31 protein-coding genes are annotated in these 44,194 nt (G+C 72.7%); 13 read left to right on the forward strand and 18 right to left on the reverse strand.

Annotated elements, in window-relative coordinates; translation table 11 throughout:
- Positions 1-1,075 precede the first annotated feature (1,075 nt).
- The 4 genes from AB0I88_RS32615 to AB0I88_RS32630 all read right to left on the reverse strand — a co-directional run bounded on the left by AB0I88_RS32615 (position 1,076) and on the right by AB0I88_RS32630 (position 6,419).
- Positions 1,076-2,068, reverse strand: coding sequence for a hypothetical protein (locus tag AB0I88_RS32615; protein WP_361033495.1), 993 nt, complete (start codon positions 2,066-2,068; stop codon positions 1,076-1,078).
- Positions 2,065-3,339 (reverse strand): type VII secretion protein EccE, encoded by a 1,275-nt coding sequence (locus AB0I88_RS32620; protein WP_361033498.1) that lies wholly within the window; start codon positions 3,337-3,339, stop codon positions 2,065-2,067. The genes AB0I88_RS32615 and AB0I88_RS32620 overlap by 4 nt, the downstream gene beginning before the upstream one ends.
- 281 nt (positions 3,340-3,620) lie before the next feature.
- On the reverse strand, positions 3,621-5,279 hold the full coding sequence (locus AB0I88_RS32625; protein WP_361033501.1) for an AAA family ATPase: 1,659 nt from the start codon (positions 5,277-5,279) through the stop codon (positions 3,621-3,623).
- Positions 5,280-5,726: 447 nt separating this feature from the next.
- Entirely contained in the window at positions 5,727-6,419 is a 693-nt protein-coding gene (locus AB0I88_RS32630) for a DUF4191 domain-containing protein (RefSeq protein WP_361033504.1), read from the reverse strand.
- A gap of 372 nt (positions 6,420-6,791) precedes the next feature.
- On the opposite strand from AB0I88_RS32630, the gene AB0I88_RS32635 reads away from it, so the two are divergent.
- Complete coding sequence (locus AB0I88_RS32635) at positions 6,792-9,806, forward strand: AAA family ATPase (RefSeq protein WP_361033507.1); 3,015 nt, start codon at positions 6,792-6,794, stop codon at positions 9,804-9,806.
- A 183-nt stretch (positions 9,807-9,989) separates the two neighbouring features.
- The gene (locus AB0I88_RS32640; RefSeq protein WP_361033510.1) at positions 9,990-10,184 is read left to right on the forward strand and encodes a hypothetical protein; all 195 of its coding nucleotides are present in this window, start codon (positions 9,990-9,992) and stop codon (positions 10,182-10,184) included.
- A 203-nt stretch (positions 10,185-10,387) separates the two neighbouring features.
- Here AB0I88_RS32640 and lipA read toward each other — a convergent pair whose 3' ends face one another.
- Positions 10,388-11,284, reverse strand: a complete 897-nt coding sequence (gene lipA / locus AB0I88_RS32645; RefSeq protein ID WP_361033585.1) for a lipoyl synthase — start codon at positions 11,282-11,284, stop codon at positions 10,388-10,390.
- A 379-nt stretch (positions 11,285-11,663) separates the two neighbouring features.
- On the opposite strand from lipA, the gene aspS reads away from it, so the two are divergent.
- The 3 genes from aspS to AB0I88_RS32660 all read left to right on the forward strand — a co-directional run bounded on the left by aspS (position 11,664) and on the right by AB0I88_RS32660 (position 15,302).
- Positions 11,664-12,914 carry an aspartate--tRNA(Asn) ligase gene (gene aspS / locus AB0I88_RS32650; protein WP_361033513.1) on the forward strand — a complete coding sequence of 417 codons (1,251 nt, stop codon included), beginning with the start codon at positions 11,664-11,666 and terminating at the stop codon, positions 12,912-12,914.
- A 15-nt stretch (positions 12,915-12,929) separates the two neighbouring features.
- Entirely contained in the window at positions 12,930-14,072 is a 1,143-nt protein-coding gene (locus AB0I88_RS32655) for a PQQ-binding-like beta-propeller repeat protein (protein ID WP_361033516.1), read from the forward strand.
- A 1,023-nt stretch (positions 14,073-15,095) separates the two neighbouring features.
- Positions 15,096-15,302: a hypothetical protein gene (locus tag AB0I88_RS32660; protein WP_361033519.1), complete on the forward strand. Its 207-nt coding sequence runs from the start codon at positions 15,096-15,098 to the stop codon at positions 15,300-15,302.
- A gap of 538 nt (positions 15,303-15,840) precedes the next feature.
- Here the strand turns inward: AB0I88_RS32660 and AB0I88_RS32665 are convergent.
- The 7 genes from AB0I88_RS32665 to lpdA form a co-directional block, all read right to left on the reverse strand.
- Positions 15,841-16,005 (reverse strand): peptide ABC transporter substrate-binding protein, encoded by a 165-nt coding sequence (locus AB0I88_RS32665; protein ID WP_361033522.1) that lies wholly within the window; start codon positions 16,003-16,005, stop codon positions 15,841-15,843.
- On the reverse strand, positions 16,005-16,634 hold the full coding sequence (lipB, locus tag AB0I88_RS32670; RefSeq protein ID WP_361033525.1) for a lipoyl(octanoyl) transferase LipB: 630 nt from the start codon (positions 16,632-16,634) through the stop codon (positions 16,005-16,007). The genes AB0I88_RS32665 and lipB overlap by 1 nt, the downstream gene beginning before the upstream one ends.
- A gap of 78 nt (positions 16,635-16,712) precedes the next feature.
- The gene (locus AB0I88_RS32675) at positions 16,713-18,614 is read right to left on the reverse strand and encodes a DUF2079 domain-containing protein (RefSeq protein ID WP_361033528.1); all 1,902 of its coding nucleotides are present in this window, start codon (positions 18,612-18,614) and stop codon (positions 16,713-16,715) included.
- Between the two features lie 26 nt (positions 18,615-18,640).
- The gene (locus tag AB0I88_RS32680; protein ID WP_361033531.1) at positions 18,641-20,515 is read right to left on the reverse strand and encodes a DUF2079 domain-containing protein; all 1,875 of its coding nucleotides are present in this window, start codon (positions 20,513-20,515) and stop codon (positions 18,641-18,643) included.
- A gap of 31 nt (positions 20,516-20,546) precedes the next feature.
- Positions 20,547-21,464, reverse strand: a complete 918-nt coding sequence (locus tag AB0I88_RS32685; RefSeq protein WP_361033534.1) for a TIGR01777 family oxidoreductase — start codon at positions 21,462-21,464, stop codon at positions 20,547-20,549.
- An 84-nt stretch (positions 21,465-21,548) separates the two neighbouring features.
- Positions 21,549-23,339 (reverse strand): 2-oxoglutarate dehydrogenase, E2 component, dihydrolipoamide succinyltransferase, encoded by a 1,791-nt coding sequence (gene sucB, locus AB0I88_RS32690; RefSeq protein WP_361033537.1) that lies wholly within the window; start codon positions 23,337-23,339, stop codon positions 21,549-21,551.
- A 42-nt stretch (positions 23,340-23,381) separates the two neighbouring features.
- A complete protein-coding gene (lpdA, locus tag AB0I88_RS32695) occupies positions 23,382-24,773 on the reverse strand; it encodes a dihydrolipoyl dehydrogenase (protein ID WP_361033540.1) in 1,392 nt (463 codons plus the stop codon).
- A gap of 164 nt (positions 24,774-24,937) precedes the next feature.
- Between lpdA and AB0I88_RS32700 the strand changes: the two genes are divergently transcribed.
- The gene (locus AB0I88_RS32700; protein WP_361033543.1) at positions 24,938-25,258 is read left to right on the forward strand and encodes a hypothetical protein; all 321 of its coding nucleotides are present in this window, start codon (positions 24,938-24,940) and stop codon (positions 25,256-25,258) included.
- 22 nt (positions 25,259-25,280) lie between these two features.
- Here AB0I88_RS32700 and AB0I88_RS32705 read toward each other — a convergent pair whose 3' ends face one another.
- On the reverse strand, positions 25,281-26,816 hold the full coding sequence (locus tag AB0I88_RS32705; protein ID WP_361033546.1) for a leucyl aminopeptidase: 1,536 nt from the start codon (positions 26,814-26,816) through the stop codon (positions 25,281-25,283).
- A 120-nt stretch (positions 26,817-26,936) separates the two neighbouring features.
- Between AB0I88_RS32705 and gcvT the strand changes: the two genes are divergently transcribed.
- Entirely contained in the window at positions 26,937-28,028 is a 1,092-nt protein-coding gene (gene gcvT, locus AB0I88_RS32710; protein ID WP_361033550.1) for a glycine cleavage system aminomethyltransferase GcvT, read from the forward strand.
- 129 nt (positions 28,029-28,157) lie between these two features.
- Here the strand turns inward: gcvT and AB0I88_RS32715 are convergent, their stop codons facing one another.
- On the reverse strand, positions 28,158-28,904 hold the full coding sequence (locus AB0I88_RS32715) for an adenosylcobinamide-GDP ribazoletransferase (protein ID WP_361033553.1): 747 nt from the start codon (positions 28,902-28,904) through the stop codon (positions 28,158-28,160).
- Entirely contained in the window at positions 28,897-30,780 is a 1,884-nt protein-coding gene (locus tag AB0I88_RS32720) for a bifunctional adenosylcobinamide kinase/adenosylcobinamide-phosphate guanylyltransferase (protein ID WP_361033556.1), read from the reverse strand. Before AB0I88_RS32720 ends, AB0I88_RS32715 begins: the two co-directional genes overlap by 8 nt.
- 151 nt (positions 30,781-30,931) lie before the next feature.
- Here AB0I88_RS32720 and AB0I88_RS32725 point away from each other — a divergent pair, with 151 nt between their 5' ends.
- Both AB0I88_RS32725 and AB0I88_RS32730 read left to right on the forward strand, forming a co-directional pair.
- Entirely contained in the window at positions 30,932-31,129 is a 198-nt protein-coding gene (locus AB0I88_RS32725; protein WP_361033559.1) for a hypothetical protein, read from the forward strand.
- Between the two features lies 1 nt (position 31,130).
- Positions 31,131-31,955, forward strand: a complete 825-nt coding sequence (locus AB0I88_RS32730) for a site-2 protease family protein (protein ID WP_361033562.1) — start codon at positions 31,131-31,133, stop codon at positions 31,953-31,955.
- 12 nt (positions 31,956-31,967) lie between these two features.
- Here the strand turns inward: AB0I88_RS32730 and AB0I88_RS32735 are convergent, their stop codons facing one another.
- Together AB0I88_RS32735 and AB0I88_RS32740 are read right to left on the reverse strand one after the other, a co-directional pair.
- A complete protein-coding gene (locus AB0I88_RS32735; RefSeq protein WP_361033565.1) occupies positions 31,968-32,966 on the reverse strand; it encodes an aldo/keto reductase family protein in 999 nt (332 codons plus the stop codon).
- 15 nt (positions 32,967-32,981) lie between these two features.
- A complete protein-coding gene (locus tag AB0I88_RS32740) occupies positions 32,982-37,208 on the reverse strand; it encodes a WG repeat-containing protein (RefSeq protein WP_361033568.1) in 4,227 nt (1,408 codons plus the stop codon).
- Between the two features lie 2,843 nt (positions 37,209-40,051).
- Here AB0I88_RS32740 and AB0I88_RS32745 point away from each other — a divergent pair.
- The 3 genes from AB0I88_RS32745 (at position 40,052) to AB0I88_RS32755 (ending at position 42,769) form a co-directional block, all read left to right on the forward strand.
- On the forward strand, positions 40,052-40,762 hold the full coding sequence (locus tag AB0I88_RS32745; protein WP_361033571.1) for an ABC-2 family transporter protein: 711 nt from the start codon (positions 40,052-40,054) through the stop codon (positions 40,760-40,762).
- On the forward strand, positions 40,755-41,555 hold the full coding sequence (locus tag AB0I88_RS32750; protein WP_361033573.1) for an ABC-2 family transporter protein: 801 nt from the start codon (positions 40,755-40,757) through the stop codon (positions 41,553-41,555). The genes AB0I88_RS32745 and AB0I88_RS32750 overlap by 8 nt, the downstream gene beginning before the upstream one ends.
- Before the next feature lie 266 nt (positions 41,556-41,821).
- Positions 41,822-42,769, forward strand: a complete 948-nt coding sequence (locus AB0I88_RS32755) for an ATP-binding cassette domain-containing protein (RefSeq protein ID WP_361033576.1) — start codon at positions 41,822-41,824, stop codon at positions 42,767-42,769.
- 27 nt (positions 42,770-42,796) lie between these two features.
- Here the strand turns inward: AB0I88_RS32755 and AB0I88_RS32760 are convergent, their stop codons facing one another.
- Positions 42,797-43,354: an XRE family transcriptional regulator gene (locus tag AB0I88_RS32760; protein WP_361033579.1), complete on the reverse strand. Its 558-nt coding sequence runs from the start codon at positions 43,352-43,354 to the stop codon at positions 42,797-42,799.
- A 65-nt stretch (positions 43,355-43,419) separates the two neighbouring features.
- Between AB0I88_RS32760 and AB0I88_RS32765 the strand changes: the two genes are divergently transcribed.
- Positions 43,420-44,194 (forward strand): AzlC family ABC transporter permease (locus AB0I88_RS32765; protein WP_361033582.1); only part of this gene is annotated, 775 nt, incomplete at its 3' end.

The raw sequence follows: 44,194 nt of genomic DNA on the forward strand, positions 1-44,194 counted from the left end.
GCTCGCTACCAGCGCATATCCGGTCCGGCCCCGCTTTGCCAGGCCGCACGACGTGGGTGCCGGGTAGCGGAAACCGGACCTGGATCAGGGATTCGATGACCGTCGACGGCGACGGCGACGGCGACGGGCGATCGGCGGTCCAAGACCGGTGAAGATCGGTCCGTTGCGGTGGTTGCGCATGTGGACGGCATTGTTTGAGCGGTGTGCTCGTCGCTGGGCAAGACCGGCGAAGCGACCCGGCCGGTCGCGGTGGCTCCTCGGCGATCGCTGTTGACGCTGCCCCGTGAATTCCAGCGTGTGGCGCCGGCCGGCCGTCGTACGGAATCACCATCACGTTCACCGGCTGGCAGCGGACGCGGAGACGAGTCCCCGTCCGGGGAGACGGGACACGGATTTCGGCTATCTGTGTTCGGCAGACGTGACACCCGCAACGGGTGTCGTCACACCCACTACGGGTGTCGTGTTCTCCGAGCACACATCGCCCAGCACGCCGGCCCTCCGCCCTCCGCCCACCGGACGCTGGGACGCCGGGACGCTGGGACGCTGGGACGCTGGGACGCTGGGACGCTGGGACGCCGGGACGCCGGGACGCCGGGACGCCGGGACGCCGGGACGCCGGGACGCCGGGACGCCGGGACGCCGGGACGCCGGGACGCCGGGACGCCAGAGCGCCAGAGCGCCAGAGCGCCAGAGCGCACCGTTGGTGCCTGTGTGTGCCTGCCCGGCGGGCAGACGGGGCCGAGCGATTCGGCACGCACGCAGGGCCCGGCGTGGTCGCTCACGAGTGTCACAGCGGTGCCCGGGGGCACACCGTCGGTGCGCTGCGCCTCCGCCCGGCGGGCGGGCGATTTGGCCAGCAGGGATGTCAGTGCTGACCTGCCGGCCGAATCGCTCGCCCCCGCAGGGTGGGCGCGCACAACGCACCGACCGTGCGCCCCGGCCACCGCTGTGACACCCGCGAGCGACCACGCAGGGCTCGACGTGCGTGCCGTCCGTTGCGTCCGGGCCTCGGGAGGTGCGGGAGAAGTACGTGGCCGGCAGGGTCAGCACCGAGAACCAGCCGAACCCGGGGACGTCAGCGGCGGGGGAGGCCGACGTACTGCTGCTCGATCGGGGTCTGATTGAGGAACAGGTAACGGTCGTCGCCGTCGCCGATCAAGGCCATCATGTCGTCGTTCATGGACTGCAGGAGCTGGCCGCTCTGCGGGCGCAGTTTCAGAGTGGCCGCCGCCAGGGTCGCCTCGTCGCCGCCGAGACGTTGCAGCGTCACCAGTCCGGCCTCCTGCACGGCCGCCACACCCGGCCGGTCCAGCTGCCGCAGAATCGTCAGCTGGGAGTGCCAAGGGCCCAACGGCGGACTCGTCATCGGCCCGGTCATCCCCAGATCGAAAACGGTCAACAGCGGTGTCTGGGCGGTCCCGCCGTAGGGCCCGCCCGGCTCCTGCCCGATCACGGTGAGCCGATGCTGCTGCCCGGTGGCCCGCTCCCCGAACCCGGCCCACGCCCGTGGCTCGGTCGTCACCACGACCACCCGCACGCCCACCGAGAACGCCCTGAAGATGAGCAACTGGGCCGCCCACACCCCGCCGACCAGCGTGACCCGCACCGGATCGGGCGCGAACAGTCGCAACGGCACCGGCGCCTGCTGCTGATCCCGCCCGAGCAGCAGCCCGGCCGCCGCGCTCGGGGCGGCCGTCACCCGCCGCAGCCCGGTCCGGTGGATCGCGTGCCAGCCGATCCGCAGCCTGCTGGTCCGACCCGACGGCCCACTCCGGTCCCGGCCGTCCGCACCGTCGTCCGGCCCCGCCGGCGGACCGTCCGGCGGGCGCTCCGGCGCGTAAGCCCCCGGCCTGGCCAGCGGCGCCGACGTCAGCGCCGGAGCCGACAGCCCTCGGGCCACCGGCTCGGCGACAGCCTGCTGCTGGGTGAACGGCTCAGCGGGCGCGGCCACCGGCCGCGGCACCGGCACCGACGCCCGCCCCGACGTCACCTGTCCCGGCTCCCGCTGGGCGGGCACCGGCTGCTGCTGGTAGGCGGCCCCGTTCTCCGGCTGCCACGGATGGCTCATCCCGCGCCGCCTCCCGTCGGGGCCGTCGCGTAGGCGGCGGGGCCCTGCTCGCCGTCGAGAGGCTGGAGCTCGCCGCCGGCCCGGCGCACGCCCTCCTGGAGAACCCGGTCGAGGGCGGCCAGATCGGCGTCCGGGCGGGTGGCGAGCCGGATGAACGCCCGCACCGCCACCTCGTCGCCGTCACCGGCGCGCAGGGTCAGCGCCACACTCGTCTGCGCCGCCGGGGCAGTCGCCGCCCACGCGAACAGCGAGCCGATCTCGGTGGCCGAGGCCGGCCAGGTCTTCAGCCAGTACGTCCGGTGAACGAGCCGCGCCGACCGCCAGTGTGTCCACGTCTCGTCCACCCCGGGACCGTCGGCCAGCGCCCACGGTTCGACATCACAGGACCGGGCGAGCAACCCGAGCAACTGGTCGGCGTCGAGTGGCCGGCCGGTGACGCCGAGCCGCCGCAGCCCGGCCGCCACCTTCCGGCCCAGCCCGGCGACCAGCGTGGCGGCCGCCTCCGGGTCCGCGGTGTGGTCGAGCAGCGCCTCGGCCAGCGTCTGCGCGTCGATCCGGACGCTGATCGACGTCTCCCGGTATGCCGGAACCGGCCCGGCGCTCACCGACTCGACCAGCTGCCGGTAGGAGGCCCCGGACGGCGACGCGGCCGGCACGTCCGGGCTCGGCGCCGGGACCGTGTGCGTGACCAGCTCCATCACCAGGCCCGGCTGCCCGGTGCCGGTGAGAGCGCCGACCAGCGAGTCGAGCGGCACCCCGGCGGCGGCCGGATCGACCGCCACGACGCTGTACCAGCCGGCCTCGTCGCGGGCCACCCCGACCGTGCCGTCGGAGGCCGTCACGTCCCGCACGGTCAGCCCGGGCGCCACCGAACGCAGCGCCGCCAGCACCGGCCCGGCCCTGGGGTCCGAACGGGCGGCCCGGCGCCGCTGGTGATCGGCGGCGATCCGCCGGTGCTCCAGCCACCAGCGGTTGCGGCTGCGGGAGAAGAAGACGAACAGCACCGCCGCCGCACCACCCGTGGTGACGGCCAGCGTGACCGGATTCTGCGTGAGCGCGAAGACGAGAGCCAGCGCCGACGCCTCGGCGGCGACGATCTGCGCCAGGCTGAACGGCCCCAGATGCCCTCGCCGGGGCACCGCCCGGACCACCGCCTCCGGCGGCTGGTACTGCGGCGCGGCCCGCGGGACCGGCGCCGGTGCGGGCGGTGGCGCGGCGCTACCCCGAACCGGCGTGCCCGGCGGCCGCAGGGGCGCCGCCGCGGCGGTCACCGCACCATACCGGGGCGGTCTGGGCTGGACTGCGGGCGGCGGGCCGCCGTAGACCGGCCCGGGCTGGGCAGGCGCCGGGCCGTAGCCGGGCCCCGGCACAGCGTGCGGCGGGCCGTAGCCGGGCTCTGGTGTGGTGGGTGGCGGGCCGTATCCGGGTCCTGGTGTGGTGGGTGGCGGGCCGTAGGCGGGTTCGCGCGCGGTGGCGCCGTACGTCGGTCCCTCACCCCGGTGCACCCGTCGCTCCCCCTACCGTCGGTATCGGTTCGCCATCCCAAAGTAGTTCAGCGGGTCGCCACCCGCAGGTCCGCGAGCATCAGCGTCCGCAGATCGTCGCGGCTGGGCATCCGGCCCATCGCCCGCAGCCGGCCCGACTGCGCCTTGCGCATCCCCTCCAGGAGCTTGCGGGCCTCCCGGGCGTTGCCGAAGTTCCGGCTCCGCTCCAGCTGTCCGAAGTGGTCGTACAGCGCCTCCGGCAGACCCTCGTCGAAGACGTAGTCGTCGTGCCGGGCGATCCGGTCGGCGATCATCACGAGCTCGTCCGGCCCGTAGTTCTCGAACTCCATCGTCTTGGCGAACCTGGACGCCAGGCCGGAGTTGGCGTCCAGGAAGTCGGACATCTCCTTGGTGTAGCCGGCGACGATCACCGCGACCTGGTCCCGGTGGTCCTCCATCAGCTTCACCAGGGTGTCGATCGCCTCCTGACCGAAGTCGGCGGCGGCACCGCCGGCCCGGGCCAGCGTGTACGCCTCGTCGATGAACAGCACCCCACCCATCGCGTCCTCGAACACCGACGTGGTCTTCTCCGCGGTGTGCCCGATGTACTGCCCCACCAGGTCACGCCGGGACACCTCCCGGAACCGCCCGTTCGGCAGCACACCCAGCGCTTTCAGTAGTTGGCCGTAGATGCGGGCGACGGTCGTCTTCCCGGTCCCCGGGGCGCCCGTGAAGATCAGATGGTGGCTGACCGCGCCCACCGACAGTCCCGCGCCGCGCCGCCACTCGTTCACCTGGATCTCGTCGATCAGGGCACGGACCTCGTTCTTCACACCGGCCAGGCCGATCATCGAGTCGAGTTCGGTGAGCAGCCGGTCCACCTCGGCGGCGTCCTGAGCGGCGCCCGCCGCGACCACCCCCGCCTGCGGCAACCCGCCGGCGTCGCTCAACGTCACGGTGGCCTTGGCGCCCGGGTCGACCGAGACGGGCGGCTCCCCGGTCTGCTCGACCCGGCACTGCTCGACCACCGCGGTGCAGCCCGGCCCGATCACGATCCCCGGCCCGGAGGTCTGATGCACCCAGGTCTCCACGATCCGGGCCGCGCTCGCGTAGGCCACCACGATGCCCGCGTCACCGGCGCCGGAGACCTCGCAGCGTTCGATCACCGGGCGAGCCGACTGGTAGACGTACACCCCCCGGTAGCCGCAGTCGCTCACCTTGGTCCCGCGGATCTCCGGGTCGGCGCCCAGTCGCACGATCACCCCGTCGTCGGAGACGCCGCGGATCTCGCACGAGTCGACGGTGCCGCCCGCGTCGGAGTAGACGAAGCCGTGCTGGCCGCGCACCACCCGCACCTCGATGGCGTCGACCATGGCGCCGCCGTCGGCGTGCAGCGCCGAACCGAACCCCGCGGACAACTCGCAGCGCCGCAGCCGCACCCGGCCGCCGCCGACCGCCACGGCCGGATAATCGTCCGAGATCAGCGCCAGGCCTTCCACCTCGACCTCACCCGACGACACGGCGAGCGCCGGACCGTCCAGACCGGACGCGTCCACGATCGCGGAGCCGGGATCCCCGGAGGCGCGCATCGTGAGACGGCGGCCGGCCAGCTCGACGCGCTCCCGGTAGGTGCCGGGAGCCAGGACGACGACGGCCCCGTCGGGCGCGACCTCGAGCGCGTCGCGAAGAGTCGGGTACGTGCCGGGGACCGCCAGGGTGCTGACCACGAGCGGAGCTCCTTCGTGCGAGTCTGCGTCACCGTCCGGCGTGGACCGCCGGAAAGCGGCGTAGACCCGAGGCTAGCGCCCCAAACGAATCATGAAGGCCCCTGTCGATGATTCAACCCCATTTTCGGTACGCCCGACGCGCGCCAGACCCCCGAAACGGGACGCCCCGGTGCCCGCCGCCGTATCGCTCCGTAGGCCGATCCCCGGAACGCCCACCTACCCCTACGGCGGTGCACTCAACGTCCCCCGCTTTGCCGCGGAGCAAGTCAGCCGGACCCGGTGGCCCGTGCGGCGCCAGCCGCCCGGGACGGATCGTGCGGCGCCAGCCGCCCGATCAGGCTCAGCCCGGCGGGCGCGGCAAAGGCGTGAGCGGGCGCCTTGCTCGCGTGGCTCGGCGGGGCGGCCCGGATGTGTTTGTGGGCGGCCCGCCGCGTACCGGATCCGGGGTTATCGGGGGCGCTGCTGGCGGAACGCGCCCTTGCTCGGCCGCATGCTCTTCGGGATCGCGCCCTTGGGCATCTGGGGCCGCGACATGAGCGCGCCGAGGCGCTTGTCGAGGGCGTTGACGTCCTTGCCGGTGAGGTTGCGTGGCAGGCGCATCATGGTCGACCGCAGTTTGCGGACGGGGAGCTGCCCTTCGCCGGTGCCGATGACGTAGTCGTAGAGCGGCGCGTTGCCGATCACCTTGACCAGCCGCTTGCGCTCCTGGCCGAGGAGGTTGCGGACGCGCGCCGGGTCGCCCTCGGCGAGCAGGATGACGCCGGGCCGGCCGATCACCACGTGCACCATGTCGAACTGCGTGGTCGAAGCGGCGGCGGGACGGACCCGCCAGTCGCCGCGCATGTTCTCCATCAGCGAGGCGGCGGCGCCTGGCTGGCCCTCCGCCACGTTCATCATCGCCGTGTTCGACCGCAGGTTGAGCACGATCAGGACGGCCAGCATCGTGAACAGGATGCCGACCGGGATCCAGAGGTAGGCGTTCGTCAGGACCACGACGACCACGGTGATCGTGAGCGGGACGACCACCGCCGCGATGGCCAGTGGAACGAACCACTTGTCCTGTTTCGCCGTGAACGCGAACACCTGGCCGATCTGCTTCAGCCGCTCGCGGAACGACACCTTCTCCTGGGGTTTTGCCATAGCCGCAAAGTGTAGTGGGGCTCAGGTACCTTACGGCGTCCCGGGGACCTGGACTGTCACAGGTAAGGAGGGGGCCGGCCCGCGGATGAGGCGGCCGCCCCATGCCCGGTGGACGCCTTCGGGCGAAGAGTCGGTGTCACGACAACCGACAGGAGCCCCGGAAATGATTCCCTTCAGCGACCCCGACACTCAGTTCCGCCTGGTTCGCGAGCGCCTCGACGAGTTCGTCAAGGACTCGGAGGACCACCGGCTCGTCCGGGAAGCCGCGACCGTACGGGCACACCACGCCGGCCGATGGCACAGGTGGAGGCGAACCGTACGGCAGCCTCCCGCATCGTGATCGGGCCGAAAAATCTGTCGTAGGGGCGTGGCATGCTCGACCTCATGGCGGTGAATGCGCACAGCACGGTCCTGGTCGGGCGGGATGCCGACCTCGCCGCGCTGCACGACGCGTTCAAGCGGGCCGTCGGCGCGGAGGCTCCGGCCCTGCTGGTCGGCGGCGAGGCCGGTGTCGGCAAGACCCGGCTGGTCGAGGAGTTCGCCCGCGGCCTGGACGCGCGGGTGCTGGTCGGGCAGTGCCTCGAGCTGGGTGAGGAGGGTCTGCCCTTCGCCCCGTTCGCTGCGGCGCTGCGCGAGCTGGCCCGCCACGAGGGCCGTTCCGTGTTCGGCGGGCGGGAGGCCGAGTTCGCCCGGCTCCTGCCCGAGCTGGGGCTGCCGCCGGAGTTCGGCGGCAGCCACCGCGGCCATCTGTTCGAGCTGGTCGGATCGCTGTTCGCCCGGCTCGGGGAGCAGCGCCCGGTGGTTCTCGTGGTGGAGGACCTGCATTGGGCCGACCGGTCCACCCGCGACCTGATCGGTTTCCTGGTCCGCTCGGCCCGGGTGCCGCGGTTGCTGCTCGTCGTGACGTACCGGACGGACGAGCTGCACCGCGGCCACCCGCTGCGGCCGTTCCTGGCCGAGCTGGAGCGGGTCCGCGGCGTGCAGCGCCACGACCTCGACCGGCTCGACCGCGACGGCACCGCCGAGCTGCTCGGTCACCTGCTCGGCGGCGAGCCCGACCGGCCCACCGTCGACGCGGTCTGCGAGCGCGCGCAGGGCATCCCGTTCTTCATCGAGCAGTTCGCCGCCTCCGCCGACCCGCGCTGCGGCGACATCCCCGAGACCCTGCGCGACCTGCTGCTCTCCCGGGTCGACCAGCTTCCCGAGCCGGCCCAGCGGATGCTGCGGATCGCCGCGGTCGGCGGCACCCGGTTCGGCCACGAGCTGCTCGCCCGGGTCGCCGGCGTCGACGAGGCCACCCTCGAGTCGGCGCTGCGGGCCGCCGTCGCCGCCCAGATGATCGGCTTCGACCCCGACGGGGGCTATGAGTTCCGGCACGCCCTGGTGCGCGAGGCCGTCCACGACGACCTGCTGCCCGGCGAGCGGTCCCGGCTCCACGCTCGGTATGCGAAGGCGGTCGAGGCCGAGCCGCACCTGGTCGCCGCCGACCGGGCGCCCGCCGAGATCGCCCACCACTGGTTCTGCGCCCGTGACCACGCCCGGGCCCTCGTCGCCGCCGGGCGGGCCGCCGACGCCGCCGGCCGCCGATACGCGTTCGCCGAGCAGGCTCGCCTCCTGGAGCGGGTCCTCGAACTGTGGGAGCAGGTGCCCGACGCCGCCGAACTGCTCGGCAAATGCCACCTCGACCTGCTGGAGGAGGCGGCCCTCGCGGCGATCGACGCCGGCGACCACGGGCGGGCCGGCCGGCTCACCCGGGCCGCCCTCGCCGACCTCGACAGCGAGGCCGAGCCGACCCGGGCCGCCCGGCTGCTCATCCGGCGGGCCAAACTGCTGCGCAACGCCGGCAAGAGCGACGGGGCGGCCGAGGCCCGGGAGGCGTACCGGTTGCTCGAGCCGGCGCCCCGCGATCTGCCCTGGCTGAAACTGCTCGGCGACGTGGCCCACGTCTTCGCCCGCATCGACGGCGAGGTGGCCGGGCGGATCGCGTCCCAGGTGATGACGTCGGCCGCCGAGTTCGGCGACGAGGCCTCGCGGATCGCCGCCGAGATCACCTTCGGTCACGCGTGCAGCGGCCACCTGCCCGCCGAGGAGGGCCTGCCCGCCAAACGCCGGGCCGTCGAGCGCGCCCGGGCCTCCGGCGACATCCCCAACCTGGCACAGGGCCTGGTCCACCTCTCCGACGCGCTGTATGAGCTGGGCGCCTATCAGGAGTCCGCCACCGCGGCCGCCGAAGGCGTCCCCCACGCCGACCTGGTCGGTGTCAGCCGCACCACCGGCGTCTACCTGCTCGCCAACCACGCCGAGGCCCTGATGGCCCTGGGCCGCTGGGACGAGGCCGACGCCCGCCTGGCCGAAGCCGGCCGTCAGGATCCGCCCGGCACCCTGGCCGTCCCGTGGCTGCGACTGCGCGCCCGCCTCCGCCTGGCCCGCGGCCATGACGGTGCGGACGCGCTGGTCAGCCGGGCGGTCACGTTCCTGGCCAAGCCGTTCCTCAACGTCGACCTTCGCCTCGGCTTGCTGGAGCTGCGCATTCTGGCGTTCCTCCAGGCAGGCGACCGGGAAGCGGCTCGTGCGGTCGCCGCGGGCGCCCTCGAGGATCCGCACCTCTACGAGCAGCCGCGCTACTCATGGTCGCTGCTGGCCGCCGCCGCGGTGGCCGCCGGCCAGGTCGGCTCCGCACAGCTTGACCGGTCTCACGTTGCGCGGTTCGATGCCGCGGTGGCCGCGGGCCAGGTCGGCTCCGCACAGCTTGACCGGTCTCACGCCTCGCGGCCGGACGCGTTGTTGGCTGAGCCGCGGGGGAGCGAGCCGCCACCGTCCGAACTGTCACCGGCTACGGGCGGCACCGACCTCGCCTCGCTGATCCGGGCGGCCGCTGACCGTCTGCCGCGGCGTTATCCGGCGGAGCTGGCCTATGCCGCACAGGTGCGGGCCGTGCTCGACGGCGGTGCCGAGAGGTGGCGGGATGCGGTCGAGGCCTGGCGTGTGGACGGGCAGCCGTACCAGTTGGCCGCCGCTCTGCTCGATTACGCGGAGGCGGTCGCCGCCGACCGTCAGGCCGCGACGGAGGCGATCACCGAGGCTTGCGCGATCGCGACAGCGCTGGGCGCTGTGCCGTTGGCGGCGGCCGCCGACACCTTGGCCCGCCGGCTCGGCGTCGGCGGCGGTTCCGCCCCCGCGGCCGGCACCGAGGTGCTGACCGCTCGCGAACGCGAGGTGTTGCGTCTCGTCGCCGAAGGGCAGAGCAACAGCCGTATCGCCCAGCGCCTGTTCATCTCCCCGAAGACGGCGAGCGTTCACGTCTCCCGCATCATCGCCAAGCTGGAGGTCACCAACCGGGTGGAGGCGGCCGCCGTAGCCCACCGCCTCGGTCTTCTCGACGGCTAGCCACCCATCCGGTGCAGCGCGCATCCGGCGGGCGGCCGTACTCGGTGCCGCCGGCCCCGGCCACTTCGAAACGCTAATGGCGTGCGGCGGCGGTCCGATAGTGGGGGCCGACTCCTCAAGCGAGGTGGGTGTCACCCACCCGAGTCCTTCCCCCGGAGGCAGATGATGGATACCGCAGTCGAGGTGAGTAATGGCGTGGTCGAGATGCTGGTCGGGCCGGGCTCGCTGGTGCCGTGGTGGGCCTGGCTGGCTCCGCTCGCCATGATCTTCTTGAGGTTGCTCTCGCCCGTCCTCCTTCCCGAGGTCGCGGAGGCGCGATGGGGCACGGAGGGGAATGGCAAGAAGGGCAAGAAGTCCAAGAAGGGCAAGAAGAAGTAGCCGGTCCCCGTGGGGAGCCCTGCACCCGTGGGTGCGGGGCTCTCACCGTTCGTGAGGCGAACTCATGATCGTCTCGGCGGTCCCGCATGTTGGCTGGTCATTGCCACAGAAGGCGTTCCTGGACAGCGTCAGGGCCGTCCGCGGAAGCCGATGAGTGTCTGGGTCCTTCTAGGGGAACGAACACGCCCGGTGGGGTGAGAGGCTCAGCCCCGGGCTTCGAGAGCCTGCCGGTACAGACGACCGGCACGGTACGACGAGCGGACCAGTGGGCCGCTCATCACGCCGGCGAAGCCGAGCTGCTCGGCCTCCTCGCGGAGCTCGACGAACTCCTCCGGCTTGACCCAGCGCTCGACCGGGTGATGGCGCGGGGTGGGGCGAAGGTACTGCGTGATGGTGATCAGCTCGCAGCCGGCCGCGTGCAGGTCGCGGAGGGCGGCGGAGATCTCGGCGCGCTCCTCGCCCATGCCGAGGATCAGGTTGCTCTTGGTGACCAGGCCGGCCGCGCGGGCCTGGGTGATCACGTCGAGGGAGCGCTCGTAGCGGAAGCCGGGACGGATGCGCTTGAAGATCCGCGGGACGGTCTCCACGTTGTGGGCCAGGACCTCGGGTGCCGCGCCGAAGACCTCGGTGAGCTGGTCCGGCTCGGCGTTGAAGTCGGGGATCAGCAGCTCGACGCCGCAGCCGGGCTGAAGCTTGTGGATCTGACGGACGGTTTCCGCGTAGAGCCAGGCGCCGCCGTCGGGCAGGTCGTCGCGGGCGACGCCGGTGACCGTGGCGTAGCGAAGGCCCATGGTGGCGACGGACTCGCCGACGCGGCGCGGCTCGTCGGCGTCGAACTCGGCCGGCTTACCGGTGTCGATCTGGCAGAAGTCGCAGCGGCGGGTGCACTGGTCACCGCCGATGAGGAAGGTCGCTTCGCGGTCTTCCCAGCACTCGTAGATGTTGGGACAGCCGGCTTCCTGGCAGACCGTGTGCAGGCCCTCTTTCTGCACCAGGCCGCGCATCTCGGTGTACTCCGGCCCCATCTTCGCCTTGACCTTGATCCACGGCGGTTTCCGCTCGATGGGAGTCTCGGCGTTGCGCGCCTCGATGCGCAGCATGCGGCGGCCCTCGGGAGCAATAGTCACCACCCGAAGATACGCCCGCAGTAGCCGGGCGTGATACGAGGGCGACGAGGCTCACGTGACCTTCGAGGTGACGGCTGCCACTCGAAAAGGAGATGAAGCGGGTGTGGATCGTTGTTAACGTGCGCGCCAACGGCGTTGATGGGACCGAGTAACGCTTCGATCCGCCGGCCGAGAGAGCCACCCGGCAGCTGGGAAGGGTGGCCCGAGCGCCGGAGCGTGAAGACACCCCGGAGCCGCGGCACGACAAAGAGGCGCCCCGGCGAGGGGCGCGAAGGTGCGGTGGTACCGCGAGGATCCCGCTCGCCCGCACCTCCCTGGGGCCGCGTTGCAGACACCAGAGGAGGTAACCGCCGTGCAACGCATCCTCTCCACCCAGTTGGCGACCATCGAACCCGGCACGAAGGCCACGATCGCCGGCTGGGTCCACCGCAGGCGGCTGCTCAAATCGGTGGCCTTCCTGATCGTCCGGGACGCCGCCGGGCTCAGCCAGGTGGTCGTCACCGACCCGGCCGTCCGCGAACAGTTGGAGCAGCTCACCGAGGAGAGCGTCGTCGAGGTGACCGCCGTGGTCACCCGCAACGAGCAGGCGCCGCAGGGTGTCGAGCTGACCTCCCCGCAACTTCGGGAAACGAGCCGGGTGGCCGTACCCCTGCCGTTCGAACTGCATCGGCCTGCGCTGAGCGCGAGTCTGCCCACTCAGCTGGACCATGCGGCGCTGGCGCTGCGGCATCCGTCGCGGGCCGCGAACCTGCGCATCGCCGCCGCCGTGACCAGGGGTTTCCGGCGGGCGCTGGAGGAGCAACGGTTCGTCGAGATCCACACGCCGAAGATCGTCGCGTCGGCGACCGAGTCGGGGGCGAACGTCTTCGCACTCGACTACTTCGGGCGGCCCGCCTTTCTGGCGCAGTCGCCGCAGTTCTACAAGCAGATGATGGTCGGCGTCCTGGAGCGGGTCTTCGAGGTGGGGCCGGTGTTCCGGGCCGAGCCGAGCGACACGGCGCGGCACCTCGCCCAGTACACGTCGCTGGACGCCGAGATGGGTTTCGTCCGCGACCACCGGGACGTGATGGCGGCCCTGACCAGGACGATCGCCGGGATGCTCAGCGAGGTGACGGAGCGGGAGACGCCGAAGGAGTTCCCGGCCGTGCACTTCACCGAGGCGCTGCGGATCGCCGGGGCGCCGGCGGACGAGCCCGACCTCGCCCCCGCGCACGAGCGGGCGGTGGGGGAGTGGGCGTTGCGCGAACACGGGTCGGAGTTCGTCTTCGTGACCGGTTACCCGATGCGCAAACGGCCCTTCTACACCCATCCGGACCCGGCCGACCCGACCTGGTCGAACGGCTTCGACCTGCTGTTCCGCGGCCTGGAGATCGTGACCGGCGGTCAGCGGCTGCACCGTTACGAGGACTACGTGGCGGCTTTGGGCAGAGCCGGTGAGCCGCTCGAGCCGTACGCGGGCTACCTCGACGCCTTCCGCTACGGCATGCCACCGCACGGCGGCTGGGCGATCGGCCTGGAACGATTCGTGGCCCGGCTGACCGGCGCCGCCAACGTCCGGGAGGTCACCGCGTTCCCGCGCGACATCCACCGGGTCGCGCCGTAGTTGTTCAATGCCGTCGTGATCATCGACCTCGACCGGGCGCCCGCGTCCACTCCGCCGCCGCGGGCACGGCGCTTGCGTCCCGCGGCGGCCCTGGTGCTGGCACTGGCCCTGCTGCTCGGACCGGATCACCCGCAGCGCCCGGTCCCGCCACTGGAGCGGGTGGCCACCACGGAGAAGGCCACCGGCACCTGGGAGCTCACCGAGGACACCCTCTACAGCACCCGCCCGCTGGAGAACGGCCGGGTCGACATCCTGGCCCAGGATCTCGACACCGGCCGGCTCCGCTGGCGGCGGCAGGCCGAATGGCTGGGCCGGAGGCCGGTGCTGGCGGTGTCCGGCTCGGTCGTGGTGATCGGCGTCGACACCGGCGGCGCGGTGATCGTGGCCGACGCCCGGACCGGCGCCGACGCGGTCACCAACCTGGAGCTGGCGCTTCCCGCGGGCGATGGGCTGCTCCTCTGGGACAGGGACGCACGCCTCGGCTTCCGCGACGCGGCGAGCGGCGAGGTCGCCTGGTGGCGCACCGTCCATCGGGCTCCCGCGTCGGCCGCCGCCGACGAGAGACACCTGGTGGTCCTGGAGGACACCGGCGGGGCGGTGACCCTGCGGCGGTCCGACGGCCGGGTGGTCGGCCGTACCGATCAGGCGTCCCCGCTGGGCGAGCAATCCCAGATCCGGATCATCGGCGACCGCGCCTATCTCTACGGCGACCGCGCCGTGACGGCTCTGCACCTGCCCGATCTCACCGAAGTGTGGAGCGTCCCATCCACCCTGCCGAAGCACGTGGAGCCCTGCGGCACCCGCGTCTGCGTCACCGGCGGCTCCGGGCTGCACGCCCTCGACCCCGAAGACGGCTCGGTGACCTGGACCGATGTCCACTGGGCGGCCTGGGTCGACGGCTTGGCCCTGAGGATCGACGGCCAAGTCGCCGTCCTCGACCCCGAGACCGGCGCCGTGCGTGCCGGTCTCGGCCCCGGTTTCCCCCTCGGCGACCTGCTGCTACGCCCCAGCGGCGACGGTCTCCACCTGATCGACTGGCACACCGGCGAGACCCGCGGCGTCCTCCCCGGAGCGCTGTCGAGCGCCTGCCGCCGCAGCCATCGACACCTGGCCTGCCAGCAACCCAACGGCATGCTCCAGGTGTGGCGCCTCCCTTGAAAACCCATTCAGGTGTACGCCTACCCGAACCCGCCGCGGAAGACCGCGATCTCACTGCCACTCAAGCCCGTGCCGCCCGCGCCGGGCTGAGTTGGATCCGGGATCCCGACCCTCCCGGGGTCGGGATGACCACCCGGCGTGGGCTCTGTTCCGGCTGGCTATCAGGGCTGACCCTGCCGGCCAAATCGGTCGCCCTCGCCCCCTCGCCCCGCCCGTGCCGGTCAGGTGGGCGCGCACAGCGCACCGATCGTGTGCCCGGACCACCGCTGTGACACCCGTGAACGACCACGCAGAGCCTTACGTGCGCGCCGGCCGGCACCTACCGGCCGCGGGAAGGCAGGGAGAACAATCGGCCATCAGCATCAGGGCTGACCCTGCCGGCCAAATCGCCTGCCCGCCCCGCCCCGTCTGCCCGTCTGCACGCCCGCCGGGCGGGCGGGGCGCAGAGCGCACCGACGGTGTCCCCGAGCACCGCTGTGACACTCGTGAGCGACCGTGCCGGCCCTGCGTGCGTGCCGAATCGCTCGACCCCGTCTGCCCGCCGGGCGGGGCACACACAGCGCACCAACGGTGCGCCCCGGCGCCCCGGCGTCCCGTCGCCCTGGCGCCCTGGCGTTCCGGCGTCCCGTCGCCCTGGCGCCCTGGCGTTCCGGCGCCCTGCCGCCCCGGCGCCCCGGCGCCCTGCCGTCCGGTGGTCGGAGGGCCGGCGTGCGGGGCGATGTGTGCTCGGAGAACGCGACACCCGGAGTGGGTGTGACGACACCCGTTGCGGGTGTCACGTCTGCCGAACACAGATAGCCGAAATCCGTGTCCCGTCTCCCCGGACGGCGATTCGTCTCCGCGTCCGCTGCCAGCCGGTGAACGTGGCGGTGGTTGCGTGTGCCGGCCGGCCGGTGCCACACGGCGGAGTTCACGGGGCAGCGGCAACGGCGATCGCCGAGGAGCCATCACCGGCCGGCCGGGTTGCTTCGCCGGTCTTGCCGAGCGACGAGCACACCGTCCACGCAATACCGTCTCGTCTACATGCGCAACCGCCGCAGCGGACGGATCTTCATCGGTCTTGGACCGCCGACCGCCGACCGCCGACCGCCGACCGCCGATCGCCGATCTCGTGGAGCGCCGATCGCCGATCTCGTGGAGCGCCGATCGCCGCTCGTGGAGCGCCGATCGCCGCTCGTGGAGCGCCGATCGCCGCTCGTGGAGCGCCGATCGCCGCTCGTGGAGCGCTGATCGCCGATCTCGTGGAGCGCCGATCGCCGCTCGTGGAGCGCTGATCGCCGCTCGTGGAGCGCCGATCGCCGCTCGTGGAGCGCTGATCGCCGATCGCGGACCGTGGACCGCCGATCGCCGTCGCCGTCGCCGGTCATCGAATCCCTGATCCAGGTCCGGTCTCCGCTACCCCGCACCCGCGTCGTGAGGCCTGGCGAAGCGGGGCCGGACCGGATATGCGCTGGTAGCGAGCGTTGATTGATAAGCCAGCAGGGTCAGCCCTGAACGCCAGCTGAACCAGACCAGCCGAACGACGCCGGGCCGATGTCCGGTCAGCCCTGGGCCAGCGCCGCGGCCCAGGGCTGACCGCGCCACTGGCCGTGCCCGGCACGAGTGGTCTCGGGAGGCCGGTGGGCTCGCCGGTCCGTGCCGGGCGCGGGCGTTTCGGGGGTCGGCTGGACCACTGATCTGCGCCCGGCGCGGGCGGCACGGGCCGGACCGGGCAGCAGGATCGCCGTCTGCCCCGGGCGGCACACGTAGGCGTACCGAAAAGGGTCTTCTAGAGGAGGACGGCCAGGGTGACCACCGCGACGATCGTGAAGGGGACGATCGTCGTGCAGACGAGGATGGCCCAGGCGACCGGATGGCCGAAGTTGAGCACCAGGCCGCCGCCCGGGCGGGGGACGAAGACGCGCTTGTCCCGGGGGTTGCGGTAGAGGGCCATCAGATCAGTGTCGACAGGTGACGCTCGACGACCGGCATGACCTCGGCGACCGGAACCGGGCGGCCGACCTCGGCGCTCAGCGAGGTGACACCGGCGTCGCGGATGCCGCAGGGGACGAAGCGGTTGAAATTGGCCAGATCGCAGTCGCAGTTGAGGGCGAAGCCGTGCAGTGTGACGCCGCGGGACACCCGGATGCCGATCTGAGCGATCTTGCGGTCGAGGCCGCCGTCGGTGGCCCGGACCCACGCGCCGCTGCGGCCCTCGACGCGCTCGGCCGTCACGCCGAACTCGGCGCAGACGTCGATCAACAGTTGTTCGGTGCGGCGGACGTAGGCGACCACGTCGACCGGATCGGGCAGGCGCAGGATCGGGTAGCCCACGATCTGGCCCGGCCCATGCCAGGTGATCTTGCCGCCGCGGTCGACGTCGACGACCGGGGTGCCGTCGAACGGGCGGTCGGCAGGCTCGGTGCGCTTGCCGGCGGTGAAGACGCTGGGGTGCTCCAGCAGGAGGATCGTGTCCGGCTGGGTGCCGGCGACCACGGCCTCGTGCAGGCGTTTCTGCTCCGCCCAGGCCTCCAGGTAGTCGACCAGGCCGGGGCGCAGGACGGTCAGGACGGAAGCTGTCACGCCCGCCAGCGTAGGCCCTGCCCGGCGGATCACCCAAGTGCGCGGCCGTGCTGTCGCTCTGATCGACCGCCGGAGGCCCTAGTTCTTCTCCGGTCGGTCGACCGGATCCACACCGGGCGTGATCCGCCACACCAGCACGTCCTGTACCTGCTGCGGCTCGCCCAGCAGACCGGTGGTGAGGCGCAGCAGCGCGTCCCGGTTGAGCGGGCCCTTCGGGCCGGTGACCTCGGCCGGCAGGAAGATCGCCTGAAGTTCCCAGTAGCCGAAGTCGACCCGCGCCTGAGCCCGGTCCAGATTCGTGATCTTCGGGACCTGACCCCAGCGGGCGGCGTTGTAGAACAACTTGTCGGTCGGCCGGTCCGGTGCGCCGATCCGGCCCACCAGGTGCCGGCCGGTCTCCTCGTAGTCCTGCGGGCCGAGGAAGTAGCCGGCCGGGATGCGGAACATGGCGTCGCCGCCGCGCGCCATCGTGTAGGCCTGCCAGCGCATCCCGTCGACCGCCACGTCGATGGAGAGCGGCAGCGACGTCATCACCCCGTCCGGGGTGACGAACTCCTGCCACCCGCCGCCGGCGATGAACTCCGGCTCGGGGGCCCGCTCCAGGGTGCGCAGCGGCAGCGGGGCGATCGGGGCGAGCACGGCCACGATCAGCGCGCCGACGGTGAGCCGGGCCGTGAGCTCACCGGCGACGAACTCGTCGGCCAGCAGCGCCAGCACGATCGCGAAGACCAGTACGACGACCAGCGTGTAGCGGACCGGCAGTGCCGAGTCGAACAGCGGGATGTCCGCGAGCAGCGCGTACGGCAGTGGGATGTCGCTGTGCTCCTCGCCCATGACCTGCAGCCGTGGGCCGAGCGAGAGCAGGAAGAAGACGAACGCGACGACGGTCAGTGCGCGCAGCGTGACCCGGCGCTCCGGCGAGGACCGCTTCCACAGCACGCCCAGCGCCCCGAAGAACAGCAGCACGAGCGGGGCGCCCAGGAATGAGGTGGCCTCGGTCGGGTTGGGTGCCAGGTCGGCGCCCCAGCCGAACAGCCCGGCCACCGAGTGCAGCGGAAACGCGACGTACGCGACCAGGTCCTCGGAGAAGTAGCGCAGCTTGAAGCCGGTGCCGGAGAACTTGAGCGGCCCGTCGAAGTGCATGTACAGCGGCCAGGACAGCAGCGCCCCGGCGACGACCGAGGTCACGCCCAGCGACGCCAGCACCCGGCCGGCCGACTCCTTCGCGACGGCCAGGCCCGGCTTGGACAGCGTCCACACGATGAGGAACAGCCCGCAGGCCAGGGCGGTGAAGAACAGCGCCTCGGCGGCCACCGAGAAGCCGACGGTGCAGAGCAGGCCGAGCACCAGGCCGTTGCGCAGCCGGTGGCCCTTCTCCGGCAGCTTCAGCACCCACCAGGCGACGATGCCGACCATCCAGCCGGACGTCCAGTTGAGGTGCCCGTTGGCGTGCGAGACGAGGCCGGGGCAGAACCCGAAGAGCAGCCCGCCGACCGCGGCGGCCGGCCCACTGCGGACCAGCCAGCGGCGCAGGAACAAATACCACACCACGGCGGAGCCGGCCAGGTTCAGCGTCAGGATGGTGGCGAAGGTGACCTGCGGCCCGGCGAAGTGGGTCAACGGGGCGAACGCCAGGGCGTAGATCGTGCTGGACGTGTTCATCGCCAGGTTCACGCCGCGTGGCGCGTTCAGCAGGTCGGTGAAGAACGGGTTGCCCCCGTGCTGGAGCACGTGGACGCCGTACGACAGCATCCACTCGAACTGGCCCTGGTCGCTCACGTTGTCGGCGACCACGTGCCGGTACGGCGCACGCCACAGCCCCTGGCACACGTACACCGCCGCGGCGAGGGACATGAGAGCCATCGCGAGGTGCGGCTTCCAGGCGGTCCAGACGGTCGCCGAACGGGGGCCCGGCTCGCTCGCGGTGGGGTCGGACCGGTCTTCGGAGTCCGTGAGCGGGGCGGGCTCGGCGATCGTCACGTCTCGGAGATCATCCAGCCCCGAACTCATCGCTCGATCGGGTCCACGCCGGGACGGATGCGCCACACCAGCACATCGTCCACTCTCTCCGGAGGGCCGAGCAAGTCGGTGGCGGTCGCCTCCACCGCATCGCGGAACAGTGTCATGTGGTCGGAACCGGTGATCTGGCCGGGCAGGAACAGAACCTCCACGTTCCAGTACGCGAAGTCACGCCGGGCCTGATCCCGGTCGGCGTTGCTGAGCTGGGCGACGTAGCCGTACAGCGCGGCGCGGGTGAACAGCCAGTCGGTCGCCAGCGGTGGCGCCCCGATCCGGCCGATCTGTTCGGCGCCGTCCTCGCCGTTGGTCATCGGGCCGAGGAAGTAGCCGTCCGGGATCCGGAACTGCGGGCCGCCCCGCGCCATCGTGTACGCCTGCCAGCGCTGCCCGTCGGCGGTCACGTTGAGCGCGAACGGCAGGGCGGAGACCACACCGTTGTCCGACACGTACCGCTGCCAGGTGCCGTTCGCGATGAACGCCGGCTCCGGGGCCCGCTCCTGGTGACGCACCGGCAACGGGAAGATCGGCAGCAGCGAGGCGACGATCGCGGCGGTCAGCCCGGTCCGCATGTTGGGCGAGGAGATCCGCTGGTCCACCAGCTCCTGGGTGATCAGGGCCAGCAGGATGCCGAAGACGCCGACCACGACCAGCGCCAGCCGCAGCGGCAGCGCCGAGTCGAACAGCGGCAGGTGGGCGAGTGCCGCGTACGGCAGCGGGACGGGCAGTTCCTGGTCCATCCAGTTCATCCGGGGGCCCCAGGAGAGCACCAGGAAGACGCCGCCGACCGTCAGGATCGCCCGCAGGGTGGCCTTGCGTCCCGGCGCGGCCCGCTGCCACACCAGCACCGCCGACACGATCATCAGGAAGATCAGGGGTACGCCGAAGAACGACGTCTCCTCGGTCCGGTTCGGCCCGAGGGGGGAGCCGAGGCCGAACAGCGCGGCCAGCGACCGGCTCGAGAACGACAGGTACGCCGCCATGTCCTCGGCGAAGTAGCGCTGGTTGAAGCCCGTCCCGGCGAACGACTGCGGCCCGGCGAAATGCATGTACAACGGGTAGGCCAGCAGCGTCCCGGCGACCGCGGCGGTCACCCCGAGCGCCCGCAGCACGGTCCCCGCCGCGGCCTTCGCCTCGGCCCGCACCGGCCCGGCCAGCGCCCAGGTGATCATGAAGATGCCGCTGGCCAGGGCGGTGTAGAACAGCCCCTCCGCGGCGATCGTGAAGCAGCCGGCCAGCATGACGCCGAGGATCAGCCCGTTGCGCAGCCAGCGGCCCGGCTGCCGCAGCCGCAGCACCTGCCAGATGACGACCGGGGCCACCCAGCCGGCCGTCCAGTTCAGGTGGCCGTTGGCGTGCGAGATGAAGCCGGGCGCGAACCCGCAGAACATGCCGCCCAGCCCGGCCGCCAGCGGACTGCGGACCAGCCAGCGGCGCAGAAACAGATACCACACGAACGCGGAGCCGGCGAGATTGAGCGTGAGGATCGTCACGTAGCTGATCTGCGGGCCGGCGAAATGGGTCAGCGGCGCGAACAGCACGGTGTACACCGAGATGGACGTGTTCGCCGCCAGGTTGACACCCCACGGCACATTCAGCAGGTCGCTGAAGAACGGGTCCGAGCCATGGCCCAGCGTGTAGACGCCGTAGCCCAGCAGCCACTCGAAGAACGCCTGGTCACCGATGTTGTCGGAGAGGCCGTGACGGTACGGGTCGCGCCACAGCCCATTGGTCACGTAGACGGCCAGCCCGAGGGCGAGCAGAGCGACGGTCAGATGGGCACGCCAAGGCCGGCCGTGGGGCGCCTCGTTGGGCTCGGCGGGCGGATCGGCGGACGCGGCGGGGGCGGGGGCGGCGACGGACATCAGCCGCAGGTTAGCAAGAAAGCCTGATTCTTTACGGAGCCATGGCCGGTTGCGGTCGGAGAGCAGCCGCCAGCGCGGCGTCCATTCCGGGGTACGCCCACGCGAACCCCGCCTGCGACAGCACCCCCGGCAGCACCCGCTGACTGCGCTGCGCCTCACCGGCCAACTCGCCGATCGCCAGGTCCAGCACCGGGCCGGGCACCGAGAACAGGGCGGGCCGGCGCAACAACCGGGCCAGCTCCCGGGTGAACTCGGCGTTGGTGACCGGGCGCGGTGAGACCAGGTTCACCGGGCCGGACAGGTCCTCCCGGTCCAGCAGGAACTCGGCGGCGGCCAGCCAGTCGGGCAGCGCGATCCAGGCCATCCACTGCCGTCCGCCACCGATCCGGGCGCCCGCGCCCAGCTTGAACGGCAGCAGAAGCGGCTTGAGCAGCGAACCGTCGGCGTCGATCGTCGGAGCGGTGCGCATCAGCACCACGCGGATGCCGGCGTCCTCGGCCGGGCGGGCGGCGGCCTCCCACACCCGGCACAGGTCGGCCAGGAACGTGTTGCCGGCGGTGGCCTCCTCGGTGACGGCCTGATCGCCGGTGTCGCCGTACCACCCGACGCCGGAGGCCTGGAGCAGGACCCGGGGACGCTCGTCCGGGGACAGCCGGCCGATCATCCGGGCGAGGGTGTCGGTGGTGTCGATCCGGCTGGACCGCAGCACCCGCTTGTACCGCTCGGTCCACCGGTGGTCGCCGACATTCGCCCCGGACAGGTTGATCACCGCGTCCGCGCCGGACAGCACCGCCTGGTCCAACTGGCCCTGGGACGGATCCCAGGACGCCTCGTCGGGCCGCTCGGAGGGACGCCGGACCAGCCGGACGATGTCGTGGCCGCTCTGGCGCAGCCGTTCGGCGAGCCGGGTGCCGAGGAATCCGGACGCTCCGGCCATGACTATCCGCATGCCTCTTCCTTTCCCGAAGATCGCTCGTTTCAAAACAGGACCGGGGGTACGCCGTCGCGGCGTACCCCCGGTCCCGTGTCGCCCTTACAGACCCAGGTCGGCCTCGAAGTGGCCGCCCTCCAGACGCTCCTTCAGCGTGCCCAGGAAGCGGGCCGCGTCCGCGCCGTCCACGATCCGGTGGTCGTAGCTCAGCGCCAGGTAGACCATCGACCGCGGTGCGATGATCTCGCCCAGGTCCGGGTCGTTCACGATCACCGGGCGCTTGACGACCGCGCCGAGACCGAGGATGCCGACCTGCGGCTGGTTGATGATCGGCGTGTCGAAGAGCGCGCCCCGGCTGCCGGTGTTGGTCAGCGTGAAGGTGCCGCCACCGAGCTCGTCCGGCCCGATCTTGTTGTTGCGGGTGCGCTCCGCCACATCGGCGATCCGCTTGGCCAGGCCGCCCAGGTTCAGGTCACCGGCGTCCTTGATGACCGGGACGACCAGGCCCTTCGGCGCGTCCACCGCGACGCCCAGGTGCTCGGCGCCGTGGTAGGTGACCGTGCCGGCCTCGACGTCGATCGAGGAGTTGACCACCGGGTGCTGCTGCAGCGCCTCGACCGTGGCCAGGGCGAAGAACGGCAGGAAGGTGAGCTTCACGCCGTGCTTGGCCTGGAAGGCGGCCTTCGCCTTGTTCCGCAGGTTGGCGATCTTGGTGACATCCACCTCGACGACCGTGGTGAGCTGCGCGGACACCTGCAGCGACTCCACCATGCGGCGGGCGATCGTGGCCCGGATCCGGGTCAGCTTCTCGGTGCGGCCACGCAGCGGGCTCGGCTCCGCCTTGGCGGCGGCCTTCTCGACCGGTGCGGCAGCCCTCTCGGCCTGGGCTGCCGGGGCCGGGGCGGCCTTCGCGGCGGCGGCCTTCTCAGCCGCGTCGATCACGTCCTGCTTACGGATGCGGCCACCCACGCCGGTGCCGGTCAGGGTGGACAGGTCCACGCCCTTCTCGGCGGCCAGCTTGCGGACCAGCGGGGTGACGTAGCCGGCGTCGCCGGCGCCGTTCGACTCGACCGCGACGGGCGCCGGAGCGGCCGGGGCGGGCGGGGCCGCCGGAGCCGGCTGCTTGGTCTCCGCGGCGGGCGCGGGCGTCGCGTAGGACTCGCCGCTGACCTCCGGCGCCGGAGCGGTCTCCACCTTCGGCGCGGGCGCCTGGGCGGGGGCCGGAGCGGGCGCAGGCTTCTCCGGCTCGGGCGCCGCGGCCGGGGCGCTGCCCGGCGCGCCGATGACGGCCAGCACCGCGCCGACGTCCGCGGTCTCGTCCTCGCCGACCCGGATCTCCAGCAGCGTGCCGGCGGCCGGCGACGGGATCTCCGTGTCGACCTTGTCGGTGGAGACCTCGACCAGCGGCTCGTCCGCCTCGACCTCGTCGCCGACCTGCTTCAACCAGCGGGTGACGGTGCCCTCGGTGACGCTCTCGCCGAGCGCCGGCAGTTTGACGCTGGTGCCTTCGGCCCCGCCCGCACCAGTGGTCGAGGTCGGGGCGGGCGCCTCCTCCTCGACCGGCTTCTCGGTCGACGGGGTGACCGGAGCGGCGGGCTCCGGCTCCGCGGCCGCCTGCTGGGCCGGCGCGGGCGCGGCCGAACCGGCGTCCTCACCCTCCCCGGCGATGACGGCCAGCTCGCTGCCGACCTCCGCGGTCTCGTCCTCGCCGACCACGATCCGGGTGAGCACACCCGCGGCGGGCGACGGGATCTCCGTGTCGACCTTGTCGGTGGAGACCTCGAGCAGCGGCTCGTCGGCCTCGACGCGCTCGCCCTCCTGCTTGAGCCAGCGTGTCACCGTTCCCTCGGTGACACTCTCACCCAGCCGCGGCATGGTTACCGATACCGGCATCTTTTCCCAAACTCCTTAACGCGGTGAACGTTCGAATCAGCTTCAGCTGTGCGCGTGCAGGGGCTTGCCCGCGAGCGCGAGGAAGGCCTCGCCCAGCGCCTCGTTCTGCGTCGGGTGGGCGTGTACGAGCTGAGCGACCTCCTCGGGGAAGGCCTCCCAGTTGGTGATCAGCTGGGCCTCGCCGACGAGCTCACCGACCCGCGCGCCCACCATGTGGACGCCGACGACCGGCCCGTCGTTGACCCGGACCAGCTTGATGAAGCCCGCGGTCTTGAGGATCTGGCTCTTGCCGTTGCCTGCGAGGTTGTAGTTGTACGTCGAGACCTTGTCCGCGCCGTACTGTTCCTTGGCCTTGGCCTCGGTGATGCCGACCGACGCGACCTCCGGGTCGGAGTAGGTGACCCGCGGGATGCCGGCCTCGTCGATGACGGCCGGCTTCTTCCCGGCGATCTCCTCGGCGACGAAGATGCCCTGCTGGAAGCCGCGGTGCGCGAGCTGCAGGCCGGGCACGATGTCGCCGACGGCGTAGATGTTGCCGACACCGGTGCGCAGCCGCTCGTCCACGATCACGAAGCCGCGCTCCATGGTGATGCCCTGCTGCTCGTAGCCCAGGTTGGCGGTCGTCGGGCCGCGGCCGACCGCGACCAGCAGCACCTCGGCCTCGAGGGTCTCGCCGCCGGCGATGGTGACCCGCACGCCGCTGTCGGTGTGCTCCACCTTCTCGAACGGCTTGCCGACCTTGAAGTTGATCTTCCGCTTGCGGAACGCGCGCTCGACCTGCTTCGAGATCTCCTCGTCCTCGGCGGCGACCAGGCGGGGCAGGGCCTCCACGATGGTCACGTCGGCGCCGAACGACTTCCACACGCTGGCGAACTCGACGCCGATGACGCCGCCGCCCAGCACGATCGCGGAGGCCGGGACCCGGTCCAGCTTGAGAGCGTGCTCACTGGTCAGCACCCGCTTGCCGTCGACCTCGAGGCCGGGCAGCGAACGCGAGTAGGAGCCGGTCGCCAGGATGATGTTGCGGCCGGTGTAACGCTTGCCGTCCACCTCCACCGTGTCCTTGCCGACGAGCTTGCCCTCGCCCTGCACCACGGTGATGTTCTTGTTGTGCGTGAGCAGGCCGGTCAGGCCCTTGAAGAGACGGCCGACCACACCGTCCTTGTAGGCGTTCACCCCCGCCATGTCGATGCCGACGAGGTCCGCCTTCACACCGAACTGCTCGCTCTCGCGAGTCTGGTCGGCGATCTCCGCGGCGTGCAGCAGCGCCTTCGTGGGGATGCATCCGCGGTGCAGGCAGGTCCCGCCGAGCTCGGCCTTGTCGATCAGAGCGACCGAAAGATCGAACTGGGCGGCCCGGAGCGCGGCCGCATAGCCGCCGCTTCCCGCGCCGAGAATGACGATGTCGAAGGTTCCGCCGTTGGGCTGGCTCACGTTGACTCCAGTGGTCGCATCGTCTCCGGTGTGGGTCACACAATGGAAACGGTCACAGTCCCGTCACCGACATCTTGTCACTTCTCGGCCCGGTCAATGCAGTCAGGTGCCCCACGACACTCTGGCCCGACGTACCCTTGCGGGATCGAAAGTGAGGTGAAGCGGTGGCGTGGTTTCGGCGGCGTCCCCGATCGGGCGGGCCCGGCGGACGGCCGGTCAACCGCGCCGATCTCGAGCATCTTACGCAATTCGTTCGCTCCCGGCGGGGAGTCGAGGCTTTCATCGAGCCACAGACGACGGTGACCGAGACCACCCTGTTGCTTGTCGCACACGACGGCGAGTGGACCAGGCGGCGGATCGAGTCCCCTGAGGCCGCCCGCCGCTTCGCCCATCAGCTGTCGATGCCGGTCTACGACGTCCGGCTGCTGGGCTATCCACAGCGGATGCGCGACTACAACGAGCGGCAGCGGCGCCGCCCGGCCTGATCACCGGGCGGCACGACCGTCCTCAGACGAGATCGTCGATCACCTGGAGCAGTGTGCGGACCGGCACGCCCGTCCCGCCCTTGGTCCAGTACCCGTTCGCCTCACCGGTGTGATAGCTGGGGCCGGCGATGTCGATGTGCGCCCACTCCACCCCCTCGGTGACGAACTCCCGCAGGAAGACGCCGCCCTGGAGCATGTGCCCGGCGCGGTCCAGATTGGCGTTGGTCTGGCAGATGTCGGCGATCTCCGACTCCATGCCCTTGCGCACGTCGTCCGGCAACGGCATCCGCCAGGCCGGCTCGCCGACCGCGGCGCCGGCCGTCTCGACCAGCCCGGTGGCCTCGTCCGAGCCCATCAGGCCGGAGATCCGCTTGCCCAGCGCGATCACCTGCCCGCCGGTCAGCGTCGACGTCTCGAACAGGTAGTCCGTGCCGTCCGCGCACGCCCGGGCCATCGCGTCACCCAGCACCATCCGGCCCTCGGCGTCGGTGTTGAACACCTCGACCCGCTTGCCGTTGAACATGGTGATCACATCGCCCGGCCGGTACGCCGACCCGGACGGCATGTTCTCCGCGATCGCCAGGTAGCCGGAGACCGCCACACCGGGCCTGAGCGCGGCCACCGCGATCATCGTGGCGGCCACCGCGGCGGCGCCGGCCATGTCCGACTTCATCTCCCACATGCCGGCGGCCGGCTTGATGCTGACGCCACCGGTGTCGAAGGTGATGCCCTTGCCGACGAGAGCGACCCGCTTCGGGTCGGTCACACCGTCCGGCGTGTAGGTCAGCTTCACCAGCCGCGGTGGCGCCTCGGAACCCTGGCCGACCGCCACGATCCCGCCGTACCCACCGGCCTTGAGCTGCTCGAAGTCGAGCACCTCGACCGCGAGGCCGGCCTCCGACGCGGCCGCCGCCACCTGGTCGGCGAGGTCCGCCGGGCGCAGCGCGTTCGGTGGGGTGTTGACCCAGTCCCGGGTCAGGCGCACCGACCTGGCGACGATCTCGGCCCGGCGCAGCTCGGCCGCCGCCGCCTCGTCGGCCGCGTCCGGCACGTGCAGGTGCAGCTCGGCGACCGGGTCCCGGCGGCCCTTCGCCGGCTTCGACTTGTAACCCGCGAAGCGGTAGCCACCGAGCAGCGCGCCCTCCAGCACCGCGCGCAGCACCGGCGGGGCGTCCGCGTCGTCCGGCACCGGCAGGGCCAGCACCACGGCGCCGCTCCCGGCCAGTGCCCGGACCGCCGCGCCGGCGCCCCGGCGCAGCGTCTCCAGATCCGGCGCCGGACCGTCCGGCTCGGCGCCGAGACCCACCGCGACCAGCAGCGGGGCGGCGATCGTGCCTAGGGTGGCCAGCTTGGTCACCTCGCCTGGCGCTCCGGTCGCGCCGAGCAGAGCCAGCGTCGAGATCAGCTTGCCGTCGAACGCCGCGGCGATGCTCTCGGCGCCGGAGGCCGGCAGCAGGCTGCCCTCCTCGTCGGGCTGGCTGTGCAGGCCGATGACGATGGCATCGACCGCCGATTCGGCCGGGTCGGTGTCGACCAGGCTGAGGGTGGGCTGGGTCACTCGGACACTCCGGGACGTCTGGGCCGGGGCGGCGCCGGTAGGCGCGCTCCCGGCTGTTGGGAAAACGGTGTTGTCCCCGCGACTCTAAACCTGGCCAAGGTCACCGGTAAGTTGAGTCTCATGTCTGCCGAGCTTCTTCAGTCTCCCCTGCATGCGCGCCATGTCGCCCTGGGTGCGAAGTTCGCCGCCTTCGGCGGTTGGGACATGCCGCTGGAGTACGCCGGAGGCGGCGTCCTGAGGGAGCACGCGGCGGTCCGCGAGTCGGCCGGTGTGTTCGACGTGTCGCACCTCGGCAAGGCCCGGGTCCGTGGCGCCGGCGCGGCAGCGTTCGTCGACTCCTGCCTCACCAACGACCTGGGCCGGATCACCCCCGGCAAGGCGCAGTACACGCTCTGCTGCGACTCCGGTGGCGGCGTCGTCGACGACCTGATCGCCTACCTGTTCGGCGACGACCACGTCTTCCTCATCCCGAACGCGGCGAACACCGCCGAGGTGGTCCGCCGCCTCACCGAGGCCGCCCCGGCCGGCGTCACCGTCACCGGAGAGCACCGGTCGCACGCCGTCCTCGCCGTGCAGGGCCCGCGGTCCGCGGAGATCCTCGGCGAGCTGGGCCTGCCCGCCGGCCACGGCTACATGTCCTTCGTCACGGCCGCCTTCGCCGGTACCGAGCTGGTCGTCTGCCGTACCGGATACACCGGCGAGCACGGCTACGAGCTCGTCGTGCCCGCCGACGGCGCGCCCGCCGTGTGGGACGCGGTGATCGCCGCCGGGGTGCGCCCGTGCGGCCTCGGCGCCCGCGACACGCTGCGTACCGAGATGGGCTACCCGCTGCACGGCCAGGAGCTGAGTCTCGACATCAGCCCGGTGCAGGCCGGCGCCGGCTGGGCGGTCGGCTGGAACAAACCGGAGTTCTGGGGCCGGGAGGCGCTCATCGCGGAGAAGGCCGCCGGTCCCCGGCGCCGGCTGCGCGGGCTCGAACTCACCGGGCGCGGCATCCCCCGCGGCCACATGGCGGTGTACGCCGGGGACCGCCGGATCGGCGAGACCACCAGCGGCACCTTCTCACCGACGAAGAAGTCCGGCATCGCCCTGGCCCTCATCGACACCGCGCCGGGCCTCGCCGACGGCGACCTCGTCGAGATCGACATCCGGGGCCGCCGCACCGAGGCCCGCCTCGTCAAGCCGCCGTTCGTCAGCCCGTCGGTCCGCTGAGGTTCAGAGCCGGGGCAGCGTCCGCCGGCCGGTCCGCTGAGGGTGAGGGCCGGGGCAGCGTCCGCCGGCCGGTCCGCTGAGGGTGAGGGCCAGCCGGCCGGCCCGCTGTGAGGGGCGGAGCCGACAGCGTCAGCCCGTCGGCCCGCTGAGGGTGAGGGTCAGCAGCGTCACGGTCACCGCGCACTCCACGGCCGCGCCCAGGACATCGCCGGTCACGCCACCGAATCGGCGTACCGTGTGGCGCACCAGAAGGACCACCGCGAGCATCGCGGCGGCGACGGCGGCCGGCCCCTGCCACGGACGGCCCGGCACGGCGGCAAGCGCGAGACCCGCGACGCAGGCCGCGGAACACAGCACCGCCGGCAGCGGGACGCTGGAGGCGACCATCGCGCCGAGCCCTTCCGGCCGTGCGGCGGGCACGCCCCGGCGGCAGGCCACGGTGACCGCGAGCCGCCCGGCGGCCCACGCGGTCACGATCGCCCACGGCCCGGCCGCGGTGAGCGCGCCGGCCTGGATCAGCAGCGTCGCGGCCAGCGCCGCCACCCCGAACGGTCCGATGTCCGACTTTTTCATGATCTCGAGGGCGGCGGCGCCGGACCGGTACGACCCGAGCGCGTCGATCGTGTCCGCCAGCCCGTCCAGATGCAGCCCCCGGGTGAGCAGCGCGCCCGCCGCCACCGTGACGGCGGCCGCGACCAGCGCCGGCGACCCCAGCGCCGACAGGCCCTCGTGCACGCCGGCCAGGATCAGCCCGAGCAGCGCCCCGACGGCCGGCGCCACCGCCATCGCCACGGCCGCCGCGGACCGGTCCACCCGGCCGGCCCGCAGCGGCAGCACGCTCAGCGTGGTGACCGCCAGGCGGATGCCGTCAAGCACTCGCGGTCGTCGCCGGGCCCGGCCCGCGCGGCTCCGGCTCGGCGAAGTCGATGTCGTCCTCGTCGTCTTCGAGATCCTCGTCGTCCTCGAGGTCTTCGGCGTCCGCGTCCAGGCCGTCGTCGCCGAGCTCGTCCAGCAGCGCCGGATGCACCTGTGACGCCGACGCCAGCCCCACCGCCGTACGGATCAACGGCAGCACCGCCAGAGCGTTCGCCCCCTCGCCCAGATCGAGCCCCACCTGCAGCACCGGGGTCAGCCCCAGCACGTCGGCGCCCTGCTTGACCAGCGCCAGCGTGCCCGCCTCCGGCAGCAGGCACCAGTGCCGGGTCTGACTGGCCAGATCCCGCGCAACGAGACCCGCCGCGATGCCGAGCGGCCCGTCCACCAGCACCGGGACACGCCGCGCCGCCGCGCCGAGCAGCACGCCGGTGGCGACCGCCACGTCCAGGCCGCCGATCTGGCGCAGGATGTCGGTGGCGCCCCGCGGCTCCTGCCGGATCCGGTGCAGCGCGTCACGGATGGCCGCGCAGCGCACCATCCACGCCGTGTCGTCGAAACGCCCGCCCGGCCGCAGCACCCGGGGCAACGTCGCGACCGGCTCGGCCCCGGTCGTGGCGGCCAGCACCGCGGTCGCCGCCGCCTCCGTCCCGGCGCCGATCCCGGCCAGCACGATAGCGTCCCGGCCCGCGTCGGCGGCGCCGTCGGCAAGCTGCCAGCCCTCGCGCAGCGCGGCCTCGACCGCCTCCTCGCCGGCGACCGGACCGTCCTCCATGGGGCCGGTCTCCGCCGTGCGCAGCACCGCGATGTCGGCACCCGCCTGACCGGCCAGCCGGCCCAGCAGGCCACCGCCCGCCTCGGCCTCGGCGACCCGGCGCTCCACGTCGGCGGCGTCCACCCCGGCGGCCGCGCCCCCGGTGTGCCGGCCGGCGATCACCACGACCCGTACGCCACCCCACGCCCGCGGAGTGACCGAACTCTGGGTGGCCGCCGCGAACTCGATCACCTCGCCGAGCGCGCCGAGCCCGCCGCCGGGCAGGTCGATGGTGACGAGGCGCTCCCGGGCGTCCGGGCCGGCGTCGCTGCTGGGCAGCGGCAGATCCATGCCCGGCTTGATCTCGGTGAGCCCGGAGACGACCAGCGGCAGCGTCATCGTGGACCCGCTCAGCGCGTCGGCCACGACCGGCACCGGCTCGGGCGCGGCGGGCGCGGCCGGCTCCACCACGGTGGGCGGCTGTGCGGGCGGCGGCGGGGGCGCCGGCGTCGCCGGGGCGGCCACGGCCGGGACCCGCGCGGTGGCGGTCACCGGAGCAGGAGGCGGCGTGTCCTCGAACGGGCCGCCCTTCAGCCACGTCGGCTGACCGGCGACGACCAGCGCCACCCCGTCACACACCGACGCCAGCTCCTGATTCGTGGTCCCCAGCGCGTCCGCGAACGCACGGCCCACCGGCGTCACCGGCACCAGCGACAGCCCGACCTCCGGGCTGACCAGCACCACCCGCGCCGCGGTGTCGCGCACCGCCGCGGCCAGCGCCGCCACGTCCGCCTCGTCGTCCTTGGGCTGCCGGGCCGGGTCCAGCACCGCGGCCACCCAGCCGCCCAGGTCGTCGACGAGCAGCGTCTCGTCCGGACCGGCCTGCGCGATCAGCTCGGTGAGCCGCGCCGGGCCGGCGCCGGTCTCCTCGGTCGTCCAGGACTGCGGCCGGCGCAGCTGGTGCGACTCGATCCGCGCACGCCACTCGGGGTCGTCCTCGCCGCCGACCGCGGTGGCCACGTAACGCACCGACGGCGCGGAGGCCACGAGCGATTCGGCGAACCCCGATTTACCGGAGCGGATCCCGCCGAGCACCAGAACCGTGTTCCACCGATCTTCGGACATGCCCCGTACCTTAGAGCGTCGCCTCCGGAACCGATGGCTGGGCCGCTCCCCGCTTCCGCGACCTTCCGAAACCGACGCTGGAGCCGGACCGCACGCGCTGACGCCGTAGGGTGGAAGCCCACCGAGACACGCGACGTGAGGGGGCGGCTCAATGCCGTGGAGTTGGCGCTACGAGGATGTCGACGGTAAGCCGGTCGAAGGTCCGGCCGAGACGTTCAGCAGCCAGGCGGACGCCGAGTCCTGGATCGGGCAGGAGTGGCGGACTCTGCAGTCGACCGGCGTCAGCCTGGTCACGCTGGTCGAGGACGACCGGGTCGACTACCAGATGAGTCTCCAGCCGGCGGACTGACGTGACCTACGAACCGGTCTACACCCGTACGCCGCGCAACGCCTTCGTACCGAGCCCGGTCTTCGTCGGCATCGTCGCGATCTTCGTGGTCAGCGGCGTGATGACCTGGACCCGTTTCGGCAACGTCGGCATCGACGTCTTCCTGTTCGTCATCTCGGGCTGGCTGATCTCGCTCTGCCTGCACGAGTACGCGCACGCCGTGACCGGCTACTTCTCCGGCGACCTGAGCGTCGCCGACCGCGGCTACCTGCGGCTCAACCCGTTGAAGTACACGCACCCACTGCTGTCCATCGTGCTGCCGGTGGTCGTGGTGATCCTCGGCGGCATCGGCCTGCCCGGCGGCGCCGTCTGGATCGACCACCAGCACATCCGCAGCCGGGTCAAGGCCTCCCTGATCAGCGCGGCCGGCCCGCTCACCAACGTGGTGCTGGCGCTGGTCGTGGCGGTGCCGTTCCTGGCCGGTCTCGCCCCGGAGCTGTCCCAGGACGTGACCGGCCGTTACACGGTGAGCGGCTCCGCCGAGCATCTGGAGTTCTGGGCCGCGCTGGCCCTGCTCGCCTTCCTCCAGGTCACCGCCAGCGTGCTGAACTTCCTGCCGGTCCCCGGCCTGGACGGCGGCAACATCATCGCCCCGTGGTTCAGCCCGGCCTACCAGCGGGCGTGGAACGTGGTGGCGCCCTGGGGCTTCCTCATCCTGTTCCTGCTGCTCTGGCAGACACAGGTCGGCGACTGGTTCTTCGGCCTGGTCAACTGGATGGCCGAGCTGATCGGCGTGCCCACCTGGCTGTACGCCTACGGCTTCGAGCTGCTCCGCTTCTGGAGCTGAGCCTGGCGGCGCTCAGGGGCGCTCGGCCGGGCTGGAGGTGAGCGACGGGTCGCGGGTCACGACCGGCTCCACGATCTCGTCGATCGCCTTCAGCAGGCCGGCGTCCAGCCGTACCCCGGACGCTTTGACGTTGTCCCGGACCTGCTCGGGCCGGGACGCGCCGATGATCGCCGCGGACACGTTCGGGTTCTGCAGCACCCACGCCACCGCCAGCTGCGCCATCGTCAGCCCGGCCTCGTCGGCGAGCGGCGCGAGCCGGGCCACCGCGGTCAGCACGTCGTCCTCCAGCCACCGGGCGATGAACCCGGCCCCGGACTTCTCGTCGGTGGCCCGCGACCCGGCCGGCGGCTGCTCCCCGGCCCGGTACTTCCCGGTCAGCACCCCCTGCGCCAGCGGCGACCAGACGATCTGCCCGAGCCCCAGCTCCTCCGACGCCGGCACCACCTCGGCCTCGATCACCCGCCACAGCATCGAGTACTGCGGCTGGTTCGACACGAGCCGGACCCGCAGTTCCTTCGCCAGCGGCGCGGCCGCCCGGATCTGCCCGGCGGTCCACTCGGACACCCCGATGTAGTGGGCCTTGCCCGCCCGCACCACGTCGGCGAACGCCTCCATCGTCTCCTCGAGCGGAGTGTGAACGTCGTACCGATGGGCCTGGTAGAGGTCGACGTAGTCGGTGCCGAGCCGGCGCAGCGACCCGTCGATCGACTCCAGGATGTGCTTGCGGGACAGACCGCTGTCGTTCGGGCCGGGCCCGGTCCGCCAGAACACCTTCGTGAAGATCTCCAGGCCCTCCCGGCGCTCACCCTTGAGCGCCCGGCCCAGCACCTCCTCGGCCCGGGTCCCGGCATAGACGTCCGCGGTGTCGAACGTGGTGATGCCGCAGTCGAGGGCGGCCCGCACGCACGCGGCGGCGGCCTCCTCCTCGACCTGTGAGCCGTGAGTGATCCAGTTGCCGTAGGCGATCTCGCTGACCAGCAGGCCGGAACGGCCGAGATGACGGAATTCCATCCCCCGACCGTATCCCTACAGAACGGGCCGCGCCTCGTCCGGCAGCAGCTCCACCACCGACGCCGGATCCCGGTGACCCATGTCGACGAGCGGCTCACCCTGCCGGTCCAGCGCGCCCCACAGCCCCGCCGCGTCACGCACCAGGAACGCCGACGGATGGATCACCACGGCCGCGTGCACCGCCGGCAGCACCAGCTGCCCGGTCCGGTCCAGCACCCCGAACCGGTCACCGGCGTCCACCACGGCCAGACCCTCGTCGGTGAACCCGTCGACCGGCCCGCCCACGTGCAACACCGTCACGAACCGCCGGAACCGCGGCCGCACCGCGATCCGCCCGTGCCGGTCCACCGCCCCCCAGACGCCGGCCTGCCGGATCACCGCCAGCCCACGCCGGAACGGGCGCGCGTCCTCGAACCCGGCCGGCGCCACGACCAGCCGGTTCTGCCGGTCGATCGCGAACCAGCCGGTGTCGTCGCCGCGGGACACCCAGGCCAGCCCCTCCGCGAACCGGCCCACCGTCAGATAGCCGTGCGCGGCGGGAATCACCAGTTCACCCGTCTGGTCGATCAGCTCCCAGGCGTACGAGTCGGGGCGCCGCACCCAGGCGACACCCTCGGAGAACGGCTGCGCCTCGGCGTACCGGGGTTCCACCGCGGCGGCGTACCCCCACAACCCGGCACCGTCGTCGAGCAGCGGCACCGGCGCCTCCGGCAGACCCAGCAGCTCATCCCGGGTACGCGGGTAGGGACCCCACCCGTTCCCGGTCCGCCGTGCGATCGCGTCCAGCGCCAGCTCGATCCGCTCCACCAACTCCGGATCCTCACCCCGGCGTACGTCCAGCGCCCGCTCGAAATGGTTCACCGCCTCCAGATAGCGGCCCTGCTCGAACGCCGACCGCCCGGCCAGCTCACTGATCTCGGCCCGGGTCCGCGACGGCAACTCCACCGAGTCGGCCTGCGCGAACAGCCGGTCCGCCTCCGCGAACTCGCCCCGCCACTGCAACACGTGCGCCAGCCGCGCCTGCGCGATCGACACCTGCCGCAGCTCGCCGCTGGCCTCCGCGTGCCGCAGCCCGGCCCGCCCGTCCGCGACGGCCTCGTCCAGTTCACCGAGCACCCGCGACACGACGGCACGCAGCCCCAGCAGCCCGGCCCGCACGTTGTCGCGCTCCGCGTACTCCAGCCGGTCGGTCAGCCGGTCCACCAGATCCCACAGCCGGTCCGGGTCGTCCACCTGCTCCCGCAACGTCTGCGGATCGAACGCCCACGCGTAGGACGCCAGGATCTGCTCCGGATCGGCCCGCCGCCGGTCAGCCGGCGCCCGCTGGTCACGCCGCTGCCGAACCGGCTCGGTCCGGGCCTCCGGCCACACTTCCCGCGACCTGGCTGCCACCACGGCAGCCGCCGCGCCCTCAGCCTCGTCCCGCTCCGGCGTCACCCCATCGAGGTGTACGCGCTGAGCACCCGAATCCGGCCCTTCTGCGTCCGGCACGTGGTCCTCGCGCTCGGCCGCCACTCCGGCGGGCACCGTCCGGGACGCGTCCTCCGGGCCGGCGCCGACCTCGTCGCTCACCGGATCGTTCACGTTCTCGACGGCGGCGTCATGGCCGGCGCCGTCGGTCACCTCGGCGCCGACTGCGGCCGGTCCTCGATCCACGTCGCTGACCGGGCCGTCCGCGGCGCCATCGGCCCCGTCCGCAAGGCCGTCGACGATCTCCACAGCCTGACCGGCGCTCTGCCCGGGTCCGGCATCGCCCGCCGAACCGGTCTCGTCCACGGCGGCTTCGTTCGTGCCGGTTTCGTTCGTGCCGGTTTCGTTCGTGCCGGTCTCGTTCGCGGCAGCCGCGTTCGTGCCGGTCTCGTTCGCGCTGGCCTCGTCTGTGAGGCCGGCCGGACCCTCCGCCGGCCGGTCGATGCCCTCGACACGGTCGCCGCGGTCCGCCGTGAGTCGGTGTGAGGCTTCGGCCGGTTCGCTGGTGGCCGCCGCACGCTGGATGTCGTTCTCGGCGTGATCGCCGGCGTTCGCCGCGAGCCGGACGGTGGCTTCGGCAAGGCCGTCCGAGTCTGCCGGAAGGCCGGAACTCGCGGTGACCACCGCGAGCGGCTCCGAAGGCCGGTCGCCCATCCGAACCGAGTCGCCGGATCCCCCGAGGAAGACGGTCGCCTCCGCGTGATCGTCCGTCTCGTCCCGGCTGTCCACCGAAACGACCGCCACGTGCGGGACTGCCCCGTCTTGCGACGGGAACGAAGCCGGCCCGGTCTCCTCGCCTGCCCCGCCGTCCTCGGACGAGGACCCGGCCCGCGTTTCGAAGTCGTCCGACCCGGTCGCCGTGGAAGTCCCCGCCACACCATCCTCAGGGGCGCTGTTCTCCTCACCCGGGATGTCCGGCAGGTTCCCGCCTGCCGCGGGCGAAGCCGTACCCGGGTCGGTGAACTCTGCCGCCGGATCAGCGTCATGCCCCCGCTCAGCGGCGGGGACAGGACCCGGCTCGGCGGCGATTCGCTGCTCAGCCGGGCTGTGCCCGGCCACGGCGTCCCCGTCGGCGGCGATCCCCACGGGGATCGGCTCATCCGCGCGGCCCGGCACCTGGCCGTACTCGTCCACAGCCGCGGAGGTTTCCGCGTCGGCGAACTCACCGGCGTTGCCGGAGGCGTCATCCGCGTCGGTGAGGAGAGCCCGCTCAGGCGCGTCGTGCACCCCGGCGGAGGAACCACCGGCGCCTTCGGCTGCCTCGGCCTCAGCGGTGCTGGTGAGATGGCCGGCGTAGAGGCGTTCCGTCGCGTCGGCGGTGTCGTCCGTGTCGGTGTGGGGGTTGCTGGTGTCGTCCTCGCCGGCGGGTTCCGGTGTGCTGGTGGTCCCGGCGTGGGAGTGGGTGCTGTCCGGTGTTTCCCTGATCGGGGTGTACTCGGCGGTGGCGTCCCGGCCGGTGAGGTCGTCGGCGTTCGGCCGTTCCGCCGCGTCGGGAGCGTCCTCGGTGTCGTCGGACGCCTCAGCCGTCTCGGCCTCAGCGGTGTCACCGTGGCGGTGTTCCGTCGTGGCGCCCTCGCCGGTGGGTTCCGGTGTGCTGGTGGTCCCGGCGTGGGAGTGGGTGCTGTCCGGTGTTCCCCTGATCGGGGTGTACTCGGCGGTGGCGTCCCGGCCGGTGAGGTCGTCGGCGTTCGGCCGCTCCGCCGCGTCGGGAGCGTCCTCGCCCTCATCGGTGTCGGCGTGGTGGCGTTCCGTTGCGTCGGCTGCGTCGTCCGTGTCGGTGTGGGAGTTCCCGGCAGCGTCCTCCATATCGACGTACGCCTCGGACTCCGCGACCTCACCGGTGTCGGTGAGGTAGTCGGCGTAGAGACGCTCCACCGTGGCAGCGGCGTTGCCGGGGACGTCCTCGGCGTGCGGTGCGGTCGTTGTGCCGGCCGTTTCGGCGGGGGAGCCGTCGGTGTGGTCCGGCGCTCCCTCGGGCTCACCGGTGTCGGTGAGCTGGTCGGCGTAGGGACGCTCCACCGTGGTGGGGGCGTCGTCCGCGCCGCTGTGGGACGGCGTCTCGACGGTGGCCGTGGTGTGTTCGGCGTCGACGAGGTGCGCGGTGGCGGGCTCCGGCGTGACCGGTGTGTCCGCCGCCTCGGCGGTGCCGTCCGGGGACTCCTCCGATGAGGCCGGGGCGTGTTCCGGCACGGCGTCGTCGGCTCCGCCCGGGGCGAACCAGCCCAGCGGCCGGTTCGGGTCGGCGGCCTCTTCAACGGGGGCGGCGGGTTCGGGGTCGGAGAGGGGCACGCGGGTCGGGGCTCCGAGACCACTCATCGACAACAGCCAGCCGAGGCCGTGCGTCTCCGGCTCCTCACCGGCGGGCTCGGAACCGCCCGGCCCGCCGGCGACCGGGGCGATCGCCGGCTCGGCCGCGAACGGCTGTCCCGCCGCGGCGTCGTGCCCGGACTCCGCCGGGTGTTCGCCCATCATGTCGGTGGGCGCCGCATGGCGAGGATCAATCGCCGCGCTGTGCCGGCCAGCCTGGGCCTGGACCGCCTCCACACCGTGGCGCGGCCCGCCCGCGGCCGTTTCGGCTCCCGGCTCCGCCGCTTGACCCGAAGCCAGGTAAGCGGCCACCGCACGCGGATCGATGGTCTGTGTGCGGTCCTCGCCCACCACCGCACGCGGGTCGGTGGTCCGGGTAGCGTCATCGGCCTGCGTACGGGGGCCGGCGGTCCGGGTGTGGTCCTCGGCCTGCGCCCGTGGGCCGACGGCCTGCGTGTGGTCCACGGCCGGCGCATGCGGACCGATGGCCCGAGTGCGGTCCTCAGCGTGCCCGAACGCCTCGGCCCCGGTCCGCCGCAGGTCGAGCGGACGGGTCGGGTCCTCGGGATCCGAAGCCGCATCGTGTCGCCCGGCCGCGGCCGGGGTTTGACTCATGCGCCTCGGGTCGAGCGGACGGGTCGGGTCCTGGCCCCGATAGCCCGCTTCCGTGAACGAAACCCCGGACATCGGAGCCGGAGCGCCATGACCGGCAACCGGACGATCTCCCGCAAACCCTGAATCGGGTACGACCCCGTCGTGTCCACCCGCTCCGGTGGGCCCACCCATCGGGTGCCCACCGGCGGGATCGGTGGCCGCGGGTGTGCTGACCGGCCCAGAACCCGGCGTCATCGTCCCAGGCATGGTCAGCGCCTGGGTGGCCTCCGGCACGGGGCGCCCATGCGCGAACGCGCCATCGGCACCCTCCTGCCCCGAGCCCGGTACACCGTGCCCCGAGGCCCGGACGTCTTGGCCCGCTACCGGCACAGTCTGGCCCGAGCCCGGGACGGCTTGGCCCGAGCCCGGGACGGCTTGGCCCGAGCCCGGGACGGCTTGGCCCGAGCCCGGGACGGCTTGGCCCGAGCCCGGGACGGCTTGGCCCGAGCCCGGGACGGCTTGGCCCGAACCCGGAACGGCTTGGCCGGCGCCCGGAACGGCTGGGATCGCCTGGCCGGAGCCCGGAACCGCCGGGCCGGCACCTGGAATGCCTCGCCCGGAGCCCGGAACCGACGGCCCCGGGACCGGCTGGCCGGTGCCCGGAGTCACCCGGTCGGGATCGCCGGCGGGCACACCCGGGTGGAACGGCATGGCCGGCCCCGAGACGGGGGCGACACCGGCGGGCGCCGACATACCGGGCGTCTGGCCCGGTACGGCCGGGTAGACGGCGGCCGGCGGCACGGCGGCCTGCGGAGTGACACGGGTCGGCTGCGGGGCCGGCCGCGACGGCGCCGGGGAGTTCCGTTCCTGAGGCGCCGGCCGCAGGTCGAACGGGGCGTCCGGGGTGCGGCCTTCACGCGGCGAGCGGCGTTCGTCGGCGTATGCCGGGAATGTCTCGGCGGACACCGGGCGGGTGGCGCCGAAGGCCGGTGAGACCGGTCCGGCGGCCGGGCGTGCCTCTCCACCCTGCCGGGGCACGATCTGCTCCGGCGAATGACGACGGCCCTGATAGCCGTGCTCCTGCTCGGGACGTCCCGAACCGGGCACGAAGCCACCGGAGGCGGCGGGCGCCACCGGGCCACCGGAACGTCCGGGTGGCGACTGCTCGTGCCCCGGGTGGCCGCCCTGCTCGAACTGCCCGGGCACACTCTGCCCGGAGGGCACCGGGCCATTCTGGCCCGGCACACCGCGCCCGGGCATGACCGGCACACCGCGCACAGGCGGCACCGCCCCGCCGCGGACGGGCGGAGTCGTCCCACCTCGAGCGGGCGAGACGGGCCCACCGTGTCCCGGCGAGACGGACTCACCGTGAGCCGGCGGAACGGGTCCACCGTGAGCTGACGGAACGGGTCCACCGTGAGCTGACGGAACGGGTCCACCGTGAGCCGGCGGAACCGGCCCACCGTGCACAGGCGCGCCGGGTCCGCCCGAACGGCCCGGCGGAACGGGAGCCGCGGAAGCCGCACGTCCCAGCGGGTTCGGCCCACCAGGGGACGGCGGTCCGGCAGGGGAACCCGGCCCGCCGTAAGGATTCGCGCCGCCCGGGGACGCCGAGCCGCGCGGACCGGGTGACACCGGAGCGCCGTGCGCGGCCGGCCCGCCGGGGACGGCGTGGGGACCACCGGACGGGGCCGGGCCGAAGGGGGCACGGCCGGACGCGGCGGGGGACACCGGGCGGTTGCCGTACCCGCCGGGCTGTTGCGGCCCGCGAGCCCAGCCGCTGCCGCCGGGCGCGTCGGTGGGCGTGGGCTGCTGAGGAACGCGGGCGGCCGGGGCCCGGCCGGCACGGCCGGGAGAGACCGGCGCGGACGGCATCGGGTGGCCGGGGTTGACCGGCACGGTGGACCGGCCCGGAACGCCGGGGATTCCAGGACCACCCGGCCCGGCGGGACCGCCGGGCTGCGCCGGGCGGGCGGAGCCGTACTGGCCGCCCGGTTCGCCGGAGCCGGCCGCGCGCCCGTAGACCGGAGCCGACCCGCGCCGCTGGTCAGCCGCGCCGGGACCGCCGGCGGTGCCCGGTCCGTGGTTCTGGTCGACGCGTTCGGGCATGTGTACGGGCCGGTTCCAGGACGGCTCGTCGCGTGCGGCGGCGGGCGTGACCGGGCGCGGGTCCTCGGGCCGGGGAGCGGGAGGGGTGACCGAGGCGCGGCCGCGCCCCGCGCCGCTGACGGGCGCCGAACTGGCGGGGCCGGAGCCGCCGCGGGACGCCTCGTAGACGGGCGTGTGGACAGCCTTGCGGCGGCCGGGGTCGCCCGGGTAGCGCTGACCGGGAAGCGGCTCCCACTCCCAGGTGATCTCGTAGACCCAGGCGGGTTCGTCGTCCCAGCCGTCGGCGCTCGGCCGGGAGGCCCAGCCGTTCATCGGGCACCCAGCGGGTGACCCGTCGAAGGGCAACGCTCCGTCACGGCGAACTCCACCTGTCAAGAAAAATGGGCCGCGTCCGGCCGGGGACCCGCGTAGAGTCGCCCGGCTCCGTTGCGGGGTTTCGAGAGGAGATTAACGGCGTGGACCAGCGAGACGCCAGCGTGCCGACGATCTCTCGAATAGGTCCGTTCCGCGCTTCCTTTACTACTTTCGGTGCGCTGATAGGGTCGGGTTTCCGGCGGTACGCGACCTACCGGCAAGCCACCATAGCCGGAACGTTCACGAACATCGTGTTCGGCTTCCTCCGCTGTTACGTACTGCTCGCGGTGGCCGCGAGCGCCGCCGGGCACCGTCCGGCCGGATACACGGCCGAACAGCTCGCCACCTACGTCTGGGTGGGGCAGGGGTTACTCGCTGTCATCGGCCTCTGGGGGTGGACGGAGCTGGCCGACCGGATCCGCACCGGTGACATCGCGGCCGACCTGTTACGTCCGGTGCCCCCGCTGGCCGGTTTCCTCGCCGCCGACCTGGGCCGGGCGCTGCACGGCATGGCCACCCGGTTCGTTCCGCCGCTGGTGGCGGGTGCGATCTTCTTCCCGCTGCACACGCCGACCCGATGGCAGACGGTGCCGCTCTTCGCCCTCTCGATCGTGCTCGCCGTGGTGATCTGCTTCGCCTGCCGGTTCGTGGTGAACGCGACAGCCTACTGGCTGCACGACGCCCGTGGGCCGATCACCCTGTGGACGCTGAGCGCGGGCGTGCTCGGTGGCCTCTACTTCCCGTTGCGGCTGCTGCCGGAGGATCTCACGGTGGCGCTGTGGGTGGCGACGCCGCTGCCCAGCCTGTTGCAGGCGCCGCTGGACGTGATCGCCGAGCGCGACGGTCCGGCGTTGCAGGCCGGCCTGGTGGCGTTGCAGGTGTTGTGGGCCGTCGTGATGCTCACGGTGGGCGCGCTGGTGCAGCGGCGGGCCGAGCGGCGGCTGGTGGTCCAGGGTGGGTGAGCTGCGCGCCTACGCCGCTCTCGGGGCGGCCCAGGTGCGGTCGGCGACGGCGTACCGCGCGTCGTTCGTGATCGAGCTGTTCGGCAACATGGGCGCCACGGTCTTCGACGTGCTCACCGTGCTGGTGCTGTTCCGGGTCACGCCGGCGCTCGGCGGGTTCTCGCTGGCCCAGGCGATGTTGATCACCGGGTTGAGTGCGGCCGGATTCACACTGGCGGACTTCGTGGTGGGCAACGTGGACCACCTGAAGACGTACGTCCGGGCCGGAACGCTGGACGCGGTGCTGGTCCGGCCGCTGGGCGCGCTGCCGCAGCTGCTGCTCATGGATCTGCCGATCCGTAAGGCGCTGCGGGTGGTGTTCGGGTTCGTGGTGCTGGCCGTGGCGGTCGCCGCCAACGACGTCGACTGGACGCCGGCCCGGGTGCTGCTGCTGGTGGTGACACCGGTCGCGGCGGCCGTCTTCTTCGGGGCGATCTTTGTGCTGAGTGCCAGCCTGGCGTTCTGGTGGGTGGAATCGGGGGAGGTGGGCGCGGCGTTCACCTACGGCGGGCGGGACTTCACCACGTACCCGATGTCGGTTTTCGACGGCTGGTTCCGCGGCCTCTTCGCGTACGCCCTGGGTTTCGCCTTCGTGGCCTATCAGCCGGCGCTGGCGCTGCTCGGCCTGGCCGATCCGCTCGGCCTGCCGGCCTGGGCCGGCTTTCTCTCCCCGCTGGTCGCGCTCGCCGCGGCGGCCGTCGCCGCCGTCGTCTGGCGCGCCGGGATCCGTCACTACCGGAGCACAGGTTCTTAACGACATCCCCACGGATGAATCCGGGGGATTTCCCAGCTCGGACCGCATCTGATCCACCGTCCCGGAAGGAGGCGATCTGATGTCTGACGACCAGCTGCACCCGCTAGTCACCTGCGACTCGTAGTGGAGAGGTATGTCGAGAACCAGTGCAACGTGTGACCAGACGCCCATCCGCCCTGACCGCGGAGGGCTATCCCTGACCTGCTCCACGGGCAAATCCGATTCCTTCCACGGCTGAAGCCGGGGGTTTCACGGGAGGTCTTTCGATGATCGAGATGCGCGAGCTGCGCAAAGATTTCACGGTACGGGTGAAAGCCGGCCGCCTGCGAAGAACGAAACGAACCGTCTCCGCCGTGGACGGCGTCTCCCTGAGCATCGGCCGTGGCGAGATGGTCGGCTACATCGGGCCGAACGGCGCCGGCAAGTCGACGACCCTGAAAATGCTGACCGGCGTGCTGACCCCGTCGTCGGGGGAGGTGTCGGTGTGCGGCCTGGCCCCGGTGCCGCAGCGCACCCGGCTGGCGTTGCGGATCGGTGTGGTGTTCGGCCAGCGTTCGCAGCTCTGGTGGGATCTGCCGTTGGGGGAGTCGTTCCGGCTGCTGCGGCACATCTACCGGGTGCCGGCCGCCGAGCAGGCGTCCCGGCTGCGCCGCTGCCGCGAGCTGCTGGATCTGGACGCTTTCCTGGACACGCCGGTCCGTCAGCTGTCGCTGGGCCAGCGGATGCGCGGCGAGTTGACGGCCGCCCTGTTGCACGGCCCGGAGGTGCTGTTCCTGGACGAGCCGACGATCGGCCTGGACGTGGTCAGCAAGCAGGCGGTCCGTTCGTTCCTGTCCGAGCTGGGTTCCTCCGGTGACGTGACGCTGGTGCTGACCACGCACGATCTCGCCGACATCGAACGGCTCTGCGAGCGTCTCGTGGTGATCGATCACGGCCGGGTGGTGCACGACGGCAGCATCGAAGCGCTGCACGCCCGGTACGGTTCCCGCCGCAGCATCGTCGCCGACCTGGCCGAGCCGCTGCCGGACGGGTTCGAGCTGCCCGGCACGAAGCTGGCCGGGGTGACGGCGAACGGTCACCGGGTCACCTTCACCCTGGAGTCGGCGACGGCCGGCGCCGCGGTGGCCGGTCTGGTCGCGGCCGTCAACGTCCGGGATCTGTCGCTGGTGGAGCCGGACATCGAGGACGTGGTCGCGAGGCTGTACCGGGCTTGACGGCCTCGCTCCGCCCGGCGGGGGCGGCTATCGGTGCTCCATGACGAGGATGGCCCAGGAGTTCGGCTCCAGCGCCTCGTAGCTGTGCGGCACGTCGCCCGGGAAGGTCACGTAGTCGCCGGGCCCGACCTCGACGAGTTCGGCGACCGGGCCGACCCGGATGCGGCCGGCGGACACCACGATGTGCTCGACGCTGCCCGGGATGTGTGGTTCCGCGTCGCGTCGCGCGCCCGGTTCGAGCTCCAGGACGTAGATGTCGCGCCGCGCGTTCGGCGCGCCGGTCGCCAGCAGGGTGCCGTAGAAGTCGGCGTTGTCGGAGCGCACCCGGGGGCCCTCGCCGGCCCGGATGACCCGCACCGGTGAGACGGGCGGCTCGATCAGCCGGCTGAACGGGATGCCGAGCGCCACCCCGAGCGCCCACAGCGTCTCGATGCTCGGGTTGCCGGCGCCCGCCTCCAGTTGGGAGAGCGTCGATTTCGCCAGGCCGGCGCGGCGGGCCAGTTCGGCGAGGGAGATCCCGGCCCGGTCGCGTTCCCGGCGCAGGTTCGCCGCGATGAGGGCCAGCGGGGGCGCGGGCTGTTGCATGTTCGCTCCATCGGTCTCATCGTTCGGTTTGACGAACACTCGGAAGTCGTTCAATATTTCGAACTATGGGTACGTTATATCGAACACGTGCGCAGCTTCGGGACATCGGCGCCCTGGCCGCGGCCACCCTCGCGGTGGGCGCGTCCTTCGGCGCCATCACCATCGCGTACGGGCTGCCCGCCTGGGTACCGGTCGTCATGTCGGTACTGATCTTCGCCGGTGGCTCCCAGTTCCTCGCCGTCGGCCTGCTGGCGGCCGGCAACCCGGTCGCCGCCGTCCTGGCCGGCCTGCTGCTCAACGCCCGGCACCTGCCGTTCGGCCTGGCCGTCGCCGACGTGCTCGGCACCCGCTGGCGGGACCGGCTGGTCGGCGCGCACGTCATGACCGACGAGACCGTCGCGTTCGCCCTGGCCGAGTCCGCCCCGGAGGCCCGCCGGAAGGTCTACTGGCTGGTCGGGGCCACCCTGTTCGTGGTCTGGAACACCGGAGTCGTGCTCGGCGTCCTGCTCGGCGGCGCGACCGGCGACCCGGGCGCCCTCGGCCTGGACGCCGCGTTCCCGGCCGGGCTGATCGCGCTGATCCTGCCGTCGCTGCGGGACCGGGACACCCGCCTGGTGGCGGTCACCGGCGCGGCCCTCGCGGTGCTGCTCACCCCGGTGCTCCCGGCCGGACTGCCGGTCATGTGCGCTCTGCTCGGCCTGCTCGTCCTCTTCCTCCCGCGCCGCCCATCGACCACCCCGGAGCCCGCTCCGCGCCGCCCGCCGACCACCCCGGAGCCCGCCCACCGCCGCCCGCCGACCACCCCGGAGCCCGCCCACCGCCGCCCGCCGACCACCCCGG

The sequence above is a fragment of the Actinoplanes sp. NPDC049802 genome, assembly GCF_040656595.1.
In the GTDB taxonomy this organism is placed as follows: Bacteria; Actinomycetota; Actinomycetes; order Mycobacteriales; family Micromonosporaceae; genus Actinoplanes.

Bases quoted from the DNA above. Each gene is read 5' to 3' on its own strand.
- AB0I88_RS32615 (WP_361033495.1), bottom strand. From the start codon at position 2,068: ATGAGCCATCCGTGGCAGCCGGAGAACGGGGCCGCCTACCAGCAGCAG.
- AB0I88_RS32630 (WP_361033504.1), bottom strand. From the start codon at position 6,419: ATGGCAAAACCCCAGGAGAAGGTGTCGTTCCGCGAGCGGCTGAAGCAG.
- AB0I88_RS32635 (WP_361033507.1), top strand. From the start codon at position 6,792: ATGCTCGACCTCATGGCGGTGAATGCGCACAGCACGGTCCTGGTCGGG.
- lipA (WP_361033585.1), bottom strand. From the start codon at position 11,284: ATGCTGCGCATCGAGGCGCGCAACGCCGAGACTCCCATCGAGCGGAAA.
- AB0I88_RS32660 (WP_361033519.1), top strand. From the start codon at position 15,096: ATGCGCAACCGCCGCAGCGGACGGATCTTCATCGGTCTTGGACCGCCG.
- AB0I88_RS32665 (WP_361033522.1), bottom strand. From the start codon at position 16,005: ATGGCCCTCTACCGCAACCCCCGGGACAAGCGCGTCTTCGTCCCCCGC.
- AB0I88_RS32680 (WP_361033531.1), bottom strand. From the start codon at position 20,515: ATGTCCGTCGCCGCCCCCGCCCCCGCCGCGTCCGCCGATCCGCCCGCC.
- AB0I88_RS32685 (WP_361033534.1), bottom strand. From the start codon at position 21,464: ATGCGGATAGTCATGGCCGGAGCGTCCGGATTCCTCGGCACCCGGCTC.
- sucB (WP_361033537.1), bottom strand. From the start codon at position 23,339: ATGCCGGTATCGGTAACCATGCCGCGGCTGGGTGAGAGTGTCACCGAG.
- gcvT (WP_361033550.1), top strand. From the start codon at position 26,937: ATGTCTGCCGAGCTTCTTCAGTCTCCCCTGCATGCGCGCCATGTCGCC.
- AB0I88_RS32720 (WP_361033556.1), bottom strand. From the start codon at position 30,780: ATGTCCGAAGATCGGTGGAACACGGTTCTGGTGCTCGGCGGGATCCGC.
- AB0I88_RS32725 (WP_361033559.1), top strand. From the start codon at position 30,932: ATGCCGTGGAGTTGGCGCTACGAGGATGTCGACGGTAAGCCGGTCGAA.
- AB0I88_RS32735 (WP_361033565.1), bottom strand. From the start codon at position 32,966: ATGGAATTCCGTCATCTCGGCCGTTCCGGCCTGCTGGTCAGCGAGATC.
- AB0I88_RS32755 (WP_361033576.1), top strand. From the start codon at position 41,822: ATGATCGAGATGCGCGAGCTGCGCAAAGATTTCACGGTACGGGTGAAA.
- AB0I88_RS32760 (WP_361033579.1), bottom strand. From the start codon at position 43,354: ATGCAACAGCCCGCGCCCCCGCTGGCCCTCATCGCGGCGAACCTGCGC.